Source organism: Bordetella muralis (genome assembly GCF_054781015.1).
Map to the genome: position 1 here is coordinate 688604 of NZ_BAAGVF010000003.1, position 55163 is coordinate 743766.

The window sequence follows — 55163 nt, forward strand, 5'->3', positions numbered from 1 at the left end:
TTCGCCGCCGAGTTGAAACTCGGCTGCAACAGCATGACACGCAGACCGTCATACGGATAGACGCTGACGTTGGGGGCTTGCTTCAACTTGGCCAGGTCCGACACCGAGACTTTATCGATCACGTCCACGTCACCCGCCAACAGGGCAGCGGTACGCGAGGCGGCGTTGTTGATGTAGCGGTAGTTGACGTTTTCCCAGACCTGTTTTTCGCCCCAATAGCCATCGTTGCGTTTCATGATGACGCGATCACCTGGCGTGTACGAGACGAATTTGTACGGGCCGGTACCGACCATGGCTTTACCCGAGTTGTAGTCCTCGGTCGCAGACTTTTCGCCGACGTGTTTGCTGACGACGTGGATCGATGCCAGATTCAGCGGCAGGTCCGGGTTCGGCGCTTTCGTCTTGACGATGAACGTCAAGGGGTCGGGAGCCTCCATAGACTCAATGGTGCGCAGGTAACCGGCATAGGTCGCAACGCTGCCGGGCACATTGCGTGCACGCGTGTACGAATAAATCAGGTCGTCAGCGGTAAACGGCTGGCCGTCTTGCCATTTCACGTTAGGACGCAGCTTGAATTCCCAGGTCTTGTCGTCGAGCGGCTTCCAGCTCAGCGCCAGGCCGGGCTGCAGCTTGTTCCACTTGTTTTCGACCAGCAGATCCCAGAAATGCAGCGCCACCGAGCGGTCGCCCGCATGGTTGTTGAGCTGCGGGTCGAGCGAGGACAAGGGATCGGCAAAGCCGATGCTCAGGTCTTCGGCCATGGCGCCGGCTGAGAGGCCCATGAGAGCAGAGGTTAACGTGGTCAGGATCAGACGCTTCATGGTTCGAGTTCCGTTTAGTAATGGTGAGCCAATGGCTGACGAGATGATTATTTGCCGTCGTTCAAGTGACAGGCGCTCATATGGTTGATGGCAATGCCTTTGAGCGTCGGGACTTCGGTTTTGCAGCGGGGCATCGCGTGCGGACATCGCGGATGAAAATGGCAGCCGGTGGGCGGATTCAACGGGCTGGGAATTTCACCCTGGATGGCGGTAAAGGTTTTATGGCGCGCGTTCATGCGCGGGATTTCAGCCAACAGCGCCTGGGTGTAGGGATGGTTCGCGCGGCGAAAGACGTCTTCGGCGGGTGCGCTTTCGACGACGCGTCCCAGGTACATGATGACGACACGATCGGACAGATGTTCCACTACACCCAGATCGTGGCTGATGAATAGATAGGTCAGGTTGAGTTCTTCACGCAGATCCATGAACAGGTTCAGGATCTGTGCCTGGATCGAAACATCCAGCGCTGCGACGGCTTCGTCGCAGATCAACATCGAGGGCTGCACGGCTAGCGCGCGAGCAATGCCGATGCGTTGGCGTTGACCGCCGCTGAATTGGTGCGGATAGCGTTGACGCAACGCGGGGTCCAGCCCGGCACGCTGCATTTGCGCGCTGACATAATCGTCCATCTCTGCACGGGTGGTCAGCCCGTGAATCAGGGCCGCCTCGCCGACAATCTGGTCCACGCGCAGACGCGGGTTCAGGCTGGCATACGGATCCTGAAAAATCAGTTGAGCTTTCAGGCGCGCGCGGTGGGCCTGTTGTGCATCCATCTGCTGGCGCGGCATGCCATCAAACCAGACTTCGCCTGCGGTGGGTGGCATCAGCCCAGCCGCCATGCGGCCCAGCGTGGATTTACCGCAGCCGGACTCGCCAACCAGACCGACGACTTCGCCGGGACGCACGATCAGATCGACGCCATCGACGGCGTGAGTGATCGACGGTGGGCGCGATAGGCGCAGCTTTTGCAGTACGCGTTCGGCTTTACCGATCTTGCGTTCGCCAAAGCGTTTGCTGACCTGGCGCAGTTCAATCATCGGCGTTTGTGCGGTGGGTGCCGTATTCATGCGACCTCCGCAGCGGTGAGGGTCGGGTAAAAGCAGCGCACCAGGCGTTCCGAAACGGGTTGAGTCAAATCAGGGCGTTCACTACAGGCCGAGCCGGCGCGCGGACAGCGGGCCGCGAATGCACAGCCTGAGGGCAGGTCCAGTAGATTCGGCGTCATGCCGGGGATCTGACGCAACCGTTGGCCACGCAGATTGTTACCCGGCAAACTGCCGATCAATCCTGCGGTATAGGGATGCAGCGGAGCGTCAAGCACATCGTCGACACGTCCGTGTTCGACAATGCGCCCGGCATACATGACCGCGACCTCATCGGCCAGGCCGGCGACGACTGATAAATCATGCGTAATCCAGATCAGGCTGGTGCCATGCAGGCGCGCCAGCTTTTGCACCTCTGACAGGATCTGCGCCTGAATGGTGACGTCGAGCGCGGTGGTGGGCTCGTCCGCAATGATCAGGTCAGGACGATGCAACAACGCAATGGCGATGGCAACGCGTTGGCGCATGCCACCAGACAACTGATGCGGATAAGCTCGCAGGCGCTCTTCCGGGCTGGGGATCCCCATCATGCCTAGGGTGTCGCGCGCCAATTCCCGCGCCTGCGCCTTGGACATATTGTTGTGGGCGCGTACCGCTTCGATCATTTGCGCATCGACTCGCAGGACCGGATTGAGCGTCATCATCGGATCTTGAAAAATCATCGCGATGCGATTGCCCTGCAGCTTGCGCAACTCGCGCGGAGGCAGTTGGGTCAGGTCACGCCCCTGGAACAAAATCTCGCCGCCCACGATGCGGCCGGGCGCGTCCACCAGTCCCATGATCGAAAAGCCCGTCACGGACTTGCCCGATCCCGATTCACCGACCAGGCCGAGAATGCGGCCTCGTTCCAGTTTGAACGAGACGCCATCGACTGCAGGCAAAACACCTGCGCGGGTGAAAAAGTGCGTGCGCAGATCGCGCACTTCCAAGGTGGCCGGGCCACCAGCAGAGTGGTGTGCCGCCATCATTTGTGCGTCCTCGGATTCAATACATCGCGCAGGCGGTCACCGACCAGGTTGATGGCCACGATAGTGATCAGCAGGGCAATGCCGGGATAAAAGCTGATCCAATAGTCGCCGGACAGCATGTATTGGAAACCATTCGAGATCAACAGCCCCAGCGAGGGTTCCGTCACGGGAACGCCCAGGCCCAGAAAACTGAGCGTGGCCTCCAGCGTGATGGCGCGCGCGATTTGCAGGGTACCGATCACAATCAATGGCGGCAGGCAATTGGGCAGGATGTGTTTGATCATGATGCGCCAGCTCGGGATGTCCAGGCAACGCGCCGCCTCGACGTATTCGCGGCGGCGCTCGACCAGCGCTTGCCCGCGCGCGGTGCGCGCATAGTAGGCCCATTCCAGGATCACGAGCGTCAACACCACGTTGCTGACGCCTTTACCCAGATAGGCCAGGATCATCATGGCCACCAGGATCGAGGGGAACGACAGCAGCAGATCGACGACACGCATGATCAGCGCATCGACGCGCCCGCCCGCGTACGCAGCCAGCAGGCCGAGCAGCGTGCCCAGGACGCCGGCAATCAATGCCGAGCCTATGCCCACCATCAGACTGATGCGCAGTCCGTACAAAATGCCGGAATACAAATCCCGGCCTTGGCCATCCGTACCCAGCCAATAGGTAAAGGTGCCCATGCCGTTTTCCGAGCCGGGCGGCAGGCGTGCGTCCAGCACGTCGAGTTGCAGCAGATCGTAGGGGTCTTGCGGGGTAATCCACGGGGCCAGGATCGCGGCCAGGATCAGCAGGGTCGCAACGACCAGGCCGAATACCGCGATCTTGGACGAGAAAAACTCTGCCAGATTGCGGCGCCATGGCGATTCTTGACGCAAGGGAGCGATAGCCGTGCTCATTGCGCAGCCTCCGCATCGAGGCGAACTCGAGGATCCAACAGCTTGTACAAAATATCGACGATCAGATTCAAGGTGACAAACAGGCAGACAATCACGACCAGATACGACACGATGACGGGTCGATCCAATGCATTGATGCTGTCCAGAATCAGTTTTCCAGCGCCGGGCCACGAGAAAATACTTTCCGTCACGACGGCGAATGCGATGGTCGAGCCGAGCTCCAGGCCCAGCACGGTAACCAGGGGGATAAGCGTATTGCGCAACACGTGCACACAGACCACGCGGACGGGCGACAGGCCTTTGGCGCGCGCGAATTTTACGTGGTCCAGCGGCAGCACCTCGCGTACCCCGGCACGTGTCAGTCGAATGACGAGCGAGATCTTGAACAACGACAGATTGATTGCGGGCAGAATCAGATGGCGCAGTCCGTCGGCAGTGAGCCACGACCACTGCGCGCCCAGGAACTCTACTGTCGTGCCGCGACCGCTCGCTGGCAGCCAGCCCAGCGATACGCTGAACGCCATGATCAGCATCAAACCAACCCAGAACGTCGGCAAGGAAAATCCGACGATGCTGCCTGCCATCAGGAAACGCGAGATCGGGTTGTCGGGGTACAGCCCTGCGAATAAACCGAGCGGAACGCCGATCACGACAGCGAGAAAGAGCGCCGCAAATGCCAGCTCCAAGGTCGCCGGCATACGATCCAGAATCAACTCAATGGCCGGGATGTTATAGACAAAGCTATTGCCCAGATTGCCATGCAGCGCGCCATTCAAAAAGCTCAGATACTGACGCCACAAGGGCTGGTCCAGACCCATCTGCGCAATGATGCGCGCGCGCTCGACCTGATCGACATCCTGGCCAATCAGGATATCGATCGGGTTACCGATGGCATGCAAGCCGACAAAGACGATCAACGTCATCAACAGCACGACCACCAGCGCCTGGGCCAGGCGGCGAAAAAGCCAGACTATCATTGAACCGGCTCCTGTACGCCCTCGGCAGGAATCCATTCGTCGCCAAAGACTTCAGGCTCGGCGTAGGCCTGCATATTGGCGTAGTGCGTCTCGACGTCTTCGCGATAAAACAGTCCCGCCATGCCTTGTGCGAGACGTTTGGCGCCGTCGCTGATGGCAGGGATATCGCCCGATACGGTGCCGTGGGTCAACGCGGCGGGGTATGAGAAGCAATGCACGCGATCCAGGCCGGGACAGCAGCCGGGCGTTTTTTCTTGCAACTCGAATGCCGCGCCCAAGTCGGGGGAGTCGGTGAGTTCCTGATCCTCTTGCCCCGCTGCAGGCGTGTAGCGATCGCCCCAGGCGCGGACATGCGGCGCCAATGCAGCGAATTCCGGACGTACGGTCCAGTCGATACGAAAGCCCGTCGAGAATACGAGGAAGTCCAGTACGAACACGCCTTTGGGGGTGGTGACATGGATCTCGTCGCCGACCATCGCGACGTCCAGAATCGGACAGCTCAGATTGAAACGGGCATTCGGATGACGCGAGACACGCAGTGTGCTGCCGCGAGGCGGTGGCACTTGCTGCATATTGATGTAGTGGCGGATCCGCCATTTCCATTCGTCGGGCAAACTCAGGTGTCCGTGGACCAGGCCGGCATTGCCGGAGCCCTTGCCCTTGTTGACGCGCGGAATGTCATCGCGGCGAATCAACAGATCTACGCTGGCCGCGCCGGCCTCCAGGGCAGTCGCGGCGCTATCCATGGCCGAGGCGCCCGCGCCGATCACGCCGACGCGCTTGCCAGCCAGTGCGGCGTAGTCGGTCGTATCAGAGGAGTGCGCCCAACGGTGACGCGGCAGTTTGTGAGCAAAGGCCGGGACATACGCCCCGCCCAGGCCATCGCGGCCGGTTGCCAGCACGACACGGCGGGCCAATACGGTTTGTGATCCAGCAGGCGAGGCGATGTCCAATTGCACCACACCATCCGCGCGGGGACGCACGGCCTGTACTTGATGCTGATTGCGGATATCCAGTCCCAGCACGCGACGGTACCAACGCAGATAATCCATCCATTGCAGGCGGGGGATCTTATCCAGGGCCTCCCAGGCCTCGGCGCCGAACTGGGCCTCGAACCAGGCGCGGAACGTCAGCGCGGGCAAGCCGAGCGCGGGGCCGGTGAGTTGTTTGGGGGACCGCAGCGTTTCCATACGCGCGGTGGTTGCCCAGGGGCCTTCGTATCCTTCGGGTGCGCGATCAAAAATCGGTGCGTCGATTCCCACATGATTCAAAGCCGCCGATGCAGCCATACCCGCCATCCCGCCACCGATGATCGCCACGTCCAACACGGATTGGCCGTCGATGGTGCGCGCTGGCATCCAACGCTTGGCAGGCAGCTCTAACCAGGCCAGGTCTTGGCGCAGACGCGCCTCCAATGCGGCGAGGCCCGGCTTCGGGCTGTCGACAGAGAGAGTCATGATGCAGAAGAATCCATAACAGGAGTGGTTTCGCCGTAGATCGAGTGCAGCAATGCGCCGTGCTCGCTAGCCTCGTGACGCACAAAACCGGGCAATAGCTGCGCGGCGGTTTCGGCGAGGGCATCGGCAACTGCCTGCACTGCGGGCAGGGAGGGCTGCGATTGCGGCGTGATCACGCCAAAGAAAAATGGGATGTCGATATCCAGCGTCCGGATCGCCACGCCATCAACGGGCAGGCCGTAGACAGTGATGGGCTCCAGCACCGCCAGACCGAGGCCGGCGCGTACGGCGGCCAGCGCGTTGACGGACGAGTTGGTTTCGATCAGGCCGGGGGCCTTGCTCCCTTGGTTTGCCAAGGCCTGATCCAGACGCCGGCGCAGGCGGTATGGATTGGCCATGGTGATCAGGCGCCGGCCGATCAGGTCATCAATGGATAGAGAGGGTTGCGCAGCCAGCGGATCGTTCGCCGGCAGGGCGACGATGCAGGGGGCTTGGCCAATCCAATGCACGGTCAAGCCTCGATGTTCCAACGGCAAACTGGTCGCGCCGAGTTGCGCTGCGCCGGTCAACACATCGTGCAGCACGCGTTCGGGCGACATGCTGCGCAAATGAATATTGGCGTTCGCAATGCGGCCTTCGATGGATTTCAACGCCGCTGGCAACAGGCCTGTCGCCAGGGCAGAGGTCGCCGCCAAACGTAGAGGGCGATCATCGCCGCGGGCAATTTCCTCTGCGCGTTGGCGGATCTGTTTCAAGCCCACTAGCGCACGTTCCACATCGTCATACAGCAAGAATCCCTGCTCGGTCGGGGTTACGCGCGGACCATTGCGGGCAAAGAGCGCATAGCCGATTTCGGCCTCGAGCTCTTGGATCGAACGCGTGATGACCGGCTGAGAACGGCCGAGCAAACGCCCGGCAGCGGTCACGCTACCGGTCGACATGACGGCTGCGAAAGCCTCCAGTTGTCGTAATTCCATCGTCTTGCTTTATGTCAAAACAGAATTCTGGGGCTAGTAGTATGCGCCGTACAAATAATTAAATGACATAAGTAAATTCCCGAATGCGATATTCGGGGTAGTTTTTATGATTTCTCCTTATATCCCCGTTGACGGCATGCTTTTCGGTATCCGGTACGATGGGGGCCACGGCGAGCGCGCGTTTATAAAGGCTGATAAAGGCTGTCGGTCTGAACGATTACACTCCGCCATTCAGATCAGGAGGCCTAATGAAAAAGATCGGAATCGCCGCGGCTGCACTTATCGCGGCAGGTTGTTCTAGCCCGGATCGCGATCCAGCACCTGTAGGCATGGCGAACCCTGCCTCGGTTTATTGCGCCAAACTCGGCGGCAAGCTCACCATTGAAGACCGGCAGGGCGGACAAGTGGGAATGTGCACACTGCCAGACGGAACAACGATCGAGGAATGGGAGCTATACCGCAGAGATCATCCGCGCCAGTAACGTGCTGCCCGTGCCAGCATCCGTCAATGTGCTTTAACGCCAAACGCCATCTGCGTCGCGTACTCTTGTACATCGGCGGGCCAAGTGGACGCGTGTTGCATGAACTGCGCCTGGTCATGGGCAAATAATGCCCGTGTGGCCTCTTCGAAGCCCGGCAGGTTGCCAGCCATCGACGACATGAAACGGTAGGCTGCCTCTTGTTGCTGACGTTGCTGCGTAGCACCGCCGTCGGCATGGCGCGCCTGGTCCACCAGTTTGCGCAGCGCCACGGACGTGCCGCCCGGCTGCTGGGCGAGCCATTCCCAGTGACGCGGCAACAACGTGATTTCTCTGGATACGACCCCGAGTTTTGGCCGCCCGCGTCCGCGTGCCGCTGGTATGTCCGCCGCACCGACAGGCGATGATTCCGCCTGCGGGCAGGCAGCAGCCCCCTGCGTCGTGAATTCGACAGGGCTGCTACGCAAATCTAAGTCTACGATCTGCCCTGTTGCATCGTCGTAGATCAGTACAGGGCCCGTGGCCTGCGCATCGTGGGCGCGGCGTACGGCTATTGCGACCTCGGGCAGGGCGCCCGACGCAATGCGCCGATGGCCATCAAAGGCGGTGCAGGTTGCCACAGTATCGGCCACAGCGTTGGTTACCGTATTCATAGGTTCTCCTTTTCCGTCCGGTGATCCCATTATTGGCCGGGTAAAATTAAAATTCAATATTACCCGGGTTAAATATTGCAACTAGAAATTTACGTTAACGACTAGGGAAACCCCCTAGTAATAATCTCTCTAGCGCGTATAATCTTGCTTTGCGCCCGGAGTCCCCCATGCGTCTCGTCCAAAAAGCGCTCACCTTCGACGATGTGTTGTTGGTGCCTGCGTATTCCGAGGTGTTGCCGCGCGACACCTCTCTGGCCACCCGCCTTACTCGCAACATCACCCTGAATATCCCGCTCGTGTCCGCTGCCATGGACACAGTGACCGAATCCCGTCTTGCCATCGCCATGGCTCAAGAGGGCGGTATCGGGATCATTCACAAAAACCTGTCCGCTGACGAACAAGCCAAAGAAGTCGCGCGCGTCAAACGCCACGAGTTCGGTATCGTCATTGATCCCGTGACGGTCACGCCCGACATGAAAGTGCGTGATGCCATCAGTCTGCAACGTCAGCACGGCATCTCGGGCCTGCCCGTCGTCGAGGGCAAAAAACTCGTCGGCATCGTCACCAACCGTGACCTGCGTTTCGAAGACCGCCTGGATCAGCCGCTGCGCAACATCATGACGCCGCGGGAACGCTTGGTGACCATGCAAGAGGGCGCCACGCTGGACGAAGCACAGGCCCTGATGCACAAGCATCGTCTCGAGCGTGTCTTGATCATCAACGACGCCTTTGAACTGCGTGGCTTGGCTACCGTTAAAGACATCGTCAAAAACACCGAGCACCCGGTTGCCAACAAAGACGCCCAAGGTCAGTTGCGTGTAGGCGCTGCGGTCGGCGTGGGCGATGGCACCGAAGAGCGCGTCGCAAAGCTTGCCGCCGCTGGCGTTGACGTCATCATCGTCGACACCGCGCACGGCCACTCGCGGGGCGTGTTGGAGCGTGTCCGCTGGGTCAAGGAAAACTTCCCCAAAGTCGAAGTCATCGGCGGCAACATCGCCACCGCTGCCGCTGCGCGCGCGCTGGTCGAGCATGGCGCTGACGGCGTCAAGGTCGGTATCGGTCCGGGCTCCATCTGCACCACGCGTATCGTCGCAGGCGTAGGCGTGCCGCAAATCACCGCCATCGCCGATGTGGCCAAGGCCCTCGAAGGCACCGGCGTGCCCTTGATCGCCGACGGCGGCATTCGTTATTCGGGCGACATCGCCAAGGCCCTGTCTGCTGGCGCATTCGCCTGCATGATGGGCGGCATGTTCGCCGGCACCGAAGAAGCCCCCGGCGAAGTCGTCCTGTTCCAAGGCCGTTCGTACAAGTCGTACCGCGGCATGGGCAGCCTGGGCGCCATGTCCGATGGCTCGGCCGATCGCTATTTCCAGGATCCGGCCAACAACGCCGACAAGCTCGTCCCCGAAGGCATCGAAGGCCGCGTCCCCTACAAGGGCAGCGTCCTGGCCATCATCTACCAATTGGTGGGTGGTATTCGCGCCTCGATGGGCTATTGCGGTTGCGCCACCATCGACGACATGCGCACCAAAACGCAATTCGTCGAGATCACCTCGGCTGGGGTACGTGAATCCCACGTCCATGACGTGCAGATCACCAAAGAGGCCCCCAACTACCGCGCCGACTGATCGAGTCAGTACAATGCAATGCATCGCGCACCGGCAGAACTCCCGCGGTTCTGGCCGGTGCGCTTTTATTTCCAACCGGCAGAGTCTCCATGCACCAGCGCATCCTTATTCTTGACTACGGTTCGCAAGTCACCCAATTGATCGCCCGCCGCGTTCGCGAGGCAGGTGTTTATTCCGAAATCCATCCTGGCGATGTTGACGACGCCTTTGTGCGCGAGCAGGCTGCACAGGGCTTGAAAGGCATCATCCTGTCGGGCAGCCACGCTTCGGCCTACGACGAGGGATCGTTGACCGTTCCTTCGGCCGTCTTCGAGTTGGGCCTGCCGGTGCTGGGCATTTGCTACGGCATGCAGTCCATGGCCATGCAACTAGGCGGCAAAGTCAGCTTTTCCGACCATCGTGAATTCGGCTATGCCGAGGTCCGTGCTCACGGCCATACACAACTGCTAAATGACCTGGCCGACTTCACCACGCCCGAAGGCCACGGCATGCTCAAGGTCTGGATGAGCCACGGTGACAAGGTCACCGAGCTGCCCCCGGGCTTCAAGCTGATGGCCTCGACACCGTCGTGTCCTATTGCTGGCATGGCCGACGAGGACCGCAAGTTCTACGCTGTGCAGTTTCATCCTGAGGTGACCCACACCATTCAGGGCAAGGCCATGCTGGCCCGCTTTGTGAACGACATCTGCGGTTGCAAGGGCGACTGGAACATGCCCGACTACGTCGCCGAGGCTGTTGCGCGTATTCGCGAACAAGTCGGCAGCGATGAAGTCATCCTGGGCCTGTCGGGTGGAGTGGATTCCTCGGTGGCTGCTGCCCTGATTCACAAAGCCATCGGCGACCAGCTGACCTGCGTCTTCGTCGATCACGGCCTGTTGCGTCTGGACGAAGGCAAACAGGTCATGAAGACCTTTGCCGACAACATGGGCGTGAAAATCGTTCACATCGACGCCACCGAACAGTTCATGGGCAAACTGGCCGGCCAAGCCGACCCCGAAGCCAAACGCAAAATCATCGGCCGCGAATTCGTCGAGGTGTTCCAAGCCGAGGCCGCAAAGCTCAAGAGCGCCAAATGGCTGGCGCAAGGCACCATCTATCCCGACGTGATCGAATCGGCTGGCGCCAAGACTGGCAAGGCGACCTCGATCAAGTCGCACCATAACGTGGGCGGCCTGCCTGATACGCTGAATCTGCAGTTGCTCGAACCCTTGCGCGAACTGTTCAAGGACGAAGTCCGCGAACTCGGCGTGGCCCTCGGCCTGCCGCCGGAGATGGTCTACCGCCATCCGTTCCCGGGTCCTGGTCTGGGCGTGCGCATCCTCGGTGAGGTCAAGCAAGAATACGCAGACCTGCTGCGCCGTGCCGATGCGATCTTCATCGAAGAACTGCGCAGCACGATCGACGAGACCAGCGGCAAGAGCTGGTACGACCTGACCTCGCAAGCCTTTGCGGTGTTCCTGCCGGTGAAATCGGTAGGCGTAATGGGCGATGGCCGTACCTACGAATACGTTGTCGCACTGCGTGCGGTACAGACGTTCGACTTCATGACCGCCGACTGGGCACCGCTGCCGCATGCGTTGCTGGCCAAGGTTTCGTCGCGGATCATTAATGAAGTCCGTGGCTTGAATCGGGTCGTGTACGACGTGTCGAGCAAGCCGCCTGCGACGATCGAGTGGGAGTGAGGGTTGTGTATCAGTTATTGATTTAAATGTGAAAATTTAATTTCAATAACTGTATCTCCCACATCATCAATGGTTTTTTCATGGTACCTAGAGGGTGCACCAAGGGAAAAACGCCGATACCATGCATTGGGGCACAATCCCAACATGGTATCGAGACCCACTTTAGCATTGACTTCTTGTTTCACGGCGCGCGATGGTTCAATCCATCATTTCTTGCTGTGTCCATTTCGTTCGAACATCTTGCGCCACGTTATCCATGGTGGGCATGAGTGCAGATCGGGAAATATTCTCACGGCGAAGAATCTCTATTAAGTCGGCTAAATGCTCATGTGCCAATCTAAGCTTCCTAAGTACCGTGACGCCTGGGTTGGCCTCAGAAACAAACTCCGCAATGCTAGGCCGTTTACCACCCGATTTCATAAAATAAATGCCAGACCTGCTAATGGTCGTGAACAGCCCAGCCTGAGCAGCTAAGAACGGGTTGTCCCGAGTAGATGGCCTGACGACTGCGATGGTGGGATCAAATCGTGGGGCGCCATTTGGTGCATTGGGGAAGCTGACTCCTTCGACAGAAACTCTCTGTGCATGGCTCTTGTGCAATGCCCAAACGACCAGATGTGCTCCAGCGTTTGCAACCCGCAATGGCTCGACGGCAAAGAATGCGGCGGCCATCGGATCTCGTGTCCAATCAAGAAGGCGCGTAGGTATCCCATGATGCTGTGCGAGAGCCAAGGCAGCCGGCAAATCTGAGAAGCGCAAGAATTCGTCGCCAAATATCGGATTGTGAGGATCCGCCAACCAATCTGGATTGGTAGTTGGATCCGGTCCGAGATTTGTCATCGGTACCGGCATTCCCAGTTCATCACATCTGCTGATGAAGTCCCACACCGGCAAATACTCGGCAGTGGTTTGGATTGTTAAGAGCCTACTAAGCTCGGCATCGCGTGGGCCAAATGCAGCGGAACCAGACCAGTAGTTGGGATGCCAAAACCAGTTGAGATTTTGCGTCGGCTGCACAGCGCCAAAGCGGCGCGTTGCTTCAGTAATACTGTTGTTCAAGATGGTATTCGATGGGCGCCAAGCCGAAGGTAATAACTGCCACTCCTCGTATGCGTGGCCCCGAAAAACCCACGGACAAGATGCACCTTCCCACCAATGGGAATTGGATGGCCGAAGAGCGTCAATAAATTCCTGAGCCGTTGCTGCCACCGCCACTTCGATGCCTTCAGAGGCATTTGTCCAATCAATAGCCAACTCAATTCTCTCCAAAGGTTTTCCATTCTTCGGCTACGGCAGGCGCCTGATAGGCAGCGTTGGGCTGTGATGTTAGAGAATGGAACAATAGGTCGCTAAGGCTTTGGTCGTCTGAACCAGTCCTTGCCGAAATAGGATCTCCAGATAGCGGTCGACGTCGATAGGCGGATTCTTGAGTTGCGCTCGCTGTCGCTGCGCGGCGGCTACCACCGCTGCTGCATCAAGGTCAAAGAGATTCTCCACAAACTCGTCGGGATGTTGAGATTCAACTCCGTAGGAAGTGAGTACGTCCGCTGGAAAATCCCGTTGATTGAAGGTCACGATCACGCTGGCACCACAGCGGATGGCCGTAGCGAGAACATGGCGATCGTCGGCGTCGGGTAGAGTCAACCCTGCAATGATATCTTCATACCCATCCACCAAACCATCGGGGATTGCGCGGTCCATCAGGTCTGACGTGCGATCGACCTGTGCACGTGTCAGATCAGGCCTGTTGAGTAGCAAATTGCGTTTCCACTCCTCATGAATGTCGCGACTCCAGCGAGCACGGAACCGTCCCGACAACCCTAGCCACATCAGAAAGTCGCGCAGCGGCGCGGGATAGAGAACACAGGCATCGAAGATGACAGTGAAGGGGGAGTGCCTCATTCGTACCCCATGCCTGATTCCTGTGCCTGACGTGCGAGTTCTGCCATGGCGTCTTCGCTGGCGCGGTCGCGTGCATCTTTGTATTGCATCAGGTCTGCGAACCGCACGCGGCGATGTTTCCCCGTTCGATGGAACGGCAGCACACCATCCTCCAGTAGCTTGACCAAGTGAGGGCGGGAGACGTTGAGCATGTCTGCGGCTTCCTGTGTCGTCAACTCTGCATGGATGGGCATGACTTTCACGGCATTGCCCTCGGCTAACTCAGCCAGGATATCGACGAGCAAACGCAGGGCAGAGGTGGGCAACTCCACCTGGTGAGCTTGGTTTCGGTCATCGAAGATCTGGATGTGTTGCGTTTCGAAGCGCGTTGCCAAGTAGGCCGCCAAGGCGCGTTGACCCTGCACGGCTGCCTGAACTTCCCGTTCGGCGGGCAGCGTCAGCTTGGTCTGTGTGATGGTGGTCATGGCTAATTCCTGGGCTGTGTAGCAATCTCAGGAGCCAGTATATTCGAAATAAACGAAAAACGAAATAAACGAAAAGAATCCGGGCGATGACTGGGTCAGATCGTTATGGCTGGGCTGGAGCAAGCTTTTTCGACTCAATGGACGTCTGCAGAGGTCAGTCGATGCCGCTGTTCGCCTGAGTCACTGGTGAGCAGGCCGATTGGCTCTCCATGGCATTTTTCGTGGTGTCGACGGAGGTGGCTGCTTCAATCGTTTGACTTAAAACAGCTTTTTCTTCTTATTGGTGACTGAGTGGGAAAACGATATCTCTCGCATTATCAACGATATTTTTTATGGCATGAGGAAGGCGTGCCATTGAAAAAAGCGCCGATACCATCGTTAGCTTAATAGAGCTGACATGGTATCGGGAAAGCGATTTGCCTCCTGACCAGAAACGGCAACACGGCTGCCGCCCCTGTGGTTGATTGTTCGAACGTGGTGGCTCGGACAGCGAAGCTGCTCGGGCGAGCGGTCCTCAAGAGGGCGCACGGTAGCGCGCTGCTGGTTTGCTGTTGGCGAAGTTCGGGCGCATCGCCAAACGGGCCGTCTCGAAGGCTTCCCATTGATGCACATCGGGCAACGGCGGGATAGTCACTGTCTCTCGGCGATCGAAGCCGACCAAAGCCGCGTCGACGAGATCGTCGACCTCCATCAGGCCGTTGATCTGGCTGATATCGAGCCCCGCATGCTGCCAGATATCGGTACGTGTCGCGCCCGGCAGAACCGCCTGCACGTACACTCCCGCGGCCCCAAATTCATGCGTCAACGACTGGGACAACGTAAGCAGATAGGCCTTGGTGGCGCCATAAATGCCAGAGGTGATTTCGGTGGCCACGCCGATGACCGAGCTGATGTTGACGATGGCGCCCGAACCGCGCGACGCCATACCGGCAATAGCAGCATGGGCCAAAAGAGTGGGTGCCGTCATGTTCAGGCGGATCAGCCGCTCTAGATCTTCGTCGGCGGTGTCGACGAAGCCGCCCGGGACATTTGTGCCCGCGTTGTTGATGAGGATGTCGGCAGGGGGGGCGATCCGGATGCGCCGCGCGAGCTCTTGCAACTGAACTGGATCGGACAGATCGCAAGTGATCGCTTCGACCTTGATGTCATGCCGTGTTTGCAAGTCGAGCGCGAGTGCGGTGAGTTTTTCGGTGCTGCGGGCGACGAGTACGAGGTCGTGGCCTCGGGCGGCGAGACGCTTGGCGTAAGCGGCACCAATGCCGGCGGACGCGCCAGTAATGAGGGCAGTGGACATGGGATGCTCCTGAAAGTGTGATGGCGAAATTGCCTTTTAGATGATGATTGACATCTATATGGAGTATGGTTATCATCTAAATAAATGTCAAGGTCGGAGTGAATCATGCGAAACAGCCAAGCGGTGAAAGATGCGAATCGCCGCCGCATCCTAGAAGTGGCTGCACCACTTTTCCGTGAGCGGGGTGTGCAAGGGGTGTCGGTTGCCGATGTCATGCAGGCGGCTGGCATGACACATGGCGGGTTTTATCGGCATTTCGTCGACAAGGACGAGCTGGTTGCCGAGGCACTGGCGACAAGCTCCCAACAGCGGGCGGACGAACGCAAAAGCGCCGAACAGAGTGATCTCGCAACTTACGCCGCCGCCTATCTTTCGGCCGAGCACCGGGAGCGGCGCCGCGAGGGCTGCATGTTTGCCGCACTTGGATCGGAACTCGTGCGCGGGCCTGACGGAGGACGTCAGGCCATGACGGAGGCGATGCGTGAACAGATCAAGACGCTTTCCGAAACGGCCGCCGGTCGGAATGCGAAGGAGCGCCGCAGGTCGGCGTTGGCCAGTTGGTCGACCATGGTTGGTGCACTCACGCTGTCGCGGCTGAGCGACGATCCCGAGCTCTCTGACGAGATTCTGGATGCTGCCCTCAATTTGATCGTCACGCGCCTGAGTCAAAAGACGTCGCCGGATGGCTGACCACCGTCGCACCCTCGTCGCCCTCGCCGACTCAGGCAAGAGAGAAGTTCCCTTCTTGGGCTAGATGGTACTTTTCATGGCATTGGTATTTTTGGGTGGAGACCCAGTACCACGACTCAATTCTTATTTTGCGCCACCGGCCAGCGCAACGACTTTTCCGCTCGCTCCTTCTCTGTCAGCGGGAAGATATGCGTTGGGTTGCCGTCGAACCAACCAGCATTTTGCGAATAGATGCCGCGCACTGACCAGGCAACAGTGCCGTAATACTCTTGCAGATAGGGGTGTTGCGCTAGTCGCGCTGGTAGTGTTACTTCCTGAACCAACTCATCTGGGGTCTTGCCTCTGTTGATCCCTTCCATGGTTTTGTCATAGACGAACTTGATGCCGTCCCGATAAGCCGTGAGAGCATCCTTGACTTTGTCCTCGCCAGCTCGCGTGCTCACCTGACCTTCTGCCAGAATTATGTCCCAAAGATTCTTCATGCCTGCGACGTCGAGCGGCGGTCGTGAGGAAGGCAGGGCGGAATTGCGAGTTGACGTGCCGGGCCTGGCCCTACCAGCCATGATGAGTCCTTCCGAAGTGGCATGGTATTTTTTCTTCGCCCCCAGCGCCAACCTGAAATCCTTGCAGCACAACGCTCTCCACGGATCAACTGCTCACTCGGATGAGCACCTTGCCGCGTGCATGTCCGGTAGCCACTTTCTCCAGCGCCGAGCGCGCCTCGTCCAACGGGAAGATCGAGTCGGTGATGATCTGCAACTGCCCCGTCTGGAAGAGGCGGGTAGCCTGCGGCAGGAAAGGCGTTGCGCTTTCGAAAAACACGAAATCGCCCGCGTTTCCGTTTTGCGGTTTGATGCCGAACTCAACCAGCGTTGCGATGCGGCCGCCCGCGCGCAAGACGGGCCAGGACTTGGTCAGCGTGTCACCGCCGACAGTGTCAATTACGAGGTCGATGTCGCGCGTTTTCGCGAAGTCCTGCATCCGGTAGTCGATGACATCGTCTGCGCCCAGGCTCTTGACCAGATCGACGTTCTTGCCGGACGCCGTGGCGACGACATAGGCGCCCGCTTGGTGGGCTAGTTGGACGGCCATGCTGCCGACGCCCCCCGCTGCGGCGTGGATCAGCACGCGCTGCCCACGCCGCAGTTGGCCGACGTTAAACAGCGCTTGCTGAGCCGTGCCAAAAGCGGTTGGCAGGGCCGCAGCCTGTTCGACGCTCATTTCTGCTGGGATGAGGCACACGTCATCACCGGAAATCATCAAGGTGTGAGCGAAGGCACCTCCCTCGCTGGGCGCCGTGCGTCCGACCACGCGGTCGCCAGGCTTCACGTTGGACACCTGTGCGCCGACGGCCTCAATGACGCCGCCGAAGTCCGTGCCCGGCACATACGGAAGTTCGACCGGGAAGACTTGCTGCATGTAGCCGGCGATTATCTTCAGGTCCAGCGGGTTGACGCCTGCAGCCTCGACTCGCACCCTGACTTCGGTGGGCCGGAGTGCGCGCAGAGGACGTTCGCCGATAGTGAAAACGTCGGGAGCACCAAAGGTGCTGATAAATGCTGCTTTCATCGGGATATCTCCGAAGGGGTTCAGGCTTGAGGTGGGAACTGGCCGAGTTGGAGGAACAGACCGAACCAGTCCTCCATGTGCCAGGTCTTGGCAATGCGATCGCCCGCGAGCGTATGAAACTCATGGAGGCGGAAGCTGACCTTTTTTCCCGTGGGTGCGATACCGAAGAGCTCACCTTGATGCGTGCCGCTGATCTCCGCGCGCACACCGATTCGGCCAGGCTCCTGGACCATGTCGTGGATGGTGATCCTGACGTCGGGGAACGCCTGCAGGACGATGCGGATGATGGGCTTGATGCCGTCGGGGCCGGGGCTCTGGCCAGGAGCAAGCGGGACGTCGTCCCAGTCCGGTGCAAGAACCCTATCCACGAGGTCAGCGTTCTTGTCGGTAAATGCGCGGTAGAAAATCTCCACCGCCTGACGCTCAGTGAGAAGGCGATCGGAGAGATCAGTGTTGGAGGTGTTCATTGCCAATTTCATTTCCGTTTGCTGACGATGGTGAAATTTTGGGGACGGCAGTAGAATCTGTCCAACAAATACATCGTATATATCTTTATCCACGGTATGAATTTTCATGGCATCGATCTAAACCTGTTGGTGGCTTTCGACGCCTTGATGAGCGAGCGGAATGTGACTCGCGCTGCAACCCAAGTCGGCGTGAGTCAGCCAGCGATGAGTGCGGCGCTTTCGAGGTTGCGCAAGCTCTTCGGTGACCCGCTGTTTTTGCGCAGCGCCGATGGCCTGTTGCCAACAGCACGCGCACGGGATCTGTCCGAGCCGATCTCCGAAGCTTTGCGACAGATCGAATCCACGCTCGTGAAGAAGCCCCAGTTCGTGCCCGAAAAGGCATCGATGACTTTCAAGCTGGGGCTGTCTGACTATCCGGCCTTCGTCTTGCTGCCTTCATTGATGCAGGCGCTTGAACGTCAGGCACCAGGCGTGTCATTGAATGTGCATGCTTTCAGCGACCGAGATCATGCGGTCGATTTGTTGGATTCAGGTGTCATCGATGCGGCTATCGGTGTCCCACCTACACATGCTGACGGTCGGATATTGACGCGGCCTGTACTTCGAGACGAATTCGTCACGATCGTCGCCAGTAGCCATCCGGCGGCTCGGCGCGGGATGAGCATGAAGAACTACTTGGAGTTGCCTCACGTCCTCGTTTCTCCCGAAGGCGAGCTGTACGGGATCGTGGATCAGGCGCTGGCGCAACAGCGCAAGAAGCGCAATATCGCGCTGACTTTACCGCAGATGTTTGCGGTGCCGGCCATCGTAGCTCGAACGAGAATGACGGCCACGGTCATGAAGCGAGTGGCCCTTTACTCGCCGGCCGGCCGCCGGCTGGTGTTATTTCCGCCCCCGGTGGCATTGCCCGAGGTTGTATTCGACCTGATTTGGCATCGACGCAGTGACGCTCATCCCGCCCAGCTTTGGTTCAGAGAATTTATCGCGGAGCATGCTGCATCGCTATGACCGGTTTTTTCTGCAACCGATTGGCTTGGGGGTTGCGTTGCGGATGACTTGGCGTATGAGAGGGCTGACAGAACCGACGACGATGGTGGTCTACAACCCGGCAACGCCAGAGGATGCCGAGCCGATCAGATCCCATTACGCCCGGGGCCTCAGCCGGCCATCGGCTTCGGCAGGTAATCGTCTGGTTTGAATGCCCTTCGCATCCGCTGGGTGGCGAAATCGACAAAAGCGCGAAGTTTTGGCAGTGACTGATTTCGGCTTGGATAGTAAAGGGAAAGACCGGGAACCTCTTCGCAATAAGGTTCGAGAACGGCCTGCAGATCTCCGCTTTCAAGATACGACATTACTAGCGAATGCGGCACTTGAAAGAGCCCGGCACCTCTGAGCGCTGAGCGAACGCAGGTCTCAATGTCGTTGATCACGAGCGGCCCCTCGACGCCCACCATGATGCGCTTACCATCGACGACAAATTGCCAATGATCGAGAGCCCGCACGGACTGACGCAGCAGTATGCAACGGAAATTCTGCAGGTCGGAGGGAGACGACGGCCGGCCATGTTTCCGAAATAACGCGGGGGTGCCAACAACAACGAAGCGTTCCGGTGGTGTCAACCATACCGCGACCATATCGATCTGCACGAAATTTCCCAGTCGTATCCCCGCATCGAAACCTTCTGCGACGATGTCTATGGGGCGATCTTCGCCCACCAGTTCGAGCTCAACGTTCGGGTAGGCATCGAAAAAATCCGGCAGCAAGCGATTCGCCAGCAACGGCAAAATCGGCCTGGGCGCATTGATGCGCAGCCGGCCGGTAATCTCGCCACCCAAGCCACTCGCGGCATCCAATCCTGCCGAGAGCATGTCGACAGCCGGGCGCGTGTGGGCAAGCAGGCGTTCGCCAGCCTCGGTGAGGCTGACGCTCCGTGTCGTACGCGAGAAGAGCGGCGCGCCCACTCGTTTCTCCAGACTGCGTATCGCCTGGCTGACCGCGGACGGAGTGATTCCGAGCTGCCGTGCCGCCGCACGGAAGCCCCGGCATTCGGCCACGGTCAAAAACATGACCAGCCCATCCAGATGGGTTCTATCGATTGTTAAGTTCATCTACACGGCCCGTTCTGAATATGCCCAGTATTCAAATAATAGCGCACGAGTTACCTTGGGCTACCGAACTGATCAAGGAGAACTCACATGTTTTTAGTTATGGGAATTACGGGAAAAGTAGGTGGTGCAGCCGCAACCCATCTGCTGACGCAAGGCAAGAAGGTGCGCGCGCTGGTCCGCGACCGTTCGAAGGCGTCAAGCTGGGTTGAGCAAGGCGTCGAACTGGTTGATGGCGATTGGAACGATGCGGCCTCCGTTGAGCGGGCGCTCAAGGACGTGGAGGGTGCGTTTGTCATGTTGCCCCCCATCTGGGCGCCGTCGCCGGATTTCAGGGAAGCCAAGCTCGTTATCGCGAACTATGTCCAGGCGCTCACCAAGGCGCCGGTGCCGCGGGTCGTGGCGCTTTCGTCGATGGGCGCAAACAGAACCAGCGGGATGGGGTTGATCACGGCGCTGTCGCTTCTGGAGCAGAGCTTTCGCGATCTGGCATCGCCGATCGCCTATGTGCGAGCAGGGGGTTTTTTTGAGAACTTCTTGTACGGGTTGCACGTCGCTCAAGGCGGCGAACTACCTGTCTTCTATGACCCGCCAAGTCGGAAATCGACCATGGTCGCGACCAACGACATCGGCGCCGAGATCGCAACGCTTCTGAGCGGACCGGCTTGGTCCGGACATCGCATCATCGAACTCGGTTCAATGGTGAGTGCAGACGAAGTGGCTGCGCAATTGGGCGAAGTGATGAAGCTACACGTTAAAGCCGTTGCGGTTCCGCGGGCCGGGTGGGCGGGTGTATTCGAGCAGCTCGGCATTCCGAAAGGCCAGTCTGGTCCGGCCGAAACCATGTATGAGGCTGTCAATGCCGGAGGAATGGACCTCGGGCTCAAGGGTACGGAGCACGTTTCGGGCGCGACGTCTGCTCGCGATGTGTTTGCGGCGGTCCAGAAGGCCTCTGCAGCATAGGTCCGCCCATACGCTGTCGATCTGGGCATCGCGAGGCCGACGGCGTATGGGAACGTACACAGTGATTCACGGGTATCCGAACGGCCAAAGCCGTCCGAGCCCAGGCCGATGAAGTGCGATCTTTTTTCTACTTTATTAAGTAACATCGGTCTGACTGCACAGATTATGCGGGGAATCACCGTTGAATATGTCTTTCCCTTGGTTAGGATTGATAGGCGCAGCCGCGCTGCTCTTGCTCCTATTCGGGTCCGACCTTCTTCGCAGTGATAAAGCTATCTCGCGATGGCGGGACCTGCCTTGGCTATCATGGGCGGGAGCGACGGCCTACCTCATCCATAACGTCGAGGAATATGGGATCGACCTGTTCGGCCGGACGTACGCGTTTCCAACGTCGATGTGCCAGCTGTTTGGCTTTCAGGACGCCGCGCATTGCCCCGTTCCGCCGGCATTCTTTACGGCGGTCAATGTGCCGATGTTCTGGTTTGCTGCGCCGATCGCGGCCTTGCTGAGTCGGCGTCATCCCCTGGTTGGACTCGCCGTCTACGGCGTGATGTTGGTGAACGTTGTTGCGCATGTCATCAGCGGTATTGTTGCCGGATCGATCTACAACCCTGGCTGGCTGACAGCGATCTTCCTGTTCCTGCCGCTGACAGTATGGATGGTTCACACTCTCTTCGGAAGGGGCGGTTTGCGCTATGGCGCGTGGGCATTCCTGGTAGCGTGGGGGGGCGTGCTGCACCTCATCTTGGCGGGCTCGGTTGTTCCGCTCATGAAAGGCCTGATCAGCACACCTATCCCCGCGATTGTTATCCAGGTGGTCAATGCCGGACTCCTTATCGTCGTACCTTGGTTAGCCGAACGCTGGCGCGGGGGAGTTCTGATCCGCCGAGTGGGCTGATGCGGTAATCGGCGTCCTAAAGTCTTGGATTGTCCGGTTATATTGCAGCTAATGCGTTGCGGCACGTTATATAGACGCACATAAAAAAATCAGCCAGGAGACGAGGCAATGACTGACGCGGCGCATCGCAGCGAGGGTGTTTTGGTCGAGCATTTCCGCGAGACCATGATGTTTATGCAGGTTGCCGAGAGTCGCAGTTTCACTGTGGCGGCGCAGCGCTTGAATGTGACCCCCGCCGGCGTTAGCAAGGGAGTCAGCCGGCTGGAGGTAGCGCTCGGCGTCAAGCTACTCAATCGATCTACCCGGAGCGTGTCGCTCACCGACGATGGAGAGAGATTGGCGCTGCGCTGGCGGAGCATCCTGCTGGAGGTGCAAGCCGCGGAGGCGGAGGTGTCGCATGGGGAGAGCCTCAGAGGAAAGCTCAAGATCCACGCGCCTGTAGGTTTGGGCCGAAAAATCATCATGCCGCTGCTCGTCTCTATGGCCAAAAAATTCCCCGAACTTGTCGTCAACGCGGACTTCAGCGACCGCGTGCCCAGTTTTGTGGAAGAGGGTTTTGACGTCGCCGTCAAGATTGGCGAAGTGGCGGACTCGCGCATGGTGGCCAGGAAGCTGATCCCGCCGTCGCAATGTATGGAAGGACGGCTCTTTCCGTGCAAAAACCATCAATCGTGATACGGTGGTGATGCAGGGGCGCCAGCGCAATCGATAGGTGACGGCTGGCGCATAAGTTAAGGTATGAGTCTATGCAACACGCATATTCTCAATCAGCCCGAGCCCCCGACAGCTTGACGATCTCCGCCCATTTTTTTTCTTCGGACCGCATGTACGTTTTAAACGCTTCGGGACTGGAACCCACCGGCTCTGCGCCCATGCGATGGTATTGGGCTACTATTTCTGGTTTCTTAAGCACTTCCTGCGCTGCCTCGGACAGCTTGGCCACGATCTCTGGCGGGGTGTCTCTGGGCGCCCACATTCCGTACCAGGTACTGGTTTCATAGCCGTCCAAACCGGATTCCTGCATGGTCGGAACATTGGGTAAAGAGGTGGATCGTTTTTTCGTGGTGACAGCCAGGGCTTTGAGTTTGCCCGCTGTAATGAAAGGCATCGCGGACGGCATGGAGTCGAACATCAACTGAATCTGACCGCCCATCAAATCGGTCAGCGCAGGCGCGCTCCCTTTGTAGGGAACATGCTGCATCGGGATTCCCGTTTTTAATTTGAACAGTTCCCCCGACAAGTGCTGCGAAGACGCGTTGCCAGCCGAACCAAAGTTGATGGTGCTTTTGGTTTTCTTCAGATAAGCAATCAGCTCCGCTACGTTGGATACCGGAAGTTTGCTGTTGACGACCAACACCAAAGGAACGTCTACGAGCTGGGTTATCGGCGTAAAGTCGTTGAACGAGTCGTAGGGCACGTTGGCGTATACAGACGGATTGATCACTTGTAGCGATGCATTTGTCAGCAGCGTGTACCCATCGGGCGCGGCCTTTGCCACCTGAGCTGCGCCTACCATGCCGCTGGCGCCGGGTTTGTTTTCGACGACGATGGGTTTCTTTAAGACCTTTTCCATGGAAGCGGCGGCAACGCGGCCGACCAAGTCTGTAGGCCCGCCAGGCGGGTATGGAATAACCAACCTGATGGGCGAGTGAGGATAGTCGGATGCAGCAATCGCCGGTGCAATACCCATCAGTGCCGTGAGAGAGAAAGTCAGTGCCCCGGCAAGCAAGACAGCCTGGACGGCGGCTCGTCGCGGCGGCGGCCGGTGATAGGTGTGCTCTGGCTTGTGCGTCATGTCATGTCTCCTTTGATTTTAAGGGCGATCTTTCCCAGTACCTCGCGTCCGTGCAGTGCATCCAGTGCTTCGCACAATTCATGCATCGCATAAACGCGGGAAATACCCGGATGGATGGCGTCGCTCCCTGCCATTTCAAACAGCTGCGCCATCATGGTTTGCATGGGGCGTTCGTAATGTTTGCGCTCGTTCGCTGGTGTCCAACCGATGTATTGGCCATAAAAGAAGCCAAGCAAACTGAGGTTTTTGACCAGTAGAATATTCGCCGGCACGTTGGGAATCGATCCACTGGCAAAGCCTATGATCACGATTTTTCCGTTTTGCGCCGTACAGCGCAGGGCACGCAGCAATAGATCGCCTCCAACGGGGTCGAACACGATCGTGGCGCCTTTGCCATCTGTCAGTGCCTTTACCTGTTCAATGAGCTGGCTCGCATCGACGGCGTGGTGGGCGCCGTTGTGCAAGGCCGCTTGGCGCTTTTTCTCTGTGCTGGCGCAGGCAATGACCTTGACGTTTGGAATCTGCGCAGCCAGTTCGACCGCTGCGGCGCCTACGCCGGACCCCGCACCCAGTATCAAGAGCGAGTCGCCTTCTTTTATCTGTGCGCGCCAATGCAGCGCCGTGAACGCCGTGCCGTAGGAGATCGGCAGCGCCAGCGCATTCAATGGCGGCAGGCCTGCAGGTACCGGATACACTGTGGAGGCCTGGATCTTTAGTTGCTCGCTGTAAGCGCCCCAGTCGCAAATAAAGACAGCGGTGTCGCCAGGTTTGATGTGTTCAACGGCCTGTCCGCACTGCAACACGCAGCCCACGCCCTCTGTTCCCGGGGTAAAGGGCAGCGGCGGCGACTTTTGGTATTTCCCCTCTATCAACAAGCCTGTGGCGTGGCTGACCGTGGCATGGTGAACTTCGATCAAGACTTCATCGTCGGCCAAGCCGGACGGCGAGTCGACGGATTGCACAGAAATGACGTCTGCGGGTGAACCGAACTCTCGGCAGATGATCGATTGCATGACTGTCCTCGTCACAGTTTGATAACGTGTTCGGTGGCCAGCTTGTTTATCGCTGTGCTATCGAGTCCGATCTCGTTCAAGATCTTTGCAGAGTGCTCTCCGATACGTGGCGCAGGCTTGGGTGTTTTTTCCGTGTGGACCGGCCACGGTGTTGCCGCGATCAAGACATCGCCAAAGCCGGGTTGGTGCAACGTTTGAAATGTGGACAGGTGCTGGGCCTGCGGGTGCTGTAATACTTCACTGGCGTTGCGAACGCGTGCATGTAGCACGCTGTGCTGGTTGAAGCGTGTTTCCAGCTCTGCGACTTTCCAGTTCCGCACGACGTCGGCCAGCTCAGTGTGCAAGATCGCTTTATGTTGAAGGCGAAGTTCATTCGTTGCAAAGCGGGGATCTTGTTCCCAATGCGTCAAGGAAAGGGCTTGGCTGATCCGTTGAAATTGATCATTGTTCAACGCCAATATGGTAATTTTTCCGTCCACAGCGTCAAATATTCCGTTGGGGGCGCTGACGGCCTGTTTGATCACTTGCTTGGCAATCACTTCTTCCGAAAAAGCAGTCGATTGCAATGCGCAGCAGACGTTGAATAGATTGAGCTCTACGTGAACGCCTTTGCCTGTTTTAGCGCGTTGTAATAGTGAGGCCGTACAGGCCTGCGCGGCATAGATGCCGGTCGCGATGTCGGCTAGTAAGAAACCCACTCGCTGAGGGCTGCCATTCACATCCCGGTTGGTGCTCATGAGCCCGCTGTCGGCTTGCATCACGGAGTCTGTAGCGGGGTTCTCCGAAAACGGACCGTCGGCCCCATAGCCGCTGATCGATACATAGACTGGGTTTAAGCCCAACTGCGTCAGTGATTCAAAATCGAGACCTAATCGTTGCACGGTCTGGGGCCGAAAATTCTGCACAACAATATCGGCTGTTTTAGCCAGTGCCAGAATCAGCGCCTTGCCCTCGGGATGCTTGGCATCGACCGCGAAACTTTGCTTGCCGGCGTTATAGGTGCAGGACAGGGTGCTGTGCCCATTTGACGAGACGCCTACGTGGCGTCCCCAGTCGCCTTGGGCCGGCTCTATCTTGATGACCTCTGCGCCTTGGTGGCTGAGTAGTTGAGTGCAGTAGGGACCGGCCACGCCCTGGCTCAGGTCCAGCACCTTGAAGCCCGATAATGGGGTAAACCCCAGTGTTGATTCACACGTCACGTATGCCCCCTTTGTCTTGAGCCGCCTTGCTGGATTCCCAACCGACTTAGCCTGTAAATCCCATAGTAAGAGGGCACAGGTAATTTGAGAACTTTCAAAACAGAGCCGTGTCTGGTGATTGATAATCAACAATGAATGGGCGCATGATGCCGTCTGGACTGGGGGGAACGACGATGGATTTGAATCTGGTTCGGTTATTTGTTGCGATTGCAGAATCAAAGAATCTCACCGATGCGGCTAGCCGGTCGGGAGTGACTCGATCGAATGTTTCCCGACGCCTAGGCATGCTGGAAAAAGAGTATGGCGCGCAATTGTTGCGTCGAACGACCCGGTATATGGAACTCACACAGGCCGGCCGCATTCTCTATGAGCATTGTCTGCACGCGTTAAACGAGCTCAGGAGTGCTCAACTGAAGATTGATCAAATCCACCAAACCGTCAGTGGAGAGATCCGTATGCGTATTCCGACGGGGCTCGGGCATTTTTATATCAAGCCCTTGATTCTGGAGTTTTGCAAAACTCACCCGGAATTAAATCTGCGCTTGGTCATCAACGATCAGATTCACGATCTGGTCGCATCAAAGGTCGATCTGGCGATTCACATCACATCTGCGCCGTTGGAGGACCACGTCGCTACCCATGTATGCGACATTCAATGGGGGTTGTTTTGCACCCCGGCTTATCTACGTTCGCTTGTTCACCCGTTGGAAGAACCGAGAAGTATCAAGCACGCGAAGTTGATCGCGCCGTTGAATATTCCACACAGATTGGAGTTTTCGTCACAAAGGGCCGCGGCACATGAATTAATACAGTGCGAGCCCTTCATCCAATCGGGGGACTATCAATTTCTGTTCAATGCCGCAACGGCGGGCTTAGGCGTGGCCCTGCTGCCACGCTACGCTGTCAGAGACGCCATCAGGCAAGGCGCATTGGTGCAGGTTCTCGACCGTCACGAGGTGAGCGGCGTGGGTAACGCGCTCTATGTCGTTCGTGCAGCGAATCGCCAACCTTCTGCGGCCACGTTGGTATTGTTAGATTTGCTGGTGACATCGATACGAAAGATGGCACCCAGTTGGGACGCGGCACACGCTGGTTAACACGTAAACGGCGGTCATATGGCCTTCCTGTGCCGGGGTACAACGGCCCATGTCGCTGTACTTGCTCAAGCAATCTCCTGCGCAAACACAGCGGCCGCCTGGCGCGCTACTTCTACAACGTTAAGGCTCATCGCCAGCTTGCATTCATTCAACGCTTCCAAAGTGAACCACCTGGCTTCGAGCGCGTCGTCTCCGGCGACCGGTATCCCCGATTGCCACTTGCAGAGCACAGCAATCAAGACGAAATGCTGACGAAGCTCGCCTTTGTCGTCACGGCCGAACACATCGACAGCCGTGAAGACGCGGTGCGCTTCGGCGCGGACACCGGTCTCTTCCAGCAGTTCGCGAACGGCGGCGTTTTTGATGGTTTCGCCGATTTTGATTTTTCCGCCGGGGAAACCCCAGCTCCCGGCGTCGGGAGGATTGGCCCGGCGCACCAGCAGGATTTTTTCATCATGAAATACGGCTGCGATGGTTGCTGCGATGGGGCGGGATACCGGCTGTGCAGAAGACGATGGATAGCTGCTATCTGACATAATGGCCTCGCATAATGAGACAAGCACAGAGGCAAAGCATCAAGCCGCCGGCAATCCAGGCGCCGCAGATCAGGCGGCACCTCTTTGGTTGCCGGCAAATGGACCGTCACCGTTCGGTATTAGACGGCCGCGGGATCGATTTTCTCGGCATCGATACCATACCGTAGCATGGCCTCACGGATCTTTGCACGGGGCAGCCGTCCCTCGTCAACGCATGCCTTGATGGCGGCCAGGGCGATGAAGGTTCGATCCACCTCGAAAAAAGCACGCAGTGACTCGCGGGTATCCGAGCGGCCGAAGCCGTCCGTGCCGAGGCTGATGAAGCCGCGATCCTTGATGAACGGGCGGATCTGGTCGCCGACGATCTTCATATAGTCGGTTGCGACCACGACAGGACCAGTACGGTCTTGCAGACACTGCTGAACATACGGAACGCGCGGCTCGTCTTCCGGATGCAGCATATTCCAACGCTCAGCGGCCATGCCATTACGGCGCAGTTCAGTCAGGCTCGTCGCGCTCCAGACATTGCTGGAAATACCAAAGTCCTGTTCCAGCAGTTCACTCGCTGCAATGACTTCGCGCAGGATCGCGCCGCTGCCCATCAGTTGTACATGTGGTTTGCCGGCGGGCTCTGCCGCAGGATCCTGCTTTTCGCCGTCGCGCAACAGGTAAAGCCCCCTGAGAATGCCGGCCTCGCTGCCTGGCGGCAGGGCGGGGTTCGGATAGTTTTCGTTGAGCAGGGTGATGTAGTAGTAAATATCCTCCTGTTCCGCATACATGCGGCGCAAACCGTCCTGGATGATGACTGCCAGTTCGTAGGCAAAGGTAGGGTCATACGACACGCAATTCGGTATCACCGATGACAGTACGTGGCTATGGCCATCATCGTGCTGCAGGCCTTCTCCCATGAGCGTAGTGCGGCCCGATGTGGCGCCCAGCAGGAACCCCCGCGTGCGCGCGTCGCCCGCCGCCCACGCCAAATCCCCTACGCGTTGCAGGCCGAACATGGAATAGAAGATATAAAACGGGATGGCCGCTAGGCCATGATTGCTGTAGGCCGTTCCCGCGGCGATCCATGACGCAATCGCACCGGATTCATTAATGCCCTCTTGCAGGATTTGACCGTCCTTGGCCTCCTTGTAGTAGCTCAATTGGCCGGCATCTTGCGGGGTATAGAGTTGGCCCACGTACGAGTGGATACCGATCTGGCGAAACAGACCCTCCATGCCGAAGGTGCGCGATTCGTCGGGCACGATGGGAACGACGAGTTTGCCCAGATGAGGGTCTTTAAGCAGCGTAGTCAGGATGCGCACGAACGACATGGTGGTCGACACACCGCGCTCGCCGCTATCTTTCAATTGTGTCGCGAAAGCGTTGAGCGGCGGGACCTGCAAAGGGGCAACCTGGCTGTGACGCGCCGGGACATGACCGCCGAGCGCGGCCCGGCGTCGCGCGAAATAGCGGGCTTCCTCGCTGTCGGGCGCAGGCTTCAGATAGGGCATATCCTCGAGCTGGTCATCGGGCACCGGCAGTGAGAATCGATCGCGGAACGCGCGCACGGCGTCAGCGCTCATCTTCTTCAGCTGATGGTTGACGTTCTGGCCTTCGCCGGCCTCGCCCATCCCGAAGCCTTTGACCGTTTTGACCAGAACGACGGTCGGACGGCCTTTGGTGCTGACGGCCTGTGTGTAGGCGGCGTGTACTTTCTCCGGATCATGGCCCCCACGGGTCAACGCCCAGATGTCATCGTCCGACAGGTGCGCGACCAACTCCAGCAGCTGCGGATACTTGCCGAAGAAATGCTCGCGCACATAGGCGCCGTTCTGAGATTTAAACGTCTGGTACTCACCGTCAACGCATTCCATCATGCGTTGACGCAGCAGCCCGCTGGTATCGCGTTTGAGCAGATCGTCCCAGCCGCTGCCCCACAACACCTTGACGACGTTCCAGCCCGCTGCCCGGAAGGTGCCTTCGAGTTCTTGAACAATCTTGCTGTTGCCTCGTACGGGGCCGTCCAAACGTTGCAGATTGCAGTTGACGACAAAGATCAGGTTGTCGAGCCGTTCCCGCCCGGCGACCGAGATAGCTGCCAGCGATTCGGGCTGGTCCATCTCGCCGTCACCCAGAAAGGCCCACACTTTGCGACCTTGATGCTCCAGCAGCCCGCGGTATTCGAGATACCGCATGAATCTCGCCTGGTAGGCAGCGGTCAGCGGCCCCAAACCCATCGACACCGTGGGGAATTGCCAGAAATCCGGCATCAGGCGCGGGTGGGGATACGAGGATAGGCCGTCGCGCCCGGCCTCCCGTCGGAAATTGTCCAGTTGTTCTTCGTTGATGCGTCCTTCCAGGTAGGCGCGTGCATAGATGCCCGGTGCGGAATGTCCCTGTATGTAAACCATATCGCCGCCGAAAGTCTCGGTGCGGCCTCGGAAAAAGTGATTGAAACCCACGTCGTAGAGCACGGCGGCCGACTGGTACGTGGCGATGTGTCCGCCGACATTGGAATGCTTGCCGGCGCGCAGCACCATGACCATTGCATTCCAGCGGATGTAGGCGTTCAATTGACGCTCGATGTCGAGGTCGCCAGGATAGGCAGGTTGCCGGTCTTTCGGGATGGTATTGACGTAGGGACTGGTGACACGCTCATGCAGGTCGCCATGTCTGGATGCATCGAATTCAGTGAGCTGGTCGATCAGATAATGCGTGCGGGAGCGGCCCTCGACTGCCTCTACAGCCTCCAGCGCTTGCAGCCATTCTTGAGTTTCCAGCGGGTCGACGTCGACCAAGGCGAGGGCGGGATTCATATTGGGCCTCCAAAAAAACAACGTGTTAAAGCGATGCCGGCGCCGGCCAGTCTGGTGTGGCGCAGACATCGATTGATAGCCTATGAATTGCAAATGCAATCGTGTTCGCCGAGATTCTAAGTCAGCTACAATTGCAAATGCAACTAAAAAAATGAAGGAGCCTGCTATGAAGGACGGAACGGATCTGTGGTTTTCGTTTGTGCGTACCCATCGCTTGATGATCCGTGAGGTAGAGCGCCGCCTGGCAGCGTCCGGGTTGCCAGCCTACGCCTGGTACGACGTACTGTGGGGACTGGAAAGCGGCCCGCAAGGCACTCGGCGGATGCACGAGCTGGCCGACGCACTGGCGATAGAACGCTACAACCTGACACGGCTGGTAGATCGCCTGGAACAAGAGGGATTGGTCACGCGTACGCGCTCGCCGGAGGACGGCCGCGCCGCATATGCCAGCATCACAAAGGAAGGGCGCGCGCTGCGCAAGAAAATGTGGAAGGTGTACGAAAGCACCGTTGCAGAGCTTTTTCTGAATCAGTTCAGCGCGGATGAGCAAGCAAAATTCGCCAACGGTCTGGACCGAGCTGCCGCCATGGCCCGCGGTCAGTAATTCAATGTGCCGCGAGTGCGTCAGAGCCGCCAGGTTTCAGATCAGTGCATATCGCTTCAATGCTTGCTCCGCATGCCGCATCGATAAGGTACCTTCATCGCCGAGCGTTTTAAGCGCAGTGGCCACGATCCACTGAGCCGTGGGAGATCTGCTCACACCACGGTCAGAGTCGGCTCCCATCGCGACAAATCGAGCGCAGACAAAGCCGCCGATTTGGCTGGCAATATGTCGTTCATATCCGGTGACGGCGAGAACAGGCGATTGCTCAGACCCCAGGCAAGCCTGGATATAGGGCGTCTTCTTCGGTGATAGAGGATGGAGCGTGTTCCAGTGCTCCACCGCGTATCCTTCCCGTGCCAGGCGCGTATAGCTCGGGCAGCTCCACACCTCGCTTGGGATGTTCCAGTCTGTTTGGAGAAGACCGGCCGCCCGGATCACCGTCCCCAAGGCCTTGCCGGCGCCCAGCAACCGGATAGCTGGGGAACGCGATCTGGATGCAGCGTTGATCCGATACATCCCCTTGTACGCATCCTGCACATCGGTTTGAGCGGATATTGGCACTTCACTGTCGTCAGCATGCAGGGCCATATAGAAGCATCCCGGCTCGTTATCTATGTACAGCGTCTGTAGGGCGGAACGCAGAATAGCGAGCGTTTCTTGGCCGGACGCTGGATCGTAAGGGATGCAGTTCAAGCTACTGGCAAGCCAGAGCGGAACGGCAGGTTGCACGCTCTTGGGCCACCGTGACGAGGTTGCCTCGGCGTCGTTGCACAGGATGCCATGTTCAGCAGCCTCGAATATCGCAGCGCGCAGTCCGGCTACGGATTCGGATCGCAATAGATACAGCAACGGCACCTCGAAGCGGCCAGGCCCGTCTCGAAACCAAAGAGGCCAGGCGCTGATGTTGCGCGTTCCCGTCCCAGCGTCGCGGGTGGGTTGAACTCCTGGAGCCGACGTCCCTTGCGAGGCATTTACGACCCAAACCTTGCCCTCGGTCATTACGTCTCGCTCCAGGGTCCGGGCGAAGGCTTGGATGGCGCGGTAGGGAGAGGCGGCGAGGCAGGCGTGCCCCACATTTTCCGCAGTGAGTTTTTCAAGACAAATAGCTGCGACCAGCCGGGTTTGCTGCGTGGCTGCAGCCGGACGTAGATGCTCGAGAGTCATGGTTTACCTTTGTTGAGGGGCTTCTTGCGCGACTCGATATCGTGCCTTACGATTGCAAATGCAATTATTGTAATTGCAATCGTAAAAAAGGACAGACATGACACACCCCAGCGATCTGGCGTTCTATACGGCCGACACCCCCAATGGGCAGAAGGTCAGCATCTTTCTCAAGGAAGCCGGACTTCCTTATGAGCAGTTTGACCTGGATCTTGAGCGCGGCGATCAACATCGACCGGATTTCCTGAAGATCAACCCGAACGGCAAGATTCCAGCCATCGTTGATCGAAAGGCTGGTCTCGCAGTTTTCGAGTCAGGCGCCATACTTTCTTATCTTTCATCGAAGACCGGCTGCTTGCTGCCCACGACGGAGGCAGAGAATATTGCCGTGCAGCAATGGCTGCATTTCCAGGTTGGCGGTATCGGGCCGATGCTGGGGCAGCTATGGTGGTTCTTGCACGCGTCAAAAACGGGCAACACCGAGGCAATACAGCGGTACCAGCGGCAATCGCTTCGTCTTTACCAAGTCACGGATACACGTCTCAGTGAATCTGCCTTCATCGCCTCGAACAACTACAGCATTGCCGATATTGCAGCGTTCTCTTGGTTGAGAACCTGGCAGGAATTGAAGCTGGACATCACGCCTTACCCGCATGTCCGGCGGTGGCTCGATAAGATCGCCGCGCGGCCAGCCGTGCAAGCGGGGCTGTTGGCCACCAACGCTGTTTCCCGAGCCACCCGACCGGCTGTGTGCTAGTGGAAGCTGAGGCCATGGCGTGGACTTATTTGTTTCTTGCTGCAGCTCTGGAGATTGTGATGGGCCTCTGTCTCAAGTTGAATGCAGGTTGGACCAAGCTGGGACCGAGCGCCATCGCGGTCATAGCCGGGCTGAGCAGCATCTATTTACTGGCATTGGCCTTGCGTTCGTTACCTGTCGGAATGGCTTACGCTATCTGGACAGGTATCGGAACGATTGGACTGGTTCTTGTGGGTGTGTTGGTATTTCAGGACGAGATGAACTGGCCTCGAGTTTTCTTCTTGGGATTGGCGTTCATCGGAATCATCGGATTGCGCTTTTCCGAAGGGGCGCCATGAGAACCAACGCGATGCGGTGCCGATCGACGTCACCTGCTACGGTCCGATTGGGCAATAGTTCGATCCGCAAACCGACGTTCGTCTTTCACGCCGCCGAAGGCGCACTTAACCAAACATAATTTGACAGCCCGATTGCAGCTGGGGCAGAGTGCGATTCATCTTTATCTTGTTCGTTGTACGCCGGCGCTGGCTAGGGGAAACCCTTGCATTCATCGCCAGTCTGCGATGCTTGTTCCTACCAATTCACCCGGGACACACCGGGAGCGTTTTTGCTGGCCGCGGAACTTGGAGCCCGGCCTTTTATAAAACCAACGTTCTTGCAGTACCAACGAGGAGACGATGATGAGGAAGGGTTGGAAAGGGCTGATGGCCGCGCTGGCCATCTCGGCGGGCGCTGCTGCGCAGGCGACAGAGACACCGGACATCAAGCTGATGCAGTTGTCCGTCGGCAAGATCGAACTCGACAAGGGTTTCATGACTGCCATGGTCGACGTCGGCACCAAAATCAAAATTCCCGTGCCGGCTTATGTGATTCAGCATCCACGAGGCCTGGTGCTGTTCGATACCGGCATGAACCAAGCGACCGCCGATGGCAACTGCGCCAATTACTGGGGGCAGGGCCTGTGCGGCGCGTTCAATTCGATCCAGGGGCGCGACGAAGTCATCGATCGCCAGCTCAAGGCTGCCGGTTTTGATGTGAGCGACGTGAAATACGTGGTGTACTCGCACTTCCACCTGGACCACGCCGGCAATATCAAGATGTTCCCCAACGCCAGACACGTGGTTCAAAAGGCGGAACTGCGCGCGGCCTGGTGGCCCGAAAAATTCCAGCGCGCCGCCTATGTCATGAAAGACTTCGACACGACGCGCGACTACGACTTCATCCAGGTTGAAGGCGATTTCGACTTGTTCGGCGATGGTTCCATCGTGTTGCTGGACACCAAGGGACATACGCAGGGACACCAGTCGCTGCAGGTCAAGCTGAAAAACACCGGTATGGTGTTGCTGGCTGCCGACGCCATCTACACGGGCGAGAACGAGGCGGGTGTGATTCCGGGAATCACCTGGAATACCAACGACTCGATGCGGGCCATCGACCGGCTCAAACAGATACGCGACGCCAATCAGGGCCAGCTCTGGTATAGCCACGACGCGCAGCAGCATGCGCAGAACGCCAAGACCAAAGTCTTTGACTGAGGCGCGCATGTCAGCGGCGGTCGCGCTCGAGGGCGTTACCAAGTCGTTCGGATCCCGGCAGGTGCTGCACGGGATCTCGCTGGCCGTGGGCAAGGGCGAGATCGTCGGGCTGTTGGGACCGAACGGCAGCGGCAAGACCACGACATTGCGGCTGATGGCGGGCTACTATGCGCCCGACAGCGGCCGCGTGACGGTCTGCGGCCGCACGCCGGCCGCAGGGCGCGGCAATACTGATATCGGTTACCTGCCTGAGCGTGTCCCGCTGTATGACACGCTGACGGTGAGCCAATACTTGGCGTTCGTAGCGGGCGTCAAGATGCCTGGCGACCGCATCGGGCGTCGCCGGGCAATCGAACGATCGCTCGACGGTTTCGATTTGCAGGGATTGGCAGGCACGCCCATCGGCCGTTTGTCCAAAGGGCAGCGCCAGCGGGTGGGCCTGGCACAGGCGGTGTTGAACGATCCGCCAGTACTGCTGCTGGACGAGGCTACCAATGGCCTGGATCCGTTGCAGATCGTCGAGGCGCGCGCCATGATACGGCGTTGCGCCGAGGGGCGGGCCGTGGTGTTCAGCAGCCACTTGATGCAGGAAGTCGAGGCGCTGTGCACTCGCATGGTGATTCTGCGCAATGGCCATCTGATAGAGGACGCACCGCTGGGCGGCACGCAGCCACTGCTGAAACTGAGGCTGGATCTGCCAGATGCTCTGCACGCCAAGCTGCATCAGGCCTTGGCCACTTGCCCGGGGGCGCCGCGGGCGCAAGTCACCCTGCTTGCCGAAGGGCTGAGCGATTGGCAGATCGTCTGGGACGATGCCGAGGCAGAGCAAGCCTGCGACGCGGTGCTGCGGACGGTGCTCGGTATGGCTCGCCTGCGGGCGGTGCTCGGCGCGCATGATGCGGTAGAGACGCGATTGCTGGCAGCCTTGGCGCCCAATGACGACACAGAGATCCGGAGGCGTGCATGAGCGGGTTTGGCGCGTTGTACCGGAAAGAACTGCGCACGGATTTCGGAGCGCCGGTCGCCCTGGCGGTAGTGGCGGTGTTCTGGGCGCTGGCGGGTTATCTGTTCAGCTTCAATCTGTTTTTTGTGAGCACGGGACAGATGGTGACCTCGTTTCACAACATGACGATCTTGCTGATTCTGGTCATGCCGCTGGTCAGCATGCGGGCATTCGCCGAGGAGGCCCGTCAGGGGACGCTGGAACTGCTGCTGACCCTGCCGTTGTCGGATGCAACGCTGGTCGCCGCCAAGTTCGCAGCCGGGCTGACGATGCTGGCGTTGATGCTGGCGGGCACCATGGTGGCCGTGTTGCCGTTGGCGTGGTACGGGCAGCCGGATTATGGCCCCATCGTGGGCGGCTATATCGGCGTGTTCCTGTATGGCGCGCTGTTCCTGTCCATAGGCATTGCCGTGTCCAGCGTCTGTTCGAACCAGATCGTGGCGGCCAGCGCCACCTGGGGCATCCTGGTCCTGCTGTGGTTTATCGATTATCCCGCCGCGCTGGATGCGCTGCCGGCGTTGTCGCCGCTGTTCCAGGCTTTGTCGCTGTCGGCCCAGCATGTGGATTTCATCCGCGGGGTGCTGCCTGGGCCGGCCACCGTCATGCTGCTCAGCTTGGCCTTGCTGGCCTTGATGGTGGCCGCGGTAAACCTGAAACGCTGGAGGCTGCGATGAGCCGCGCGTCTGGCATGCGGCGCGTCGGACGGCGCTGGCTGTTGTGGCTGCCGGTCGTGGCGACGGGCGCGGTATTGCTGGCGCTGAACCTCTGGGCGACGCGCAGCCTGGGCCGGCTGGACCTGACCGCGCAACGGGTGTACAGCCTGTCTGAGGAAAGCCTGGAGGCGGCGCGCGCCATCCGCCAGCCTATAACGGTGACTTGGTTCTATGACCTGCGCAACAAGGGCATGGTGGATGCCCTGCATCTGTTGCGCCAATACGAGCGCGCCAACCCATTGATCCAGGTAACCGGGGTGGACCCCGCGTTGCGGCCCGCGCAAGCGCGCGCGGCCGGCATCCAGTTCGCGGGTAGCGCGGTGCTGGAATCCGGCGAGCGGCGCACCACGATCAACGGTGGAACGGAAACCGACTTTACCAACGGCTTGATCCGCATCAGCCAGAACGGGTCGCAGACGATCTGCTTTACCCAGGGACATGGCGAGGCCACGTTGAACAGCCTGAGCTCGCTGGACGACCTGGAAGACCACGATCACGACGAAAACCTGGTGGCACGCGTCGAAGTGCATGAACGCAATGGCCTGGCACTGGCGCGTAATGCCTTGCGCACCTTGGGTTTCGCTACCGTGGGCGTGAATGCGGGAGGCTTGGCGCAAGCGCTGCCGCATTGCGCCGTGGTTGTCGTGGCAGGGCCGCGTGCGCCGTTCGGCGCTGAGGACCTGGGCGCGTTGCGCGACTGGACCGCAGGTGGCGGCAAGAGCCTGGTGCTGCTGGAACCCGACAGCGCTCACGGTTTGGGCGATTTGCTGGCGGATTTCGGCGTGGCGCAGGCAGTTGGAGGAATAACCGATTCGGGCAGCCACTACCGCAATGACCCAGGCAGTCCAGCGGTCAGCGACTACACCCGTCACAAGTTGACGCGCGGCCTGCCGTTGAGCTTTTTCCCCGGTGCCGCCGCCCTCGAGCCGGCGGGAGAGAGCCTGCCGCCGGGAGTCGCGGTCACCCCCTTGGCACAGACATCGCCAGAGGCGCGGCTGCCTGGGCGTGAGGCGCAGCGCTTGACGTTGTTGGCCCTGGCCACCGGCAAGGCCGGCCCAGAGGAGAGCGCCGGGCGGCCCATGTTGCTGGTCGCAGGCGACAGCGATTTTGCCACCAACCAGCACTTCGCAGCGCTGGGCAACGGAGCGCTGTTCGTCAACGCGGTGACGTTGCTGGCCGGCGCGGACCCACTGCTGGATATCCGGCCTCGGCATTATGAGCAGGGGCGTGTAGAACTGACCAACCGCCAGATGCAAACGGTGTTTTGGACCAGCACCGTGGCCTTGCCGGCGCTGGCGCTGTTGATCGGCTTGATGATGTGGTGGAGGCGCCGATGACGGCCACGCGATCCTGGCTGGCGGTGCTGTTGGCGGGTGTGGCTCTGTCGATATGGCAATGGAATGAACTGCGCGAGGGGCCAGAGCACCACGACGGACACAGCCATCTGCATGACGAGCGCGGCAAGCCAGCACGCTTGTACGACTGGGATGCCGCCGATGTAGCGCAGGTGATACTGTCGACCCCGCAAGCGCAGATCACCATGGATCGCGAACCAGGCGGCTGGCGCAGTCCTTCGGCCACGGATTTCGACGTGGCCGGCTTCGTCAAGCTGTTTTCGCAACTGCGCAGCGAGCGCCAATTGACGCCCGTCGCGGGACAACCCTATGGTTTGTCGCCGCCTCATCTGCGCATTGCGCTGCGGGACACGCAGGGCAATGCGCTGGCTCTGATGGACGTGGGCGATTTGGCGCCAGATGGCTTTAGCCGTTATGTGCAGGTGCCCGGCGAGCCGAGCATGCGCATGGTGCCGGACTACCACGTGCGCGAGCCGTTGGCGAAAACACGCCTCCTTAATGATCGACCGACGCGGGCACCCTGAACACGAGGACCAACCCAGCCAGGATTGCCACCATACCCGCCATGGCCAGCGCAGGCATCGCGTTACCCAGGATCAGATAATCAAGAAACACCGTGATCACTGGCACCAGATAGAACAAACTAGTGACGTTGACCAAGTTGCCGTTGCGTATCAGCCGGTAGAGCAGCAATTGCGCCCCGACCGAGATTCCCAGCCCCAGCCACAACAAGGGAATCAAAAATCCCAGGTTGAGCTCTACATGAACGGGCTGCAGTGGGGTGAGGCCCAGGCACAACAGCAAGGTTACGGCATACTGCAAAGGTAGCACTTCGGTGGGCGCTTGCTGAATGCGTTTTTGCAGCATGGCTCCGAAGGTCATGCATAACAGTGCAGCCAGCGCGTACCCCATGCCGAGCCCGGACAGTTTTGTCAGGACCAGACTTTGATATACCACTAGCGTCAGGCCTGCCAATGAGAGCGAGAGGCCGAGCAGCCGCCAGGTGGAGAAACGCCGTTCGGTCATCAGCAGGGTCAGGATCGGCTGTATACCGAGTAGCGTCGCCAATAGTCCAGGGGTGATGCCATTTGCCATCGCCTGGAAATAGCAGACCGAATAGCCACCGATCAGTAGCAATCCCGTTCCTGCAATCTGCCACCGTGTCCCGGGCCTGGGCAACCACCGGCGGTTTGGCAAACCGATCAGCAAGAGGGCACCGAGCGCCAGGCTGAAGCGCAGGATCAGCATAGCAAGTACGGAACCGTGGTCCAGTCCCCAGCGGGTGAAGATAGCCGCGCTGCCCCATAGCAGCACGAACGTGGACATGGCGGCGAAACCCGTCCATGTGAAAGATTTAGAAGTCATTATTTATTCACCTGTCGAACAACGAACAGGCCCCAGCCATCCGCTGACACCTCAGTGTCAGGGCAGCCTTAATGGCATCAGGGTAGGGGCCGCGAAGCGGGCTGGATCAGCCCAGGGTCATCGCGAGTGGCGGAGCCACTGCGATGTTCGCCGGAGGCGCGACAGATGAGGGCGGCGGGTTCGTAGCGCGCACGCCGCCGGCCACGATGCTCGTGGTCAAGGCGAGTGGGATATGGCGCGCAGACGAAACCATTGGTGTCTAGTCAATATCTAGAGATAATTGCGAAAGAATATAGCACGTGCATGCCCGCAATGGAGAAAACTTATGTCGGACACAAAGGCTGTCGTTTTTGACCTCTATGGCACGCTGTATGACGTCCATTCCGTCGCGCAACGATGCGATGCTTCGTATCCCGGTCGAGGCATGGAGATCAGTGCCATGTGGAGGCAGAAGCAACTCGAATACACGTGGCTACGCAGCTTGATGGGTCAATACATTTCATTCGAGCAAGCAACTTATGATGCGCTCGTGTATACCTGCAACGCCTTGAGGCTCGATTTGGATAAGGCGACCTGCGATGTGCTGTGCGAGGCCTACCTGAATTTATCGCCGTACCCAGAGGTCCCCGCCGCATTACGGCGGTTACAGGACATAGGGCTGCCATTGGCGATTTTGTCGAATGGATCTGTCTTTTCGATTGACAGTGTCGTCAAGAATTCTGGGCTGCAAGCATGTTTCTTACACCTGCTCAGTGTCGAGCGCGTCGGCGTATTCAAGCCCGACCCGCGCGTCTATGCGTTCGCGTGCCAAGCCTTGGACCTGCTACCGGCTCAGATTCTCTTTGTGTCTTCGAACGCTTGGGATGCGTCGGGTGCGCGCCATTTCGGGTTTGACGTTTGCTGGATCAATCGTCGCGACAGCACGTTTGACGAATTGGGCGTGGCGCCATCGTATGTGGTTCGCGGGTTGGATGAGCTGCCAGAGATTATCCTTGCCACATCGCCTGCTCGTACTGCGCCGGACTGATGTCTCAAAGGTCCGGCACGCGTGGATAAGTAGGAAGCTGCTGAACATGATATGCGCCGCACGCGTATCGGCATCTTTCCGAAGTTTACGCGTACCCGGCAGCTGTATCGAGGCCCAGATCGCGTCTCGAATCACGAACCGCGGATGCCCGCCTTTTGGATGACATCGGTCCACTTGGACATCTCGGCGTCGATGAACTTGCCGAATGCGGCGGCATTGCCTGGGCGAGGCTCCATACCCTGCGCCAGGAGACGCTTCCTGATCTCGGCGTCGGCCAGTGCGTCATTGATTGCTGTGTCCAGGCGTTCGACGATCGGGGCTGGTACGCCGGCTGGCGCCATAAATCCATACCAGCCCGACGCCACCACATTCGGAAGCCCCTGGCTACGTAAAGTAGGTGCCTGAGGATAGATTTCGCTTGGTTCGGCGGAGGCCACTCCCAGCACGCGCAGCTTGCCGCTCTGTATATGCGGAAGCGCTGCGGTAATGGCCGTCAGTGTCGCGTCCAAGCGCCCCGCCAGCAGGTCCGTGTACGCCATGACGTCGCCACGATACTGCACGGTCAAACCTTTTACCTGGGCATCGCGCAGGAACAGCTCGGCCGCGAGATGTGGCAGCGAGCCGTTGCCCGGTGAGCCGAACGTCAGGCCATTGGTCTGGGATTTTCCGTAGGCGATCAGCTCCTGCGCGGTCGTCGCGGGGGATTGCGCGTTGACGATCAGGAATAATGGAACCGTGGCGGACATGGCGACGGGTTGCAGGTCTTTCTTGGGGTCATAGCCCAGATCCCCGTACAGGGCCTGCAGGGTGGAATAGGGCGCGGCGGCGTACAGAATGGTATAGCCGTCGGCCGTGGCATGAGCGACAAATTCGTTGCCTACCCGGGTGCCCGCGCCAGCCTTGTTCTCTATGATGACGGATTGGTTCAGGCGTTTTGCCAGGAAATCTCCGATCAGGCGTGCCGACAGGTCATTGGGACCGCCGGCCCCGTAGGGCGCCACAATTTTCACGCTGCGGGCGGGCCACGCCTGATTGGCCAATACTCGGGGCACGACGCCAGTGCAGGCGGCCGCGGCCGCTGCGCTCAAGAGCGTCCTTCGGCTCATCTTCATGTTTGTCTCCTGAATATTCGAATAGGAAGGAGAGTTCGCCTCGGTATCCGCAAGAAGCCGGCCCCTTCGCGACCCTGAGAGGCGATGATAGATGGCGGTTTCTATTAGGACAATTTTCAAATTATTGATTACTTAAAGGCTTGGGTTATAAATCGATTCTGACTTTCCGACGGCAGTAAAGGACATCCCATGACATTCGAAGTCACGCTGCGGCAGTTGCGCGCCTTTATTACGGTATTGGAATGCGGCAGTTTTTCTGTGGCAGCCGATACCATGCATTTATCGCAGGCGGCCTTGAGCGGTCTGGTCAAGGAACTGGAAAGCCGGCTAGGCGTGCGATTGCTGGATCGCAATACGCGCAGTGTCGGCGCTTCGGTGGTCGGCAAGGCATTCGAACCCATGGTGCGTCGTGTGTTGGCAGACTTGGATGAGGCGCTGGAGAGCGTGAGTAATCTGAAAGCGCTGCGCCGTGGGCTGGTGCGAGTGGCCGCGCCAGAGACGCTGTCGTGTACGTTGCTGCCGGAGCTCGTCGCTGGCTACAGCGAGCGTCATCCGGGCGTGGAAATTCGGTTTGATGACGTGCCGATCGAACAGGTGCTCGCCAATTTGCATAACGGCAGCTCGGATATCGGTTTCGGCCCCGCGGGCGTGCTGACCGACGATGCGATACAGGCGCATCTGATTCGCATCGATCCCTTGTGGGCCGCACTGCGTCCTGACGATCCGTTGGCGACGGGAAAACCGGTCAGCTGGAAAGACCTGCGTGAACGTCCACTGATCAACTACATGCCCAACCTGGCGACGAACGTGCTGAGCAATGTGCCGTCACGACGGCATCCGGAGCAGATCGTGCCGGTGCATAGAGTCAACACGGCGCTGTCGTTGTTGCGTGTGAGGCCTGGCTACGTAATCTGTCCGTCTATGGCGCGATCGTTGGTCGAAGGCTTTGGTCTGGTTTTCGTGCCATTGTGTCAGCCCGCTGTGAGCTGGCGCATCGCTTTATTTACTCGCGCGCGGGCCGCATTGTCTCCTGCCGTGGAGAGCTTTCTCGACTATGCGTTGGAAGCCGCCCAGGTCGATGAAGCTGCCCGTGCGCCGGCTGTACGCCCCGCGGTCGCGCGCAGTCGGCGTGGACTTGGATAAATAAGATAATCTGATAAAACCCTCAGAAATCTCGTCTTGTCCGATAAAACATGGGCGCGTATCTTAGGCGGCCAGCCTCGGGAATTCGCAGCGTGCGGATTCCACTTGCAGTTTGCAGAGGCTTTTCCAGACCCTCATGCGCCGCTTATGAATTTGCCCGACCTAGATTCTTTCCTGTCACCGCGTTCCATCGCTATCGTGGGCGCTTCTACCAATCCCGCCAAAGTCGGCGCCGTGGCGCTGCGGTATCTGCTTGAACATGGGTATCGCGGTGAGGTGTACCCGATCAATGCTGGGGCACAGCGGATCGAGGGGTGTCTGACTCACCCCTCGATCCGCGCTGTGGGCAAACCGATCGATCTGGCGATCTTCGCCATTCCCGCCTCGGGTGCGGATGCTGCACTCGACGATGCCATCGGCGCAGATGTGCGAAACATCGTCATGTTCTCGGCCGGCTTTGCCGAGCTGGGAGCGCAAGGCGCAGTGGGGCAGCGTCAGTTTGTAGATAGGGCGCGTGCAGCAGGAATCCGCGTACTGGGGCCCAACTGCCTGGGGTTCATGAATGTGGCGCAGTCTGTGTACGCCACATTCTCACCAGTGGTGTCTACCGGTCTGGTCAAGACAGGCCATATCGGCTTGGTCAGCCAGAGTGGCGCGTTCGGCGCATACGCCTACGCGATGGCGCGCGAGCGCGATGTCGGACTTTCCGCGTGGGTGACCACGGGCAATGAGTCAGACATTGACGTGGCTGATTGCATTGCGTGGATGGCACGCGATCCCGCGACGCGAGTGATCATGGCGTATCTCGAAGGATGCCGCGACGGTGCAAAGCTGCGGCGAGCGCTGGACCTGGCTCGCGCAGCGAGCAAGCCGGTGATCGTGGTGAAAGTCGGCCGCACGGCACTGGGAGCGCAAGCCGCCGCATCGCATACCGCGGCGCTGGCGGGCGACGATGCGGTGTATCAAGCACTGTTTCGCCAACATGGCGCCTGGCGCGCCCGTTCCATCGAGGAATTTTTCGACATCGCACATTGTCTCGCGGTGTCTGGCCGACCGAGCAATGGCCGTGTGGGCCTGCTGACAGTGTCGGGTGGCGTCGGTGTGATGATGGCAGATGACGCGGCCGAGGCGGGGTTGGACGTCGCCGAGCTGCCGGCAGCCGCGCAAGAAATCATCCGAGCTCACGTGCCGTTTGCCGCGACACAAAACCCAGTCGATCTGACGGGGCAGGTCACAGCCGATCCGTCGCTGCTCGATACTGCAGCTCGTGCAATGTTGGAGCATGGCGACTACGGCAGCTTGTTGATTTTTCTGGCCGCGTTCGGCAGTACTCCTGCCATGCAGATCAGGCAACAACAGTTGGCTCGGGATTTACGGCAGGAATTCCCCGGTCGTCTGGTGATGTTCAGCGCACTGGCCGACACCGGGCAGCAACGTGCGCTCGAGGAGCAAGGGTGCCTTTGCTATGGCGATCCGGCCCGAGCAATCCGTGTGCTGGCCGCGATGGCGTTCTTTCACGAACAGCAGTTGCAGGCCAAGCCCGTGCCGGCCGTTGCGATCCCGTCGATCGCGCTTCGGCCCGGCCCCTATAGCGAAGCCGACGCGATGCGAGTCTTGAGCGAAAACGGCATCCCCGTCGTACCGACACGTCATGCGCATTCTCGTGAAGACGCGGTGGACCACGCATGCGCGTTGGGATTTCCGGTGGTCATGAAGGTCGTATCTGCCGATATCACGCACAAGAGCGATATCGGCGGCGTGGTGCTGGATATCCGTGATGGGCAGGCGGCTGCCGGCGCCTACGATCGTATTCTGTCGACGGTGGCCGGTGCGGCGCCGCACGCTCGCGTGCAGGGAGTACTGATTGCACCGATGTTGCGCGGCGCTGTTGAGTGCATCCTCGGGGTACGCCGGGATCCTGTCTTGGGGCCGGTCGTGATGTTGGGGACGGGTGGTGTGAATGTCGAGTTGTTGAGGGACGTGGCATTGCGGCTGGCGCCGATCGACATCCAGCAGGCCCGCGAGATGATCAGCGAGCTAAAGATCGCCCCGTTGTTCGCCGGGTTTCGCAATGCGCCCGCTGCAGATGTGACCGCCTTGGCCGAATGCATGGTGCGGCTCTCGCAGTTTGCCGTGGCGGTGGGCGATGCGCTCGACTCGGTGGAGTTGAATCCGCTGGTGGTATTGCCGCAGGGCAAAGGCGTATGTGCATTGGATGCGGTGTTGTTGACGCGAGTCGAGACTGTGCCGTCACCTGCTGCTCGGCAGGCAGTGATCGCCACTTTGCCGCTCTTCGAGATGGCGCGCATGCGTGCTTCAAATACCGCACGCAAGCACACTGTGGCCGGCTTTGCCGGCGACAGTCCCGTGTCGACGATGCGTTGGGTGAATCAGTTCACCCATACGCGCAGACTGCGCGGTCCGGGCGACAAGGAAGTGGTGACGCCAAACAACGACACGCTGTTCACCAATGCGTGGTTGGATCTGTCGAAAGGACCATTGGTCATTGACGTTCCACCGATGGGGTCACGCTACTGGGTGCTGGGATTTTTGGATGCGTGGACAAATCCCTGGGCATATGCCGGGCGACGTACCACCGGTGGAGCCGCACAACGTCTATTTGTGCATGGCCCGGGCTGGCAAGGCACCGTACCGGCGGGCATGCATCGGATCAGTGCTCCTAGCGACGATGTGTGGGTCATCGGCCGTATTCTGGTGGATGCCGATCCGGCAGACTTGGCGCAGGTGCATGCGCTGCAAGATCGTTTCGCCATTTGTCGACTCGATGGGACGCCCGCGTTGTCGCGTTTGGACGTGTTGCTCGACAACCGCGATACCGGTATACCCGAGGCACACGAGTATCTGCGTGTGCTGGACAACATGCTTGAACGCAATCCGCCGTCCGAGCCTCTGCCATGTTGGCCGCCGGAGGTCGCTGATCTGCAGGCAGCTTTGACCGAGGTCTATAGCGAACTGCGCGACGTGGCGCAGCCCTCTGCATTGGGCGGTGGGTGGACCACGGCGGTGGCGGTGCGCACGAGCTTTGGCAACGACTTTCTGACGCGCGCTCGAGTGGCGCGTAATTGGATAGGCACGCTCGGTGTCGACGAGGCGATGTACATCATGGCCGAGGTAGACGCCGACGGTGCGCCGTTGACGGGTGCACAGCGTTATGTGCTGCGTTTTGCCCCGCAAGGCGGGCCGAAAGTGGACGCGTTCTGGTCGATCACACTCTATCGTCGCAGCGACTGTCTGCTGGCCGCAAATCCCATTGGACGGCATTCCATCGGGGATCGCACGCCGGGCCTACGGTACGACGAAGACGGTGGCTTGAGCATCTCGATCCAGGCCGATGATCCCGGGCCGACGAAAAACTGGCTTCCTGCACCCGCGGGGGCCGGGTTCTATCTCACGCTGCGACTATATCAACCTCAATCGACTCACCTGGACGGCGAGTTTCGTTACCCTCCTGTTCAGCGCGTGGGCTGAGCGGTCGGCGCATGAACGAACATGATGACGTTTATCAGGAGCAGCGTATGTTGAAGCGACTAACGGGCCGGGTGGCGATCGTGACTGGCGCGGGTGGCGGCCTGGGACGCGCCCACGCCATGGAGCTGGCACGGCACGGTGCGCAGGTGGTGGTCAATGATCTCGGCAGTGCCGCTCAAGACGTGGCTGATGCGATCTGCGCTGCTGGTGGACAGGCCATCGCAGTGATGGGCGACGTGACGCAATATGCCGACATGGAGGCCATGGTTGCACGCTCGATAGAGGCTTTCGGGCACGTGGATATCTTGGTGAATAATGCGGGCATTCTGCGAGACCGCAGCTTTGCCAAGATGGATTTGGACGACTTTCGCCTCGTGCTGGATGTTCACGTCATGGGCGCCGTCAATGCCACCAAGGCGGTGTGGCCCCACATGTGCGCGCAATCCTACGGACGGATCGTGATGACGACCTCGTCGTCGGGCTTGTATGGCAATTTCGGGCAATCAAACTATGGCGCGGCCAAAATGGCGCTGGTCGGTCTGATGCAGACGCTCTCCCTCGAAGGTGCCAAACATAACGTTCGGGTGAACTGCCTGGCGCCTACTGCCATGACTGCGATGACCGAGGGTTTGCTGGATCCGCAGGCGGCAGCGATCTTGACGCCGGAAAAGGTCAGCCCGGGGCTGATTGCATTGATAGACGAGGGCGCCCCGACGCGCATGATTCTGTTGGCGGGAGGAGGCAGTTTTGAATGCTCGCACATCACGATGACGCAAGGCATCCACCTGGGTGACGCAGAGGCACCAGTCGATGCGTTGTGCGAACAACTCGAACAGGTACAAGCGCAGGCCGATCAACGGGTTCCGGCCTCAGGCTGGGACCAGTCCCGGCATGAACTGGCAAAGGCCCTTCAACACGCGAGCTGAAGCGTTGTGCGGATATCGCCGATAATGCAGGGTAACTGACAATCCCGGCCTCGGCCTTGATGCGCGACCCATGAGAACTGATAGCCGCCTTTCCCGCATGCTGCACGTACTGTTGCACATGGCACGTGCCAACGAGCCCATGACATCAGAGCAGATCGCGCGCATGTTGGGCACGAATGCCGCCGTTGTCCGTCGCACCATGGCGGGCCTGCGCAAGGCCGGTTATGTGCAATCCGACAAGGGCCATCATGGCGGCTGGCGCCTGGCTTGCGGGCTGGATCGCATTACGCTGCTCGACGTACACCAAGCGGTCGGCGGCCCGCGTATTTTTGCGATCGGCCCCGACCGCGACAATCCCGACTGCGCCGTAGAGCGCGTGGTCAACGCAGCAATTGCGGATGCCTTGCAACAGGCCGAGACCCTGCTGGTTCAGCGGCTGGGGGCTGTCAGTCTGGCCGATCTGGCCGGACAGTTCGACGCATTGTGCCGCGCGGCTCCCTCCAGCTCGCAAGCAAAATCGGGTCATCGGCGACAGCACTGAATCCTCGTCGGGTGCCTGACCGAAGAGATAAATATCGCCGGAGTTTGCGGTTTAATGTATCATTAAAAGATACGTGATATTAAACGCATACGAATGAGGTTTCCGATGGAATTCGACGTGATCATCATTGGGGGCAGCTATGCCGGTATGTCAGCCGGGCTGCAATTGGCGCGTGCGCGCCGTAACGTGTTGGTGATTGATGCTGGACAGCGTCGTAATCGCTACGCTGCCCATTCGCATGGCTTTCTCACGCAAGACGGCAAACCTCCTGCGGAAATTGCCGCCGCAGGTCGAGCAGAACTCATGCGCTATGCCACCGTGCAGTGGTTGGATGACTGGGTAGAGACCGCCGAACCTGTGGACGGTGGATTTCGAATCGTTGCGCGGCAGGGGACCGTGCATACCGCACATCGTCTCATCCTCGCCGCGGGGGTGCAGGATGAACTGCCGGAATTGCCCGGTTTGGCACAGCGTTGGGGCAAGCACGTGTTCCATTGCCCCTATTGTCATGGCTATGAATTGCAGCAGGGGCATATCGGTGTGCTGGCCGTGTCGGCGATATCATTGCATCAGGGGCTGATGCTGCCCGATTGGGGGACGACGACGTTGTTCCTGAATGACGCATTCGAGCCTGATGCCGAGCAGTTGGCACATTTGAAGGCCCGGAATGTGCAAGTAGAGCCGGGCAGGGTGGCGCGTTTGGACGGTGAGGCCGTCGATGTGGTGATGCAGGACGGCCGCGTATTCTCGCTGGCGGGCTTGTTCGTCGCCACGCGCGTGCGTCCGGGCGCATTGGCGGCTCAGCTCGGGTGCGAGCTGGAAGAAGGCCCGCTAGGCCCCTATGTGAAAGCCGATTTCACACGGGCGACGACAATACCTGGCGTATTTGCTTGCGGCGACCTGGCCCGTCCGGCGGGGTCGGTGGCACTGGCAGTGGGCGACGGCGCTATGGCTGGGGCTGCCGCACATCGTTCGCTGATGTTCGGTTTGTGATGTCGCGTCGTCGTCCGACGCAGGCCACGCGTGTGGCTTGATGCCTTGTGCATGGTCTGTATCGGGCCTCTACAGCGGTACTGTATCGTCGCCGCTGGTCTGCGGACCCGTATCAGCCAGCAGCGGGCCGGGCGCTGGCGCGTGCGGCTTCGTATTCTGCGAATGGCCGCAACTGGTCGGCCAGCGCCTTGCGAAATGCCGGCCGTGCCTCGCAGCGCGACTGATAAGCCTGTAGCGCGGGCCGGTCGCTGACGAGCGAGGTGTTGCGCAAGATGCGCAGTACCGTGGTCATCATCAAGTCTCCGACGGTAAAGCGGTCTTCCAGATAGTCGCGCTCACCCAGCCATTTCGCCAATTCATCCAGGCGCTTGCACACGGCCTGCTCCGCAGTCGGGAGGGCTGGCGCCGCCCAAGGCTCATTGACATGGAAAATCATCAGCCCGCCGAGATGCGTGATAGGGGGCTCCACAGTGTTCAAGGCCGCCAGTGTCCACGCGCGCGCACGTGCGCGGCCTTGTGCGTCGGCGGGCAGCAATGCATCGCTGCGCTCGGCGATCTCCAGCACGATGGCTCCGGATTCGAATAGTTTGAGGTCGCCATCTTCGATGGCGGGGACCTGCCCGAAGGGCTGCAACGTCCGGTATTCCGGGCTGGCTTGGTCTTTCACACCGATCAGCTTTTCGTTGTAGGGGATGCCGGCTTCTTCGAGTGCCCAGCGCACGCGTAGATCGCGCACCAGGCCTTGCGCAAAAGGTGGTACCCAACGGAATGCAGTAAGAGTGATCATGGGGCGCTCCCACTGACTTCGGCGTTCGTGCCGAGCAGGAAAAGGGCGCAGCTGCAAAGCTACGGGATGGATGTGGTCCGGGCTCAGCCCGCAAAATGCCGCACGAGTTTGTCCAATGCGCCACCCCAGCCCTCTTCGTGACCGGTGCGCGTGGCTTCGTCTTGCAGGCCGCTGTGTGTGAGCGTGAGTTCGGTACCGGTGTCAGTGGCGCGCAACGCAAACTCGACGCGCGACTCGCCGCCATCTTCGTCATCGGACCAGCGCCAACTCATCGCCAGATGATGTGGAGGATCGACACGCAGGTATTCGCCGCTGCTTTCATGTTCGCTGCCGTCGAGCATGCGAAATCTCACTCGAAAATGGCCGCCGACCCGGACATCGGTTTCGGCGATGAGCACCGGCCCGCCGTCCGGGCCCCACCAGCAGGCGATGCCATCAGATGTGGTCAAAGCCTCGAATACCGTAGCGGGCTGTGCCGCGATGCGTCTTACAAGAGTCAGGCTGGTCATTTTTCGGGTCTCCGTTGGGCTTCCTGGCTTTCTGCGTAGGCCGCCAGGCGATCGAGGCTATGGTTCCAGAAATGCTCGTAGCGACGTAGCCAATCCATCGCTGCCTGCATGGGAGCAGGCGATAGGTGAACGGTAACGGTGCGCCCGGCCTTGGTGCGGACAATGAGTCCGGCATCGTCAAGGACGTCCAGATGTTTCATGACCGCTGGCAGCTTGATGGAAAAAGGCTGCGCCAACTGGCTGACGGTCGCACTGCCTTCTTGCTCGAGTCGTGCCAGGATGGCGCGGCGAGTTGGGTCTCCCAACGCTGCAAACGTCCGATCCAGGGTTTGATAATAGTTCACCATATGGTGAAGTATTCGCCGAATGACGTCGCTTGTCAACTCACGCGGCTTACCCGTGAGGCTTGCATTGAGTGCGCTGCGTCGTGATCGGCGCTTTACTTCCCAGTAAAGATCGCCGCTCGCTTCTCCAGAAAAGCGTTGATTCCCTCCTGGAAGTCTGCGCTCTCGTAGACCCGCCGCCGCATATCCTGGATTCGTTCGAACACTTGTGCTGCGATCGGCTGATAATCCGCGAGTACTCGGAGTTGTTCCTTGATGATCGCCATCGCAAGGGGGGCCTTGGTCGTCATCCCCTCTGCCAATGCCATGGTGAAGCTGTCGAGTTCGCCAGACGGGACAAGGTGATTCACGATGTGCCAACGCTCGGCCTCGGCTGCTTTGAGCGGGGCAGCAGTGAAAAACATTTCCTTGATCAGGTTCATGGGCAGTCTGCCCATGAAGTGCAGCAGACCTGTCGTGTTATAGGGGAGCCCCAGGTTGACCGGCGTGATGGCGAAGCTGGCCGTCTCGTCGGCGACAATCATGTCGCAAGACAAAACCAAATCCAATGCGCCGCCCCAGACGCTGCCATGCACCATCGCAATGACGGGCAGCGGCAGCTCGCGAATGGCGCGCAGTGCTCTTTCGAGCGGATCAGAATAGCCCAGTGGGTCCTCATGTCCTCTGGGTAATTCCTTGATATCGTGGCCGGCGGACCATACCGAGAGTCCCGGTGCGGCGCGCAGGATGACGGCGCGCACCTCGCCGGTATCGAGACCGTTCAATCCTGTGATCAACGCATCCAGCAATGCTGCACTCAATGCATTGCGTTTGGCGACATTGTTCAGCGTAAGCGTTGCCACGCGATTCTTGATCTCGACGGTCAGTATGTCGGATTGCATTGCGCTGCTCATGGTTTTTCTCCGGCAAACTCGGCCAGAATCGCTGCCCGATGGGCATCGAGTTCAGGGGGCGGTGCATAGGTAGACGGCTCAGGGGAACCAACGACCTTGATGGGATTTCCTGCGACCTTGATGGTCCCGGCGACTGGATCCTGCACCGAGATGATCATATTGCGCGCAGCGACCTGGGGCTCTTGCATCATGTGGGGAATATCGTTGATGGGAGCACAGGGCACGCCTTTCGCGTTCAGTGCTTCGAGCCAGGCTGCGACAGATTTAGTACGCAGCACTTTCTCCATTTCCGCTTGCAATGCATCGATGTTGAGATGGCGTAAATCATTGGTGGTAAATCGGCTGTCGGCCGCCAGATCGGCGCGATCGAGCGCTTCGGACATGAGTTTGAACAGATGGTCGTTGCCGGCGGCAATCACGACGTTTCCGTCTTGCGCGGCGAACGACTGAAAAGGCGCAACGGAGGGATGGCGCGTGCCTTTGGGGCCGGGCAATTCGCCGGTCTTGTCATAAGCGGTGACCGCGTCTTCCATGATGGCGACCTGGCAATCCAGCATGGCGACGTCGATTTTGCTTGCGATACCTGAGACAGCGCGCTTGTAGAGCGCGGCGCTCAGTCCGGTGGCGAGATAGATCCCTGCGGCCATGTCGCCAATAGAGACACCGACGCGCGCTGGCGGCTGGTCCGGATAGCCCGTCACGCTCATGATTCCTCCCATGCCTTGGACCACCATGTCGTAAGCGGCCCGCTGGGAAAGGGGGCCACTGTCTCCGAATCCGGAGGCAGCGCCATAGATCAAATGGGGATACCGTTCATGCAGGACGTTCCAGCCGTATCCGAGTTTCTCCATCGTACCGGGGCGGTAGTTTTCAACGAGCACATCGGCTTTTTCGAGGATCTTTTCAAAGATGGCGCGATCGTCGGTGTTTTTCAGGTTTAGAGCGATGCTCTCTTTGTTGCAGTTGATGGCTGAAAAATAAAGCGACTTGCCATTGTGGAAAGGACCGAAGGCCCGTGCATCATCGCCTGTGTCGGGAATCTCGACTTTGATCACCCGTGCCCCCATGTTGGCGAGTGTCATGGTGCAAAACGGTCCAGCCAGCACGCGCGACAGGTCGACAATCGTTATCCCCGCCAAGAGGGGGGTGGAATCGGCTGCATTGGCCATGATGAGCTCCTCGTATGCGAAACCGCCTTGCTTGCCGCAGGCGGGCAATCGGCAAGGCTGCGCTTTTTTTCAGGTAGGAATTGCGGCTATCGTGCGAACTGGGGTTCTCGGCAGCGTGCCATCGGTGGCGGACGAGGAATGGCGCCAGCGCTATGGCAAGAATTCATATATTCGCCAGGTCGGGTGGCCGGTGATTTGCCTAGCAGGATCAGCAAGGCTGAGTGTGGTTGCCGGGCTCTATCATTTGAATGAGTGCCCGGGCGGCCAGGAGGCTGTCGTGGTTGGCGAAAATGAGTGGTGACGTCATATGCCAGAGCGAGTACTTTCCCCGGATAAATCTGATCCCGGAGAACGGTGATGAAACTGCCTTGCAGCACATCCGTCAATCGCGCCATGGTATGACACTCGCAATCGCCTCGAATGTCGCTCCACTCAGAGTCCAGTAGGCGATGGTGAGGCAGGGACTTGGTGACGCCGATAATATCAAGAATCCTGTGAAATCATCGAGCTGTTTTTTTCAACGCGGCCTTGTCAGGTCAATCAGTCTGTCCAGATAGCCGAGACAAGCCGATTTCCTTCTTCGGAAACGGCTTGAACGTCAGGGCGATCAGAAAAGCCCCCGTACCGAGTGCAAATGAACCCACATAGAGCCAGATGTAGCTGCCGGTGACGTCATGGAGGAAGCCGCCTGCCACAGGCCCGGTTGCCATGCCCAGACTGCCCGCCATAGTCGTGCCGCCGATCACTGTACCCATCATATGCAGCGGAAAATTTTCACGGACAATGACCGCATACAGTGGCATGATGCCGCCGTAGATGAAGCCGAACACCGCTGCCGCGGCGTAGAAGGTCCCAAGATTGCTGGCGAAGGCGTAGATCAGCGCACCAAAGGCCTGTGCGAGCAGCCCCCAGACGAGGATCCGTTTTGCGCCGAGTTTGTCGCCTAACAGGCCAAAAGCGACGCGGCCGCCCAGGCCGGTCAGGCCTTCCAGGCTGTAGATGGTCGCCGCCGTGATCACCGGAATACCGCACGTCACGGCATAGCTGACTGTGTGAAAAATCGGGCCGGAATGGGTGGCACAACAGAAAAAGTTTGTCAGGGCCAGGATGATGAACTGTCGCGACTTGAGCGCCTCTGCCAGAGAGAGGGAGGGCTGCTCAGTCATTTCCGGGGATGCCATCGCAGGTTTTGCCAGCGCGGGCGGACGCCGGATCAGAAACGAGAGCGGGATCATCGAGACGGCGACGATACCGGCGATGATCAGCATGGCGCTGCGCCAATCATGGCCGTCGACTAACCAGGCAGCCAGGGGAGACATCGTCATGGGCGCGACGCCCATCCCAGCGGACACCAGCGATACGGCGAGACTGCGATGAGTATCGAACCAGCCGGTGACGCTGGCCATGATAGGCACCATGATCGCAGCACCCGCGGCGCCGACCAACAGGCCAAAAGCCAGCTGAAAGACCAGGAGCGACGGTGCTTTACTGGCCAACGCCAGGCCCGCTGCCAGCAGTACGGAGCCGGTCAGTATTACCAGACGAGGGCCTAATCGGTCCGACAGGGTGCCCCAGAGGGGGCTCGCAATGGCCAAGGCAAGAAAGCCGATGGTCATGGCGGTGGAAATACCGGTCGTCGACCAGCCAGTATCCTGGGCAATCGAAAACAGAAACACCGGCAGGCAAAACATCGCGCCAATCGCGATACAGCCTAGCAGACCGCCGGCCGCGACGATCACCCACCTATAGATTTGGTTCTGCAGCATGGGAATTCCTCAGCGAAGGGGTTCAAGAGCACGACGAACGAACGCGCCGGAAATCGACATTGCTCCGAAAATATTTTTGGGAGCGTAATCCCGGCATGGTGTTGCGACCGAGTTTGTCCGACGAGACAGCGGTGTCTTGGCCACGGCTCAAAAATGGTTCGACCAGTTGGTGCGTATCAGGCAACACAGTGAGCACCGTCGCATGCCTACCGGCCAATCCTCCCCCTACCTACCATGACGACATGCGGCCTTTTGCCGTGTGGGCCCAGGCGATTGGGCCGCCACCTTTAGGAGGGTTCATCATGTTAAGCGTAGACAACACCGTGGAATCAGATAAGCAGCAGTTCGACGAACAGGTCCCTTCACGTTATGCACTGCGGATTGGCGAGATTGAAGCGCTGGTGATCAGCGATGGGGTACTCTTGCTGCCCGCTGAAACCATGTCGACGAATGTAGACCCCGTCGATCGGGCCGTCTGGCTGGACGACATGTTCTTGCCGCCGGATGCGTTCGATTGGCCGCTGAACGTGATGATGGTGCGTCGCGGCGATCGGAATATTCTGATTGATAGCGGTCTGGGCGCAGAATACCCGGACTTCCCGCGCGCTGGGTTGCTACCGCAGCGACTGGCCGCCGCAGGTATCGATCTCGGAGACCTGACCGACATCATCATCACTCATATGCACATGGACCATGTGGGCGGTTTGCTGGTCGAGGGAATCAAAGAACAATTGCGTCCCGATCTGCGGATCCACGTGGCGGCCTCGGAAGTCGAATTCTGGAAATCACCCGACTTCTCTCAGGCGAACATGCCGGAGCCCATACCGTCCGTGCTGTGCTCGGCAGCAACGCGATTCTTGAACGAGTACGGCAGCTATCTGCAGACGTTCGACGAGGAATGTGAGGTGGCGCCGGGCGTCACCGTCCATCGTACCGGAGGCCACACCGCCGGACACTGCGTGGTATGTCTGGAGTCTAGAGGTGATCGGCTGACGTTCGCAGGCGACGCGATATTCCCTGTCGGATTCGATCATCCTGATTGGCATAACGGTTTTGAGCATTATCCCGACGAGTCCGCCCGCGTCCGGATTGACCTGTTGAAAAAAATCGCCGCGACCGGAGAGCTATTGGTGGCGACGCACCTGCCGTTTCCCTCCGTTGGGCACGTGGCCATCGACGGCAACGGTTTTCGTTGGGTGCCGGTTATTTGGGACTTCTGATTCCTGAGGATCGATTCGTTACGCGCTGCGCCGCGTTTCACCATGCGGCGCAGGCGCGCCGGGATAGAGCTTGCCCGCATGCAGCAACTCCAGCACCAAATCCCGTTTACGCTGCAAGTGCTCGAGCAATATCGCGCGCATTCCTGCCGAGTCACGCTCGGACAATGCCTGCATCATTTGCTCGTGTTCCTGGATGGCGTGCTTCCATTTGGCCGCGTCCTGGTTGGTACGATAGCGTAGCGACTGCACGCGCGCGTTGATCGAGTGATAGGTGCTGGTCAGCACAGGGTTGTGCGCGGCCGCGTTGA

Annotated in this window: 55 protein-coding genes (2 of these 55 running past the window's edge); 24 read left to right on the top strand and 31 right to left on the bottom strand. The window is 59.2% G+C overall.

Annotated features, from left to right (window positions below):
* The 7 genes in view from ACYVIT_RS08180 to ACYVIT_RS08210 are tightly spaced (at most 47 nt apart) and all read right to left on the bottom strand, a layout consistent with a single transcriptional unit that may run on beyond the window.
* Positions 1–821, bottom strand: partial view of an ABC transporter substrate-binding protein gene (locus ACYVIT_RS08180; RefSeq protein ID WP_415806559.1) — the 5' portion only. The gene continues 751 nt to the left of window position 1, outside the view; the window shows 821 of its 1572 coding nt (coding positions 1–821); its start codon is at positions 819–821; its stop codon lies beyond the left edge, outside the window.
* 47 nt (positions 822–868) lie between these two features.
* Positions 869–1888: an ABC transporter ATP-binding protein gene (locus ACYVIT_RS08185; protein ID WP_415806560.1), complete on the bottom strand. Its 1020-nt coding sequence runs from the start codon at positions 1886–1888 to the stop codon at positions 869–871.
* Positions 1885–2892, bottom strand: coding sequence for an ABC transporter ATP-binding protein (locus ACYVIT_RS08190; RefSeq protein ID WP_415806561.1), 1008 nt, complete (start codon positions 2890–2892; stop codon positions 1885–1887). The genes ACYVIT_RS08185 and ACYVIT_RS08190 overlap by 4 nt, the downstream gene beginning before the upstream one ends.
* Positions 2889–3791, bottom strand: coding sequence for an ABC transporter permease (locus tag ACYVIT_RS08195; RefSeq protein ID WP_460478179.1), 903 nt, complete (start codon positions 3789–3791; stop codon positions 2889–2891). The genes ACYVIT_RS08190 and ACYVIT_RS08195 overlap by 4 nt, the downstream gene beginning before the upstream one ends.
* Positions 3788–4768, bottom strand: coding sequence for an ABC transporter permease (locus ACYVIT_RS08200; protein WP_415806563.1), 981 nt, complete (start codon positions 4766–4768; stop codon positions 3788–3790). Before ACYVIT_RS08200 ends, ACYVIT_RS08195 begins: the two co-directional genes overlap by 4 nt.
* Positions 4765–6225 carry an NAD(P)-binding domain-containing protein gene (locus tag ACYVIT_RS08205; protein ID WP_415806564.1) on the bottom strand — a complete coding sequence of 487 codons (1461 nt, stop codon included), beginning with the start codon at positions 6223–6225 and terminating at the stop codon, positions 4765–4767. The genes ACYVIT_RS08200 and ACYVIT_RS08205 overlap by 4 nt, the downstream gene beginning before the upstream one ends.
* Positions 6222–7202: a LysR family transcriptional regulator gene (locus ACYVIT_RS08210; RefSeq protein ID WP_415806565.1), complete on the bottom strand. Its 981-nt coding sequence runs from the start codon at positions 7200–7202 to the stop codon at positions 6222–6224. The genes ACYVIT_RS08205 and ACYVIT_RS08210 overlap by 4 nt, the downstream gene beginning before the upstream one ends.
* A gap of 248 nt (positions 7203–7450) precedes the next feature.
* On the opposite strand from ACYVIT_RS08210, the gene ACYVIT_RS08215 reads away from it, so the two are divergent.
* Positions 7451–7684 (top strand): putative hemolysin, encoded by a 234-nt coding sequence (locus ACYVIT_RS08215; protein WP_415806566.1) that lies wholly within the window; start codon positions 7451–7453, stop codon positions 7682–7684.
* Positions 7685–7707: 23 nt separating this feature from the next.
* Here ACYVIT_RS08215 and ACYVIT_RS08220 read toward each other — a convergent pair whose 3' ends face one another.
* Positions 7708–8334 (bottom strand): DUF2239 family protein, encoded by a 627-nt coding sequence (locus ACYVIT_RS08220; RefSeq protein ID WP_415806567.1) that lies wholly within the window; start codon positions 8332–8334, stop codon positions 7708–7710.
* A 167-nt stretch (positions 8335–8501) separates the two neighbouring features.
* Between ACYVIT_RS08220 and guaB the strand changes: the two genes are divergently transcribed.
* Positions 8502–9962, top strand: coding sequence for an IMP dehydrogenase (gene guaB / locus ACYVIT_RS08225; RefSeq protein WP_415806568.1), 1461 nt, complete (start codon positions 8502–8504; stop codon positions 9960–9962).
* Between the two features lie 89 nt (positions 9963–10051).
* Positions 10052–11644 carry a glutamine-hydrolyzing GMP synthase gene (gene guaA, locus ACYVIT_RS08230; RefSeq protein ID WP_415806569.1) on the top strand — a complete coding sequence of 531 codons (1593 nt, stop codon included), beginning with the start codon at positions 10052–10054 and terminating at the stop codon, positions 11642–11644.
* Positions 11645–11842: 198 nt separating this feature from the next.
* On the opposite strand, the gene ACYVIT_RS08235 is transcribed toward guaA, so the two are convergent.
* The 4 genes from ACYVIT_RS08235 to ACYVIT_RS08250 all read right to left on the bottom strand — a co-directional run bounded on the left by ACYVIT_RS08235 (position 11843) and on the right by ACYVIT_RS08250 (position 15304).
* Entirely contained in the window at positions 11843–12898 is a 1056-nt protein-coding gene (locus ACYVIT_RS08235; RefSeq protein ID WP_415806570.1) for an FRG domain-containing protein, read from the bottom strand.
* A gap of 72 nt (positions 12899–12970) precedes the next feature.
* The gene (locus tag ACYVIT_RS08240; RefSeq protein WP_415806571.1) at positions 12971–13546 is read right to left on the bottom strand and encodes a PIN domain-containing protein; all 576 of its coding nucleotides are present in this window, start codon (positions 13544–13546) and stop codon (positions 12971–12973) included.
* On the bottom strand, positions 13543–14010 hold the full coding sequence (locus ACYVIT_RS08245) for a helix-turn-helix domain-containing protein (RefSeq protein WP_415806572.1): 468 nt from the start codon (positions 14008–14010) through the stop codon (positions 13543–13545). Before ACYVIT_RS08245 ends, ACYVIT_RS08240 begins: the two co-directional genes overlap by 4 nt.
* Positions 14011–14524: 514 nt before the next feature.
* Positions 14525–15304 carry an SDR family NAD(P)-dependent oxidoreductase gene (locus tag ACYVIT_RS08250; protein ID WP_415806573.1) on the bottom strand — a complete coding sequence of 260 codons (780 nt, stop codon included), beginning with the start codon at positions 15302–15304 and terminating at the stop codon, positions 14525–14527.
* 105 nt (positions 15305–15409) lie between these two features.
* Between ACYVIT_RS08250 and ACYVIT_RS08255 the strand changes: the two genes are divergently transcribed.
* On the top strand, positions 15410–15994 hold the full coding sequence (locus tag ACYVIT_RS08255; RefSeq protein WP_415806574.1) for a TetR/AcrR family transcriptional regulator: 585 nt from the start codon (positions 15410–15412) through the stop codon (positions 15992–15994).
* A 116-nt stretch (positions 15995–16110) separates the two neighbouring features.
* Here the strand turns inward: ACYVIT_RS08255 and ACYVIT_RS08260 are convergent, their stop codons facing one another.
* From ACYVIT_RS08260 to ACYVIT_RS08270, 3 genes are all read right to left on the bottom strand, one after another.
* Positions 16111–16476 (bottom strand): alkyl sulfatase dimerization domain-containing protein, encoded by a 366-nt coding sequence (locus ACYVIT_RS08260; protein ID WP_415806575.1) that lies wholly within the window; start codon positions 16474–16476, stop codon positions 16111–16113.
* 166 nt (positions 16477–16642) lie between these two features.
* Positions 16643–17563, bottom strand: a complete 921-nt coding sequence (locus ACYVIT_RS08265; RefSeq protein ID WP_415806576.1) for an NADP-dependent oxidoreductase — start codon at positions 17561–17563, stop codon at positions 16643–16645.
* A 20-nt stretch (positions 17564–17583) separates the two neighbouring features.
* Complete coding sequence (locus ACYVIT_RS08270) at positions 17584–18138, bottom strand: ester cyclase (protein ID WP_415806577.1); 555 nt, start codon at positions 18136–18138, stop codon at positions 17584–17586.
* Between ACYVIT_RS08270 and ACYVIT_RS08275 the strand changes: the two genes are divergently transcribed.
* Positions 18127–19038: a LysR family transcriptional regulator gene (locus tag ACYVIT_RS08275; protein WP_415806578.1), complete on the top strand. Its 912-nt coding sequence runs from the start codon at positions 18127–18129 to the stop codon at positions 19036–19038. The two genes, ACYVIT_RS08270 and ACYVIT_RS08275, sit on opposite strands and share 12 nt — an antisense overlap.
* 149 nt (positions 19039–19187) lie before the next feature.
* Here ACYVIT_RS08275 and ACYVIT_RS08280 read toward each other — a convergent pair whose 3' ends face one another.
* Positions 19188–20096 (bottom strand): LysR family transcriptional regulator, encoded by a 909-nt coding sequence (locus ACYVIT_RS08280; protein WP_415806579.1) that lies wholly within the window; start codon positions 20094–20096, stop codon positions 19188–19190.
* Positions 20097–20225: 129 nt separating this feature from the next.
* On the opposite strand from ACYVIT_RS08280, the gene ACYVIT_RS08285 reads away from it, so the two are divergent.
* The 3 genes from ACYVIT_RS08285 (at position 20226) to ACYVIT_RS08295 (ending at position 22671) form a co-directional block, all read left to right on the top strand.
* Entirely contained in the window at positions 20226–21098 is an 873-nt protein-coding gene (locus ACYVIT_RS08285) for an NmrA family NAD(P)-binding protein (RefSeq protein ID WP_415806580.1), read from the top strand.
* A 187-nt stretch (positions 21099–21285) separates the two neighbouring features.
* The gene (locus tag ACYVIT_RS08290; RefSeq protein WP_415806581.1) at positions 21286–21996 is read left to right on the top strand and encodes an HXXEE domain-containing protein; all 711 of its coding nucleotides are present in this window, start codon (positions 21286–21288) and stop codon (positions 21994–21996) included.
* A 108-nt stretch (positions 21997–22104) separates the two neighbouring features.
* Positions 22105–22671, top strand: a complete 567-nt coding sequence (locus ACYVIT_RS08295; RefSeq protein ID WP_415806582.1) for a LysR family transcriptional regulator — start codon at positions 22105–22107, stop codon at positions 22669–22671.
* A gap of 88 nt (positions 22672–22759) precedes the next feature.
* Here ACYVIT_RS08295 and ACYVIT_RS08300 read toward each other — a convergent pair whose 3' ends face one another.
* Genes ACYVIT_RS08300 through ACYVIT_RS08310 form a run of 3 tightly spaced genes read right to left on the bottom strand, consistent with a single transcriptional unit; the run spans position 22760 to position 26135 of the window.
* A complete protein-coding gene (locus ACYVIT_RS08300) occupies positions 22760–23791 on the bottom strand; it encodes a Bug family tripartite tricarboxylate transporter substrate binding protein (RefSeq protein WP_415806583.1) in 1032 nt (343 codons plus the stop codon).
* On the bottom strand, positions 23788–24804 hold the full coding sequence (locus ACYVIT_RS08305; protein WP_415806584.1) for an NADPH:quinone oxidoreductase family protein: 1017 nt from the start codon (positions 24802–24804) through the stop codon (positions 23788–23790). Before ACYVIT_RS08305 ends, ACYVIT_RS08300 begins: the two co-directional genes overlap by 4 nt.
* 11 nt (positions 24805–24815) lie before the next feature.
* Positions 24816–26135, bottom strand: a complete 1320-nt coding sequence (locus ACYVIT_RS08310) for a CaiB/BaiF CoA transferase family protein (RefSeq protein ID WP_415806585.1) — start codon at positions 26133–26135, stop codon at positions 24816–24818.
* Between the two features lie 41 nt (positions 26136–26176).
* Between ACYVIT_RS08310 and ACYVIT_RS08315 the strand changes: the two genes are divergently transcribed.
* The gene (locus ACYVIT_RS08315) at positions 26177–27100 is read left to right on the top strand and encodes a LysR family transcriptional regulator (protein ID WP_415806586.1); all 924 of its coding nucleotides are present in this window, start codon (positions 26177–26179) and stop codon (positions 27098–27100) included.
* 65 nt (positions 27101–27165) lie between these two features.
* On the opposite strand, the gene ACYVIT_RS08320 is transcribed toward ACYVIT_RS08315, so the two are convergent.
* A complete protein-coding gene (locus ACYVIT_RS08320) occupies positions 27166–27636 on the bottom strand; it encodes an NUDIX hydrolase (protein WP_415806587.1) in 471 nt (156 codons plus the stop codon).
* A gap of 119 nt (positions 27637–27755) precedes the next feature.
* Positions 27756–30443 (bottom strand): pyruvate dehydrogenase (acetyl-transferring), homodimeric type, encoded by a 2688-nt coding sequence (gene aceE / locus ACYVIT_RS08325; protein WP_415806588.1) that lies wholly within the window; start codon positions 30441–30443, stop codon positions 27756–27758.
* A 166-nt stretch (positions 30444–30609) separates the two neighbouring features.
* Between aceE and ACYVIT_RS08330 the strand changes: the two genes are divergently transcribed.
* Positions 30610–31047, top strand: coding sequence for a MarR family winged helix-turn-helix transcriptional regulator (locus tag ACYVIT_RS08330; RefSeq protein ID WP_415806589.1), 438 nt, complete (start codon positions 30610–30612; stop codon positions 31045–31047).
* A 36-nt stretch (positions 31048–31083) separates the two neighbouring features.
* Here ACYVIT_RS08330 and ACYVIT_RS08335 read toward each other — a convergent pair whose 3' ends face one another.
* Complete coding sequence (locus ACYVIT_RS08335; RefSeq protein WP_415806590.1) at positions 31084–32211, bottom strand: transketolase-like TK C-terminal-containing protein; 1128 nt, start codon at positions 32209–32211, stop codon at positions 31084–31086.
* 97 nt (positions 32212–32308) lie between these two features.
* Here ACYVIT_RS08335 and ACYVIT_RS08340 point away from each other — a divergent pair, with 97 nt between their 5' ends.
* The 7 genes from ACYVIT_RS08340 to ACYVIT_RS08370 all read left to right on the top strand — a co-directional run bounded on the left by ACYVIT_RS08340 (position 32309) and on the right by ACYVIT_RS08370 (position 38095).
* Entirely contained in the window at positions 32309–32965 is a 657-nt protein-coding gene (locus tag ACYVIT_RS08340) for a glutathione S-transferase family protein (protein ID WP_415806591.1), read from the top strand.
* A gap of 14 nt (positions 32966–32979) precedes the next feature.
* Complete coding sequence (locus ACYVIT_RS08345; protein WP_415806592.1) at positions 32980–33303, top strand: DMT family transporter; 324 nt, start codon at positions 32980–32982, stop codon at positions 33301–33303.
* 342 nt (positions 33304–33645) lie between these two features.
* Entirely contained in the window at positions 33646–34500 is an 855-nt protein-coding gene (locus ACYVIT_RS08350; RefSeq protein WP_415806593.1) for an N-acyl homoserine lactonase family protein, read from the top strand.
* A 7-nt stretch (positions 34501–34507) separates the two neighbouring features.
* Positions 34508–35467 carry an ABC transporter ATP-binding protein gene (locus ACYVIT_RS08355; protein WP_415806594.1) on the top strand — a complete coding sequence of 320 codons (960 nt, stop codon included), beginning with the start codon at positions 34508–34510 and terminating at the stop codon, positions 35465–35467.
* Positions 35464–36177: an ABC transporter permease gene (locus ACYVIT_RS08360; protein WP_415806595.1), complete on the top strand. Its 714-nt coding sequence runs from the start codon at positions 35464–35466 to the stop codon at positions 36175–36177. The genes ACYVIT_RS08355 and ACYVIT_RS08360 overlap by 4 nt, the downstream gene beginning before the upstream one ends.
* Positions 36174–37553, top strand: a complete 1380-nt coding sequence (locus ACYVIT_RS08365) for a GldG family protein (RefSeq protein ID WP_415806596.1) — start codon at positions 36174–36176, stop codon at positions 37551–37553. The genes ACYVIT_RS08360 and ACYVIT_RS08365 overlap by 4 nt, the downstream gene beginning before the upstream one ends.
* Positions 37550–38095: an electron transporter SenC gene (locus ACYVIT_RS08370; protein WP_415806597.1), complete on the top strand. Its 546-nt coding sequence runs from the start codon at positions 37550–37552 to the stop codon at positions 38093–38095. The genes ACYVIT_RS08365 and ACYVIT_RS08370 overlap by 4 nt, the downstream gene beginning before the upstream one ends.
* Here the strand turns inward: ACYVIT_RS08370 and ACYVIT_RS08375 are convergent.
* A complete protein-coding gene (locus ACYVIT_RS08375; RefSeq protein ID WP_415806598.1) occupies positions 38067–38936 on the bottom strand; it encodes a DMT family transporter in 870 nt (289 codons plus the stop codon). The genes ACYVIT_RS08370 and ACYVIT_RS08375 overlap by 29 nt on opposite strands.
* Before the next feature lie 325 nt (positions 38937–39261).
* Between ACYVIT_RS08375 and ACYVIT_RS08380 the strand changes: the two genes are divergently transcribed.
* A complete protein-coding gene (locus ACYVIT_RS08380) occupies positions 39262–39963 on the top strand; it encodes a haloacid dehalogenase type II (RefSeq protein WP_415806599.1) in 702 nt (233 codons plus the stop codon).
* Positions 39964–40094: 131 nt separating this feature from the next.
* Here ACYVIT_RS08380 and ACYVIT_RS08385 read toward each other — a convergent pair whose 3' ends face one another.
* A complete protein-coding gene (locus ACYVIT_RS08385) occupies positions 40095–41075 on the bottom strand; it encodes a Bug family tripartite tricarboxylate transporter substrate binding protein (protein WP_415806600.1) in 981 nt (326 codons plus the stop codon).
* 189 nt (positions 41076–41264) lie between these two features.
* On the opposite strand from ACYVIT_RS08385, the gene ACYVIT_RS08390 reads away from it, so the two are divergent.
* The 5 genes from ACYVIT_RS08390 (at position 41265) to ACYVIT_RS08410 (ending at position 48167) form a co-directional block, all read left to right on the top strand.
* Positions 41265–42218, top strand: a complete 954-nt coding sequence (locus tag ACYVIT_RS08390) for a LysR family transcriptional regulator (RefSeq protein ID WP_415806601.1) — start codon at positions 41265–41267, stop codon at positions 42216–42218.
* Positions 42219–42365: 147 nt separating this feature from the next.
* Positions 42366–45707 (top strand): acetate--CoA ligase family protein, encoded by a 3342-nt coding sequence (locus ACYVIT_RS08395; protein WP_415806602.1) that lies wholly within the window; start codon positions 42366–42368, stop codon positions 45705–45707.
* A 47-nt stretch (positions 45708–45754) separates the two neighbouring features.
* Positions 45755–46633: an SDR family NAD(P)-dependent oxidoreductase gene (locus ACYVIT_RS08400; RefSeq protein ID WP_415806603.1), complete on the top strand. Its 879-nt coding sequence runs from the start codon at positions 45755–45757 to the stop codon at positions 46631–46633.
* A gap of 70 nt (positions 46634–46703) precedes the next feature.
* Positions 46704–47174, top strand: coding sequence for an Rrf2 family transcriptional regulator (locus tag ACYVIT_RS08405; RefSeq protein ID WP_415806604.1), 471 nt, complete (start codon positions 46704–46706; stop codon positions 47172–47174).
* A 105-nt stretch (positions 47175–47279) separates the two neighbouring features.
* Positions 47280–48167, top strand: a complete 888-nt coding sequence (locus ACYVIT_RS08410; protein WP_415806605.1) for an NAD(P)/FAD-dependent oxidoreductase — start codon at positions 47280–47282, stop codon at positions 48165–48167.
* A gap of 112 nt (positions 48168–48279) precedes the next feature.
* Here the strand turns inward: ACYVIT_RS08410 and ACYVIT_RS08415 are convergent, their stop codons facing one another.
* From ACYVIT_RS08415 to ACYVIT_RS08440, 6 genes are all read right to left on the bottom strand, one after another.
* Positions 48280–48954, bottom strand: a complete 675-nt coding sequence (locus tag ACYVIT_RS08415; RefSeq protein WP_415806606.1) for a glutathione S-transferase family protein — start codon at positions 48952–48954, stop codon at positions 48280–48282.
* A gap of 83 nt (positions 48955–49037) precedes the next feature.
* Complete coding sequence (locus tag ACYVIT_RS08420; RefSeq protein WP_415806607.1) at positions 49038–49463, bottom strand: SRPBCC family protein; 426 nt, start codon at positions 49461–49463, stop codon at positions 49038–49040.
* The gene (locus ACYVIT_RS08425) at positions 49460–49810 is read right to left on the bottom strand and encodes an ArsR/SmtB family transcription factor (RefSeq protein ID WP_415806608.1); all 351 of its coding nucleotides are present in this window, start codon (positions 49808–49810) and stop codon (positions 49460–49462) included. Before ACYVIT_RS08425 ends, ACYVIT_RS08420 begins: the two co-directional genes overlap by 4 nt.
* Before the next feature lie 92 nt (positions 49811–49902).
* Complete coding sequence (gene scpB / locus ACYVIT_RS08430; RefSeq protein ID WP_415806609.1) at positions 49903–50700, bottom strand: methylmalonyl-CoA decarboxylase; 798 nt, start codon at positions 50698–50700, stop codon at positions 49903–49905.
* Positions 50697–51869 (bottom strand): CaiB/BaiF CoA transferase family protein, encoded by a 1173-nt coding sequence (locus ACYVIT_RS08435; protein WP_415806610.1) that lies wholly within the window; start codon positions 51867–51869, stop codon positions 50697–50699. The genes scpB and ACYVIT_RS08435 overlap by 4 nt, the downstream gene beginning before the upstream one ends.
* A gap of 536 nt (positions 51870–52405) precedes the next feature.
* Positions 52406–53635 carry an MFS transporter gene (locus tag ACYVIT_RS08440; protein ID WP_415806611.1) on the bottom strand — a complete coding sequence of 410 codons (1230 nt, stop codon included), beginning with the start codon at positions 53633–53635 and terminating at the stop codon, positions 52406–52408.
* A gap of 302 nt (positions 53636–53937) precedes the next feature.
* On the opposite strand from ACYVIT_RS08440, the gene ACYVIT_RS08445 reads away from it, so the two are divergent.
* Complete coding sequence (locus ACYVIT_RS08445; RefSeq protein ID WP_415806612.1) at positions 53938–54855, top strand: MBL fold metallo-hydrolase; 918 nt, start codon at positions 53938–53940, stop codon at positions 54853–54855.
* A gap of 18 nt (positions 54856–54873) precedes the next feature.
* Here the strand turns inward: ACYVIT_RS08445 and ACYVIT_RS08450 are convergent, their stop codons facing one another.
* Positions 54874–55163: the 3' portion of a GntR family transcriptional regulator gene (locus ACYVIT_RS08450; RefSeq protein ID WP_415806613.1), read on the bottom strand. The gene runs 424 nt beyond the window's last position; only the last 290 of its 714 coding nucleotides appear in the window; the start codon falls outside the window, past its right edge — the gene reads right to left on this strand; it ends in the stop codon at positions 54874–54876.

What these genes read in the sequence shown, in the direction of transcription:
- ACYVIT_RS08185 (WP_415806560.1), bottom strand. Translation starts at nt 1,888, where the DNA reads ATGAATACGGCACCCACCGCACAAACGCCGATGATTGAACTGCGCCAG.
- ACYVIT_RS08190 (WP_415806561.1), bottom strand. Translation starts at nt 2,892, where the DNA reads ATGATGGCGGCACACCACTCTGCTGGTGGCCCGGCCACCTTGGAAGTG.
- ACYVIT_RS08195 (WP_460478179.1), bottom strand. Translation starts at nt 3,791, where the DNA reads ATGAGCACGGCTATCGCTCCCTTGCGTCAAGAATCGCCATGGCGCCGC.
- ACYVIT_RS08200 (WP_415806563.1), bottom strand. Translation starts at nt 4,768, where the DNA reads ATGATAGTCTGGCTTTTTCGCCGCCTGGCCCAGGCGCTGGTGGTCGTG.
- ACYVIT_RS08205 (WP_415806564.1), bottom strand. Translation starts at nt 6,225, where the DNA reads ATGACTCTCTCTGTCGACAGCCCGAAGCCGGGCCTCGCCGCATTGGAG.
- ACYVIT_RS08210 (WP_415806565.1), bottom strand. Translation starts at nt 7,202, where the DNA reads ATGGAATTACGACAACTGGAGGCTTTCGCAGCCGTCATGTCGACCGGT.
- ACYVIT_RS08215 (WP_415806566.1), top strand. Translation starts at nt 7,451, where the DNA reads ATGAAAAAGATCGGAATCGCCGCGGCTGCACTTATCGCGGCAGGTTGT.
- ACYVIT_RS08220 (WP_415806567.1), bottom strand. Translation starts at nt 8,334, where the DNA reads ATGAATACGGTAACCAACGCTGTGGCCGATACTGTGGCAACCTGCACC.
- guaB (WP_415806568.1), top strand. Translation starts at nt 8,502, where the DNA reads ATGCGTCTCGTCCAAAAAGCGCTCACCTTCGACGATGTGTTGTTGGTG.
- guaA (WP_415806569.1), top strand. Translation starts at nt 10,052, where the DNA reads ATGCACCAGCGCATCCTTATTCTTGACTACGGTTCGCAAGTCACCCAA.
- ACYVIT_RS08240 (WP_415806571.1), bottom strand. Translation starts at nt 13,546, where the DNA reads ATGAGGCACTCCCCCTTCACTGTCATCTTCGATGCCTGTGTTCTCTAT.
- ACYVIT_RS08245 (WP_415806572.1), bottom strand. Translation starts at nt 14,010, where the DNA reads ATGACCACCATCACACAGACCAAGCTGACGCTGCCCGCCGAACGGGAA.
- ACYVIT_RS08250 (WP_415806573.1), bottom strand. Translation starts at nt 15,304, where the DNA reads ATGTCCACTGCCCTCATTACTGGCGCGTCCGCCGGCATTGGTGCCGCT.
- ACYVIT_RS08255 (WP_415806574.1), top strand. Translation starts at nt 15,410, where the DNA reads ATGCGAAACAGCCAAGCGGTGAAAGATGCGAATCGCCGCCGCATCCTA.
- ACYVIT_RS08260 (WP_415806575.1), bottom strand. Translation starts at nt 16,476, where the DNA reads ATGAAGAATCTTTGGGACATAATTCTGGCAGAAGGTCAGGTGAGCACG.
- ACYVIT_RS08265 (WP_415806576.1), bottom strand. Translation starts at nt 17,563, where the DNA reads ATGAAAGCAGCATTTATCAGCACCTTTGGTGCTCCCGACGTTTTCACT.
- ACYVIT_RS08275 (WP_415806578.1), top strand. Translation starts at nt 18,127, where the DNA reads ATGAATTTTCATGGCATCGATCTAAACCTGTTGGTGGCTTTCGACGCC.
- ACYVIT_RS08270 (WP_415806577.1), bottom strand. Translation starts at nt 18,138, where the DNA reads ATGAAAATTCATACCGTGGATAAAGATATATACGATGTATTTGTTGGA.
- ACYVIT_RS08280 (WP_415806579.1), bottom strand. Translation starts at nt 20,096, where the DNA reads ATGTTTTTGACCGTGGCCGAATGCCGGGGCTTCCGTGCGGCGGCACGG.
- ACYVIT_RS08285 (WP_415806580.1), top strand. Translation starts at nt 20,226, where the DNA reads ATGTTTTTAGTTATGGGAATTACGGGAAAAGTAGGTGGTGCAGCCGCA.
- ACYVIT_RS08290 (WP_415806581.1), top strand. Translation starts at nt 21,286, where the DNA reads ATGTCTTTCCCTTGGTTAGGATTGATAGGCGCAGCCGCGCTGCTCTTG.
- ACYVIT_RS08295 (WP_415806582.1), top strand. Translation starts at nt 22,105, where the DNA reads ATGACTGACGCGGCGCATCGCAGCGAGGGTGTTTTGGTCGAGCATTTC.
- ACYVIT_RS08300 (WP_415806583.1), bottom strand. Translation starts at nt 23,791, where the DNA reads ATGACGCACAAGCCAGAGCACACCTATCACCGGCCGCCGCCGCGACGA.
- ACYVIT_RS08305 (WP_415806584.1), bottom strand. Translation starts at nt 24,804, where the DNA reads ATGCAATCGATCATCTGCCGAGAGTTCGGTTCACCCGCAGACGTCATT.
- ACYVIT_RS08315 (WP_415806586.1), top strand. Translation starts at nt 26,177, where the DNA reads ATGGATTTGAATCTGGTTCGGTTATTTGTTGCGATTGCAGAATCAAAG.
- ACYVIT_RS08320 (WP_415806587.1), bottom strand. Translation starts at nt 27,636, where the DNA reads ATGTCAGATAGCAGCTATCCATCGTCTTCTGCACAGCCGGTATCCCGC.
- aceE (WP_415806588.1), bottom strand. Translation starts at nt 30,443, where the DNA reads ATGAATCCCGCCCTCGCCTTGGTCGACGTCGACCCGCTGGAAACTCAA.
- ACYVIT_RS08330 (WP_415806589.1), top strand. Translation starts at nt 30,610, where the DNA reads ATGAAGGACGGAACGGATCTGTGGTTTTCGTTTGTGCGTACCCATCGC.
- ACYVIT_RS08335 (WP_415806590.1), bottom strand. Translation starts at nt 32,211, where the DNA reads ATGACTCTCGAGCATCTACGTCCGGCTGCAGCCACGCAGCAAACCCGG.
- ACYVIT_RS08340 (WP_415806591.1), top strand. Translation starts at nt 32,309, where the DNA reads ATGACACACCCCAGCGATCTGGCGTTCTATACGGCCGACACCCCCAAT.
- ACYVIT_RS08345 (WP_415806592.1), top strand. Translation starts at nt 32,980, where the DNA reads ATGGCGTGGACTTATTTGTTTCTTGCTGCAGCTCTGGAGATTGTGATG.
- ACYVIT_RS08350 (WP_415806593.1), top strand. Translation starts at nt 33,646, where the DNA reads ATGAGGAAGGGTTGGAAAGGGCTGATGGCCGCGCTGGCCATCTCGGCG.
- ACYVIT_RS08355 (WP_415806594.1), top strand. Translation starts at nt 34,508, where the DNA reads ATGTCAGCGGCGGTCGCGCTCGAGGGCGTTACCAAGTCGTTCGGATCC.
- ACYVIT_RS08360 (WP_415806595.1), top strand. Translation starts at nt 35,464, where the DNA reads ATGAGCGGGTTTGGCGCGTTGTACCGGAAAGAACTGCGCACGGATTTC.
- ACYVIT_RS08365 (WP_415806596.1), top strand. Translation starts at nt 36,174, where the DNA reads ATGAGCCGCGCGTCTGGCATGCGGCGCGTCGGACGGCGCTGGCTGTTG.
- ACYVIT_RS08370 (WP_415806597.1), top strand. Translation starts at nt 37,550, where the DNA reads ATGACGGCCACGCGATCCTGGCTGGCGGTGCTGTTGGCGGGTGTGGCT.
- ACYVIT_RS08375 (WP_415806598.1), bottom strand. Translation starts at nt 38,936, where the DNA reads ATGACTTCTAAATCTTTCACATGGACGGGTTTCGCCGCCATGTCCACG.
- ACYVIT_RS08380 (WP_415806599.1), top strand. Translation starts at nt 39,262, where the DNA reads ATGTCGGACACAAAGGCTGTCGTTTTTGACCTCTATGGCACGCTGTAT.
- ACYVIT_RS08385 (WP_415806600.1), bottom strand. Translation starts at nt 41,075, where the DNA reads ATGAAGATGAGCCGAAGGACGCTCTTGAGCGCAGCGGCCGCGGCCGCC.
- ACYVIT_RS08390 (WP_415806601.1), top strand. Translation starts at nt 41,265, where the DNA reads ATGACATTCGAAGTCACGCTGCGGCAGTTGCGCGCCTTTATTACGGTA.
- ACYVIT_RS08395 (WP_415806602.1), top strand. Translation starts at nt 42,366, where the DNA reads ATGAATTTGCCCGACCTAGATTCTTTCCTGTCACCGCGTTCCATCGCT.
- ACYVIT_RS08400 (WP_415806603.1), top strand. Translation starts at nt 45,755, where the DNA reads ATGTTGAAGCGACTAACGGGCCGGGTGGCGATCGTGACTGGCGCGGGT.
- ACYVIT_RS08405 (WP_415806604.1), top strand. Translation starts at nt 46,704, where the DNA reads ATGAGAACTGATAGCCGCCTTTCCCGCATGCTGCACGTACTGTTGCAC.
- ACYVIT_RS08410 (WP_415806605.1), top strand. Translation starts at nt 47,280, where the DNA reads ATGGAATTCGACGTGATCATCATTGGGGGCAGCTATGCCGGTATGTCA.
- ACYVIT_RS08415 (WP_415806606.1), bottom strand. Translation starts at nt 48,954, where the DNA reads ATGATCACTCTTACTGCATTCCGTTGGGTACCACCTTTTGCGCAAGGC.
- ACYVIT_RS08420 (WP_415806607.1), bottom strand. Translation starts at nt 49,463, where the DNA reads ATGACCAGCCTGACTCTTGTAAGACGCATCGCGGCACAGCCCGCTACG.
- ACYVIT_RS08425 (WP_415806608.1), bottom strand. Translation starts at nt 49,810, where the DNA reads ATGGTGAACTATTATCAAACCCTGGATCGGACGTTTGCAGCGTTGGGA.
- scpB (WP_415806609.1), bottom strand. Translation starts at nt 50,700, where the DNA reads ATGAGCAGCGCAATGCAATCCGACATACTGACCGTCGAGATCAAGAAT.
- ACYVIT_RS08435 (WP_415806610.1), bottom strand. Translation starts at nt 51,869, where the DNA reads ATGGCCAATGCAGCCGATTCCACCCCCCTCTTGGCGGGGATAACGATT.
- ACYVIT_RS08440 (WP_415806611.1), bottom strand. Translation starts at nt 53,635, where the DNA reads ATGCTGCAGAACCAAATCTATAGGTGGGTGATCGTCGCGGCCGGCGGT.
- ACYVIT_RS08445 (WP_415806612.1), top strand. Translation starts at nt 53,938, where the DNA reads ATGTTAAGCGTAGACAACACCGTGGAATCAGATAAGCAGCAGTTCGAC.